At 42.2% G+C, this 57,671-nt stretch carries 50 protein-coding genes and 1 tRNA gene (1 of these 51 running past the window's edge); 25 read left to right on the forward strand and 26 right to left on the reverse strand.

Features of this window, described 5'->3' with window-relative positions:
- The first annotated feature begins 589 nt into the window (after window positions 1-589).
- From LEP1GSC192_RS13795 to LEP1GSC192_RS13815, 5 genes are all read left to right on the forward strand, one after another.
- Window positions 590-2,473 carry a PAS domain S-box protein gene (locus tag LEP1GSC192_RS13795; protein WP_020770769.1) on the forward strand — a complete coding sequence of 628 codons (1,884 nt, stop codon included), beginning with the start codon at window positions 590-592 and terminating at the stop codon, window positions 2,471-2,473.
- A gap of 89 nt (window positions 2,474-2,562) precedes the next feature.
- Window positions 2,563-4,440, forward strand: a complete 1,878-nt coding sequence (locus LEP1GSC192_RS13800) for an alpha/beta hydrolase (RefSeq protein WP_020770804.1) — start codon at window positions 2,563-2,565, stop codon at window positions 4,438-4,440.
- Between the two features lie 60 nt (window positions 4,441-4,500).
- Window positions 4,501-5,076: a bifunctional nuclease domain-containing protein gene (locus tag LEP1GSC192_RS13805; RefSeq protein WP_008592198.1), complete on the forward strand. Its 576-nt coding sequence runs from the start codon at window positions 4,501-4,503 to the stop codon at window positions 5,074-5,076.
- Between the two features lie 97 nt (window positions 5,077-5,173).
- Window positions 5,174-5,527 (forward strand): hypothetical protein, encoded by a 354-nt coding sequence (locus LEP1GSC192_RS13810; RefSeq protein ID WP_020770647.1) that lies wholly within the window; start codon window positions 5,174-5,176, stop codon window positions 5,525-5,527.
- 97 nt (window positions 5,528-5,624) lie between these two features.
- The gene (locus LEP1GSC192_RS13815; RefSeq protein WP_036090291.1) at window positions 5,625-6,941 is read left to right on the forward strand and encodes an MFS transporter; all 1,317 of its coding nucleotides are present in this window, start codon (window positions 5,625-5,627) and stop codon (window positions 6,939-6,941) included.
- A 42-nt stretch (window positions 6,942-6,983) separates the two neighbouring features.
- Here LEP1GSC192_RS13815 and LEP1GSC192_RS13820 read toward each other — a convergent pair whose 3' ends face one another.
- The 7 genes from LEP1GSC192_RS13820 to LEP1GSC192_RS19965 all read right to left on the reverse strand — a co-directional run bounded on the left by LEP1GSC192_RS13820 (window position 6,984) and on the right by LEP1GSC192_RS19965 (window position 13,805).
- Entirely contained in the window at window positions 6,984-7,592 is a 609-nt protein-coding gene (locus LEP1GSC192_RS13820) for a hypothetical protein (protein WP_020770809.1), read from the reverse strand.
- Window positions 7,593-7,872: 280 nt separating this feature from the next.
- A complete protein-coding gene (locus LEP1GSC192_RS13825) occupies window positions 7,873-9,093 on the reverse strand; it encodes a hypothetical protein (RefSeq protein WP_020770862.1) in 1,221 nt (406 codons plus the stop codon).
- Window positions 9,094-9,127: 34 nt separating this feature from the next.
- Window positions 9,128-10,258 carry an acyl-CoA dehydrogenase family protein gene (locus LEP1GSC192_RS13830; protein WP_020770806.1) on the reverse strand — a complete coding sequence of 377 codons (1,131 nt, stop codon included), beginning with the start codon at window positions 10,256-10,258 and terminating at the stop codon, window positions 9,128-9,130.
- 14 nt (window positions 10,259-10,272) lie between these two features.
- The gene (locus tag LEP1GSC192_RS13835) at window positions 10,273-12,423 is read right to left on the reverse strand and encodes a cAMP/cGMP-dependent 3',5'-cyclic-AMP/GMP phosphodiesterase (RefSeq protein ID WP_020770598.1); all 2,151 of its coding nucleotides are present in this window, start codon (window positions 12,421-12,423) and stop codon (window positions 10,273-10,275) included.
- 33 nt (window positions 12,424-12,456) lie between these two features.
- Window positions 12,457-12,771 carry a thioredoxin gene (gene trxA / locus LEP1GSC192_RS13840; RefSeq protein ID WP_008592903.1) on the reverse strand — a complete coding sequence of 105 codons (315 nt, stop codon included), beginning with the start codon at window positions 12,769-12,771 and terminating at the stop codon, window positions 12,457-12,459.
- A 53-nt stretch (window positions 12,772-12,824) separates the two neighbouring features.
- A complete protein-coding gene (locus LEP1GSC192_RS13845) occupies window positions 12,825-13,634 on the reverse strand; it encodes a hypothetical protein (protein ID WP_020770869.1) in 810 nt (269 codons plus the stop codon).
- Between the two features lie 3 nt (window positions 13,635-13,637).
- Window positions 13,638-13,805 (reverse strand): hypothetical protein, encoded by a 168-nt coding sequence (locus tag LEP1GSC192_RS19965; RefSeq protein ID WP_020770762.1) that lies wholly within the window; start codon window positions 13,803-13,805, stop codon window positions 13,638-13,640.
- A 118-nt stretch (window positions 13,806-13,923) separates the two neighbouring features.
- On the opposite strand from LEP1GSC192_RS19965, the gene LEP1GSC192_RS13850 reads away from it, so the two are divergent.
- The 3 genes from LEP1GSC192_RS13850 to rktP all read left to right on the forward strand — a co-directional run bounded on the left by LEP1GSC192_RS13850 (window position 13,924) and on the right by rktP (window position 16,204).
- A complete protein-coding gene (locus LEP1GSC192_RS13850) occupies window positions 13,924-14,169 on the forward strand; it encodes a twin-arginine translocase TatA/TatE family subunit (protein WP_020770667.1) in 246 nt (81 codons plus the stop codon).
- Between the two features lie 129 nt (window positions 14,170-14,298).
- A complete protein-coding gene (gene tatC / locus LEP1GSC192_RS13855) occupies window positions 14,299-15,102 on the forward strand; it encodes a twin-arginine translocase subunit TatC (protein ID WP_036090295.1) in 804 nt (267 codons plus the stop codon).
- A gap of 1 nt (window position 15,103) precedes the next feature.
- Window positions 15,104-16,204 (forward strand): Arg-Lys translocation region protein phosphatase RktP, encoded by a 1,101-nt coding sequence (rktP, locus tag LEP1GSC192_RS13860; protein WP_020770846.1) that lies wholly within the window; start codon window positions 15,104-15,106, stop codon window positions 16,202-16,204.
- Window positions 16,205-16,402: 198 nt separating this feature from the next.
- Here rktP and clpX read toward each other — a convergent pair whose 3' ends face one another.
- From clpX to LEP1GSC192_RS13900, 8 genes are all read right to left on the reverse strand, one after another.
- Window positions 16,403-17,674 (reverse strand): ATP-dependent Clp protease ATP-binding subunit ClpX, encoded by a 1,272-nt coding sequence (clpX, locus tag LEP1GSC192_RS13865; RefSeq protein WP_020770752.1) that lies wholly within the window; start codon window positions 17,672-17,674, stop codon window positions 16,403-16,405.
- 12 nt (window positions 17,675-17,686) lie between these two features.
- On the reverse strand, window positions 17,687-18,280 hold the full coding sequence (clpP, locus tag LEP1GSC192_RS13870) for an ATP-dependent Clp endopeptidase proteolytic subunit ClpP (protein ID WP_020770662.1): 594 nt from the start codon (window positions 18,278-18,280) through the stop codon (window positions 17,687-17,689).
- Window positions 18,271-19,659, reverse strand: coding sequence for a trigger factor (tig, locus tag LEP1GSC192_RS13875; RefSeq protein WP_020770827.1), 1,389 nt, complete (start codon window positions 19,657-19,659; stop codon window positions 18,271-18,273). The genes clpP and tig overlap by 10 nt, the downstream gene beginning before the upstream one ends.
- Window positions 19,660-19,693: 34 nt before the next feature.
- Window positions 19,694-19,765: transfer RNA gene (locus LEP1GSC192_RS13880), tRNA-Gly, on the reverse strand.
- Between the two features lie 141 nt (window positions 19,766-19,906).
- Window positions 19,907-20,518: a molybdenum cofactor guanylyltransferase gene (locus LEP1GSC192_RS13885; RefSeq protein ID WP_036090297.1), complete on the reverse strand. Its 612-nt coding sequence runs from the start codon at window positions 20,516-20,518 to the stop codon at window positions 19,907-19,909.
- Window positions 20,505-20,942: a molybdenum cofactor biosynthesis protein MoaE gene (locus LEP1GSC192_RS13890; protein ID WP_020770616.1), complete on the reverse strand. Its 438-nt coding sequence runs from the start codon at window positions 20,940-20,942 to the stop codon at window positions 20,505-20,507. The genes LEP1GSC192_RS13885 and LEP1GSC192_RS13890 overlap by 14 nt, the downstream gene beginning before the upstream one ends.
- 1 nt (window position 20,943) lies before the next feature.
- Window positions 20,944-21,186 (reverse strand): MoaD/ThiS family protein, encoded by a 243-nt coding sequence (locus LEP1GSC192_RS13895; protein ID WP_020770875.1) that lies wholly within the window; start codon window positions 21,184-21,186, stop codon window positions 20,944-20,946.
- A gap of 1 nt (window position 21,187) precedes the next feature.
- A complete protein-coding gene (locus LEP1GSC192_RS13900) occupies window positions 21,188-22,132 on the reverse strand; it encodes a GTP 3',8-cyclase MoaA (RefSeq protein WP_020770699.1) in 945 nt (314 codons plus the stop codon).
- Between the two features lie 79 nt (window positions 22,133-22,211).
- Here LEP1GSC192_RS13900 and LEP1GSC192_RS13905 point away from each other — a divergent pair, with 79 nt between their 5' ends.
- Complete coding sequence (locus LEP1GSC192_RS13905; RefSeq protein WP_020770832.1) at window positions 22,212-23,270, forward strand: HesA/MoeB/ThiF family protein; 1,059 nt, start codon at window positions 22,212-22,214, stop codon at window positions 23,268-23,270.
- Here the strand turns inward: LEP1GSC192_RS13905 and LEP1GSC192_RS13910 are convergent.
- Complete coding sequence (locus LEP1GSC192_RS13910) at window positions 23,253-23,855, reverse strand: DJ-1/PfpI family protein (protein ID WP_020770711.1); 603 nt, start codon at window positions 23,853-23,855, stop codon at window positions 23,253-23,255. The genes LEP1GSC192_RS13905 and LEP1GSC192_RS13910 overlap by 18 nt on opposite strands.
- A 101-nt stretch (window positions 23,856-23,956) precedes the next feature.
- Here LEP1GSC192_RS13910 and LEP1GSC192_RS13915 point away from each other — a divergent pair, with 101 nt between their 5' ends.
- Genes LEP1GSC192_RS13915 through LEP1GSC192_RS13930 form a run of 4 tightly spaced genes read left to right on the forward strand, consistent with a single transcriptional unit; the run spans window position 23,957 to window position 25,694 of the window.
- Window positions 23,957-24,340 (forward strand): helix-turn-helix transcriptional regulator, encoded by a 384-nt coding sequence (locus LEP1GSC192_RS13915; protein ID WP_020770736.1) that lies wholly within the window; start codon window positions 23,957-23,959, stop codon window positions 24,338-24,340.
- Window positions 24,337-24,840, forward strand: a complete 504-nt coding sequence (locus LEP1GSC192_RS13920; protein ID WP_020770688.1) for an SRPBCC family protein — start codon at window positions 24,337-24,339, stop codon at window positions 24,838-24,840. The genes LEP1GSC192_RS13915 and LEP1GSC192_RS13920 overlap by 4 nt, the downstream gene beginning before the upstream one ends.
- 1 nt (window position 24,841) lies before the next feature.
- On the forward strand, window positions 24,842-25,237 hold the full coding sequence (locus tag LEP1GSC192_RS13925; RefSeq protein ID WP_020770602.1) for a hypothetical protein: 396 nt from the start codon (window positions 24,842-24,844) through the stop codon (window positions 25,235-25,237).
- Between the two features lie 4 nt (window positions 25,238-25,241).
- The gene (locus LEP1GSC192_RS13930; RefSeq protein WP_020770818.1) at window positions 25,242-25,694 is read left to right on the forward strand and encodes a VOC family protein; all 453 of its coding nucleotides are present in this window, start codon (window positions 25,242-25,244) and stop codon (window positions 25,692-25,694) included.
- 39 nt (window positions 25,695-25,733) lie between these two features.
- On the opposite strand, the gene LEP1GSC192_RS13935 is transcribed toward LEP1GSC192_RS13930, so the two are convergent.
- A complete protein-coding gene (locus LEP1GSC192_RS13935) occupies window positions 25,734-27,848 on the reverse strand; it encodes a molybdopterin oxidoreductase family protein (protein WP_020770798.1) in 2,115 nt (704 codons plus the stop codon).
- A gap of 138 nt (window positions 27,849-27,986) precedes the next feature.
- A complete protein-coding gene (locus tag LEP1GSC192_RS13940; RefSeq protein WP_036090374.1) occupies window positions 27,987-28,667 on the reverse strand; it encodes an arylesterase in 681 nt (226 codons plus the stop codon).
- A 108-nt stretch (window positions 28,668-28,775) separates the two neighbouring features.
- On the opposite strand from LEP1GSC192_RS13940, the gene LEP1GSC192_RS13945 reads away from it, so the two are divergent.
- On the forward strand, window positions 28,776-30,560 hold the full coding sequence (locus LEP1GSC192_RS13945; RefSeq protein WP_020770633.1) for a glycoside hydrolase family 3 protein: 1,785 nt from the start codon (window positions 28,776-28,778) through the stop codon (window positions 30,558-30,560).
- A complete protein-coding gene (hemW, locus tag LEP1GSC192_RS13950) occupies window positions 30,556-31,734 on the forward strand; it encodes a radical SAM family heme chaperone HemW (protein ID WP_036090301.1) in 1,179 nt (392 codons plus the stop codon). The genes LEP1GSC192_RS13945 and hemW overlap by 5 nt, the downstream gene beginning before the upstream one ends.
- On the opposite strand, the gene LEP1GSC192_RS13955 is transcribed toward hemW, so the two are convergent.
- The 4 genes from LEP1GSC192_RS13955 to ilvB form a co-directional block, all read right to left on the reverse strand.
- Window positions 31,731-33,806: a methyl-accepting chemotaxis protein gene (locus LEP1GSC192_RS13955; RefSeq protein ID WP_020770606.1), complete on the reverse strand. Its 2,076-nt coding sequence runs from the start codon at window positions 33,804-33,806 to the stop codon at window positions 31,731-31,733. The genes hemW and LEP1GSC192_RS13955 overlap by 4 nt on opposite strands.
- Window positions 33,807-33,855: 49 nt before the next feature.
- On the reverse strand, window positions 33,856-35,931 hold the full coding sequence (locus LEP1GSC192_RS13960) for a methyl-accepting chemotaxis protein (RefSeq protein WP_020770726.1): 2,076 nt from the start codon (window positions 35,929-35,931) through the stop codon (window positions 33,856-33,858).
- 211 nt (window positions 35,932-36,142) lie between these two features.
- Window positions 36,143-36,622, reverse strand: a complete 480-nt coding sequence (gene ilvN / locus LEP1GSC192_RS13965; protein ID WP_020770835.1) for an acetolactate synthase small subunit — start codon at window positions 36,620-36,622, stop codon at window positions 36,143-36,145.
- Window positions 36,619-38,328, reverse strand: a complete 1,710-nt coding sequence (gene ilvB, locus LEP1GSC192_RS13970) for a biosynthetic-type acetolactate synthase large subunit (protein WP_036090303.1) — start codon at window positions 38,326-38,328, stop codon at window positions 36,619-36,621. Before ilvB ends, ilvN begins: the two co-directional genes overlap by 4 nt.
- A 249-nt stretch (window positions 38,329-38,577) precedes the next feature.
- Here ilvB and LEP1GSC192_RS13975 point away from each other — a divergent pair, with 249 nt between their 5' ends.
- Window positions 38,578-39,696, forward strand: a complete 1,119-nt coding sequence (locus LEP1GSC192_RS13975) for a lipopolysaccharide assembly protein LapB (protein ID WP_020770630.1) — start codon at window positions 38,578-38,580, stop codon at window positions 39,694-39,696.
- 7 nt (window positions 39,697-39,703) lie between these two features.
- On the opposite strand, the gene LEP1GSC192_RS13980 is transcribed toward LEP1GSC192_RS13975, so the two are convergent.
- Window positions 39,704-40,657, reverse strand: a complete 954-nt coding sequence (locus LEP1GSC192_RS13980) for a metallophosphoesterase (RefSeq protein ID WP_020770885.1) — start codon at window positions 40,655-40,657, stop codon at window positions 39,704-39,706.
- 97 nt (window positions 40,658-40,754) lie between these two features.
- On the opposite strand from LEP1GSC192_RS13980, the gene LEP1GSC192_RS13985 reads away from it, so the two are divergent.
- A complete protein-coding gene (locus LEP1GSC192_RS13985) occupies window positions 40,755-43,304 on the forward strand; it encodes a methyl-accepting chemotaxis protein (protein ID WP_020770689.1) in 2,550 nt (849 codons plus the stop codon).
- An 85-nt stretch (window positions 43,305-43,389) separates the two neighbouring features.
- Complete coding sequence (locus LEP1GSC192_RS13990) at window positions 43,390-43,662, forward strand: hypothetical protein (RefSeq protein WP_010515454.1); 273 nt, start codon at window positions 43,390-43,392, stop codon at window positions 43,660-43,662.
- A 122-nt stretch (window positions 43,663-43,784) separates the two neighbouring features.
- Here the strand turns inward: LEP1GSC192_RS13990 and LEP1GSC192_RS13995 are convergent, their stop codons facing one another.
- Window positions 43,785-45,788, reverse strand: coding sequence for a helicase (locus tag LEP1GSC192_RS13995; RefSeq protein ID WP_020770863.1), 2,004 nt, complete (start codon window positions 45,786-45,788; stop codon window positions 43,785-43,787).
- Window positions 45,789-45,983: 195 nt separating this feature from the next.
- Here LEP1GSC192_RS13995 and LEP1GSC192_RS14000 point away from each other — a divergent pair, with 195 nt between their 5' ends.
- The 6 genes from LEP1GSC192_RS14000 to LEP1GSC192_RS14025 all read left to right on the forward strand — a co-directional run bounded on the left by LEP1GSC192_RS14000 (window position 45,984) and on the right by LEP1GSC192_RS14025 (window position 54,014).
- On the forward strand, window positions 45,984-47,285 hold the full coding sequence (locus LEP1GSC192_RS14000; protein WP_020770612.1) for an AarF/ABC1/UbiB kinase family protein: 1,302 nt from the start codon (window positions 45,984-45,986) through the stop codon (window positions 47,283-47,285).
- Complete coding sequence (locus tag LEP1GSC192_RS14005; protein ID WP_020770792.1) at window positions 47,282-47,515, forward strand: FeoA family protein; 234 nt, start codon at window positions 47,282-47,284, stop codon at window positions 47,513-47,515. Before LEP1GSC192_RS14000 ends, LEP1GSC192_RS14005 begins: the two co-directional genes overlap by 4 nt.
- Before the next feature lie 3 nt (window positions 47,516-47,518).
- Window positions 47,519-49,660, forward strand: coding sequence for a ferrous iron transport protein B (gene feoB, locus LEP1GSC192_RS14010; protein ID WP_020770782.1), 2,142 nt, complete (start codon window positions 47,519-47,521; stop codon window positions 49,658-49,660).
- A 2-nt stretch (window positions 49,661-49,662) separates the two neighbouring features.
- Window positions 49,663-51,618 carry an LTA synthase family protein gene (locus LEP1GSC192_RS14015; protein WP_020770861.1) on the forward strand — a complete coding sequence of 652 codons (1,956 nt, stop codon included), beginning with the start codon at window positions 49,663-49,665 and terminating at the stop codon, window positions 51,616-51,618.
- A 274-nt stretch (window positions 51,619-51,892) separates the two neighbouring features.
- The gene (locus LEP1GSC192_RS14020; RefSeq protein ID WP_020770783.1) at window positions 51,893-52,906 is read left to right on the forward strand and encodes an N-acetylneuraminate synthase family protein; all 1,014 of its coding nucleotides are present in this window, start codon (window positions 51,893-51,895) and stop codon (window positions 52,904-52,906) included.
- Window position 52,907: 1 nt separating this feature from the next.
- A complete protein-coding gene (locus tag LEP1GSC192_RS14025) occupies window positions 52,908-54,014 on the forward strand; it encodes a M23 family metallopeptidase (protein WP_020770704.1) in 1,107 nt (368 codons plus the stop codon).
- A 229-nt stretch (window positions 54,015-54,243) separates the two neighbouring features.
- On the opposite strand, the gene LEP1GSC192_RS14030 is transcribed toward LEP1GSC192_RS14025, so the two are convergent.
- Window positions 54,244-55,125, reverse strand: coding sequence for a DUF4349 domain-containing protein (locus LEP1GSC192_RS14030; RefSeq protein WP_020770629.1), 882 nt, complete (start codon window positions 55,123-55,125; stop codon window positions 54,244-54,246).
- A 28-nt stretch (window positions 55,126-55,153) separates the two neighbouring features.
- A complete protein-coding gene (locus LEP1GSC192_RS14035; RefSeq protein ID WP_036090308.1) occupies window positions 55,154-55,894 on the reverse strand; it encodes an RNA methyltransferase in 741 nt (246 codons plus the stop codon).
- A gap of 245 nt (window positions 55,895-56,139) precedes the next feature.
- On the opposite strand from LEP1GSC192_RS14035, the gene fliF reads away from it, so the two are divergent.
- Window positions 56,140-57,671, forward strand: partial view of a flagellar basal-body MS-ring/collar protein FliF gene (fliF, locus tag LEP1GSC192_RS14040; RefSeq protein ID WP_020770743.1) — the 5' portion only. The gene runs 169 nt beyond the window's last position; 1,532 of the gene's 1,701 nt are visible here — the first part of the coding sequence; the start codon lies at window positions 56,140-56,142; its stop codon lies off the right edge, out of view.

A 57,671-nucleotide genomic window follows, 5' to 3' on the forward strand; every position in this document is an offset into this window, starting at 1 on the left:
AAAGACGCCGTGGAGCTTAGTCGAGCAGGATGCGAGACTGCGTAACGGCAAGTCCTTCTGGGCCCAAGAAATAATTCCTTACATTCTAAGATAAAGTTCTAGAAGGACTTGAAGCTTTTGAGCGAAAGCGTTTATAGCGACCCATAGGGAGCGTAAATAAACGCGTGCCGAGTCCATGGATGGACGAAGGCGCAAGAAAGACGCCGTGGAGCTTAGTCGAGCAGGATGCGAGACTGCGTAACGGCAAGTCCTTCTAGGCCCAAGAAATAATTCCTTACATTCTAAAATAAAGTTCTAGAAGGACTTGAAACTTTTGAGCGAAAGCGTTCACGCCCATTCGGAAATTTCGCGTGCAGGATCTTCGATGAGCTAATCGCCAACAAGACATAAACTGTTTAATGAGACAGAATAAGGTAAAGAAATCATAATATTATGTCTTTCGAATTGGTTTTTAGGCAAACTAGAGCGATTGGAAGAGAGTCTAAATTTTTCGGTTTTGCTTGCCCTCGTAACTGAGACCGGGCAAATTGTGTCATAATATACATATTAGGCAAAACTTTGACACAGTTTGCGTTAGGAGACACTCGGGATGATCCAGACAGTAGAAAAAATTTTTAGAGAATACTTTCCCATCCCGGAAGAAAGAAAAAAAACCATTCTTCTTGTCGAGGATGAGGCAATCATTGCGCTCTCCGAAACCCAAAGATTGAAAAAGAACGGATTCAGGGTAATCTCCGCCGGCACGGCTGAGGAAGCCGTTCAAATAGCGACTAACGATTATACGATCGACTTAGTTCTTATGGATATCGATCTCGGAAACGAGGAAGATGGTACGGATGCCGCGGTCCGTATCTTAAAAACAAGGGATATCCCGATCGTATTTCTCTCCAGTCATACCGAACCGGAGATCGTTGAAAAAACGGAGAAAATCACTTCCTACGGTTACGTAGTTAAAAATTCCGGGGAAACGGTTCTCATTGCCTCCATCAAGATGGCATTCAAACTTTACGAATCTCATCTTCGGTTAAAAAGAAGTGAGGAATCCTTAAAAGAAAACCAAGAACTTTTAAAAGCAACCTTAAGGTCCATCGGAGACGGTGTCATCTCCACGGACGAATTGGGAAATATTACCGATATGAACTACGTTGCGGAAACTCTTACCGGCTGGTCCAGAGCGGAAGCGATCGGCGAGCCTATTGAAAGAGTTTTTAAGATCGTTAACGCTAAGACAAAAAGGAGAATGAGAAATTCCTTGGATGTTCTTACTCCGAAAGAAAAAAATATGGGTCTGGAAAACCAAGTATTACTTATTTCTAAATCTGGTTCCGAGCACCGGGTCGCAGAAAGTTCCGCTCCGATCCGTTCCGAAAAAGGTTATACGATAGGGTCCGTTTTAGTCTTTCGGGATATTTCCAAAGAATATACTTTGTTAGAGAACATTAAAGAAAGTGAATCTAGATTTAAAACCGTCGCAAATGCCGCACCTGTAATGATCTGGGTTTCCGGTCTCGATAAAAAATGCAACTGGTTCAACCAAACCTGGCTGAACTTTACCGGAAGGAGTATGGAGCAGGAGTTAGGGGACGGTTGGGCAGAAGGAGTTCATCCAAACGATTTGGAAGAATGTATCCAGATCTATTCCAGTCACTTCGACGAGAGAGAACCTTTTAGTATGACTTACCGTTTAAAAAATAAAAACGGGGACTGGAGATGGGTCCAAGATAACGGGATCCCGATCACAAACGAATCCGGAATTTTTACGGGTTTTATCGGTTCTTGCGTGGATATCACTGAAGCGAAGGCCGCCATCGAGACTTTAGCGAAGGATCTTCATGAAAGGGATTATCTCTATAAAGAACTTCAACATAGGGTCAAAAACAGCATGAGTATGATCAGCTCTATCGTGGAAATAGAAGCAGCAAGATCATCCGATCCTAAGCGGAAAAATACCTTGGAAAATTTGGTAAACCGGATCCATTCCGTCGGAAATTTATATGAGATGTTGTATACTTCCGACAATTCTCATTCCGTTCGTCTGGATCGTTATATCCAAAAGATCACAGAAAATCTATTGAATGCTTTCCAAGAAAAAACAAGCGGGATCTCTCTTCAACTAGACCTGGACGATCTGGAAATTGATGTAAAAAGTGCGATCCCTCTCGGACTTATCTTGAATGAACTCGTCACGAATATTTTTAAATACGCATTCCCTAAAAAACAGGAGGGAAAAATTTCCATCCGTCTTTTTAAAGAAAATTCTTGGGTGAACCTTATCGTCTCGGACAATGGCGCCCCGTTCCCGGAAGGATTCCGAACCGATTATTCTCCGGGACTCGGACTACAACTTGTGAATATGTTAGTCGATCAGTTGAAAGGAAACATTCACTGGAAATTGAATGGGGAGAAGGAAGTTTCGATCCGCTTCTGTAACAAACAAGAACATTCGGATCAATTTTCGTTCACAAAATCTTAGAAATTTCTTCCAAATTTTTCTAAATTTCGGGCCAAAATTAGCCAGAATTCCAGATTGCCAGCCTATAGGGCGAAATGGAAACTTAATCTATGGACCAGACCCTAGCCCGAAAGGTCAACCCTAAGCCCCGGAGGAAAGGGGGCGCTTATGCAGTAGGAGCGGAAGATATTTATATCTTTCCGCTTTCCGAAAGTACGAACTTATTTCTCCAGAAAGTTTGGAATGCATTCGTAAACAAGATGGTCTCCATGACCCTTCCAAACGGAAAACCGGTATTCCAATATTCCGTTTTCGAAGCAATCCAAGATAAAAACCTAAAGATCGTAGCATCCGCCACTCATTTTAGAATGAAGCAGGTAACGGATAGGATCGGCCTTCAGAGTATCGAGGATTTCATCCGTAACACGATCCCGATCTCTATACAAGATCCTGGAAATCTTTCCGCCAAATATTTGAGAGAAGCGATCCTTTCCGTGGAAAAAAAAGCGAGGCCGGAAGTTTATTTCCATAGCTTGGACGATGAAAGGGTCCATCCCAACTTAAAGCAGCTTCTTACCAAAACGATGAATTATGCCGCAGGGATTCCTTTATTCGTAAAAGGTTCTCCTATAGGTATGTTATGGGGCATCCGTAGGGACAATATGAGTCCCGAACAAGAGGAAGAAGTACGACAACAATTGTATAGCTTGTACGACGTAGTGGACTTTGTGATCTCCAAGGAAATGGGCCTAAAAGGAGATCCTTACTACGCGCGTAAGAATATCGAAAAGTCGGATCTTCATTCTAGAGCAAAACATCTATTTTATACCAGAGGTTTCGGTCAAGACGAGCCAGTTACCACCATCGTATTCGATTCTCATACCTACCAAAGATCCTATCGATTGGACGCAAGTTTTCTCATTCCTTCCGGCGATGGATATTCGGTTAGCTTAAAACGTTTTGAACCTAAGGAAAGGAATGATACCGGTAAGAACCTTCTTCTGATCCCCGGCTTTTTTTGCAGAAGGTCCGTAATGGACAAAGTAGCTAGAGAGTTATCCCTCCGCCATGGGTATAGGGTTTTTTCTATGGACATGAGGGGAAGATCCAGAAGGACCTTACCACTTTTCGGAATACGAGAAGGCTGGACCGTGGACGATTTTATCCAAGAAGATTTTCCGGCGGTTCTCAACTGGATCAAAGAGAATTTTCCGAACGAACAGCTGGTAGTTGTCGGCCACAGTATGGGGGGAATGATCCCCCGCTTTTATTGCTCAGCCTATGATGAGATCGTAAAAAGAAAAACGAATCCTCTTGTTCCACTCACTCGTCCGGATGAATTGATCTCCGGGATCGTTTCCATCACCTCTCCGAATTTTGTGAGACTGCAGGCACAAATTCCGGGTCTAGACATTCTAAAGATGGGACTAAAATTGGTTCCTTCTAAAACGATCTCCGATTTTCTTTTTGACCTGACTTCTTTTTCTTTGCAGACTACCCTTCCCACAGTCGATCTGAATAAATTTTTCAAATTTCTTCTGGGACTACATTCTTCTTTGAGAGCTGTATCTTTCGATCTACATGCGAAAGTTGTAAATCTTAGAGACTTCGTGGGTTATAAACAGATCTCTCCTCCAGAATGGTATTTTCTGATCGAAGATATTTTTTGTGAAGAGTCTACAAAAGTAGTTCTTCAATTTTTAAGATCTCAATTGAGTCAGGATAGATCCTTTCTTTCCTATGACGGAACTTTGGATTATACCGCGCTCCAAAAAAATCTGCAGATCCCACTTTTTTCCGTCTTAGGTTCCGTGGACAAAGTGGTTCCAAGCGAGACGATCGAGAACGATCTTGCTGCGCTTCCTCATAAAAAAAATAAGATTCTTTCGTACGAACAGGGTCACTTAGGTATCGTTTTCCACATGCCGGTCGTAAAGGAAATGTGCTCCGAAATCGACTCCTGGATCAAAGGATTGGACTCGACTTGATCCCCAGGTTTAGAACGCTTGACATTTCGGGAAACGAAAGATAGGTTCAAATACTAGGAAATGGATCTTTTGGAAGCGACCATATATAATATCTCTCTCACGAATGTGGGCTTTGCCGTATTTTTGAAGGCAAAGGATGATTCGGATCAGAGGGTCGTTCCGATTTTTATCGGTCCTCTGGAAACACATTCCATCACCTCGGTTTTAGAAGGTACCAAACCGCCAAGACCGATGACCCACGATCTGATGACCATTCTACTCACCACTCTGGGAGTGCAGATCGTAAAGATCGCGATCGAAGAGATCATAGACAATACTTTCTACGCAAAAATCACCTTACGGAAAGACGAGGAGTTGATCGTGCTCGACGCAAGGCCCAGTGATTCCATTGCATTGGCACTTCGCGCAAATGCTCCTATATATCTGGCAAAAAAAGTGATAGAGGAAGCGGGAATCGTGATGAAGGACGACGAGATCCCGGGAGAAACAATCGGAAAAGAAAAAATTTCCCAGTTGCCCAAGTCTCAGTTAGAGATCCTACAGGATTCCCTGGATAATGCTCTAAAAGCGGAAGATTATGAGACGGCGGCAAAGATCCGGGACCAGATCCGAAAACTTCTGGAAAATCCCTCCTAAATTCTTTTCAATTCCGTAAAAAATCGGATTTTTCCCCCGAACATACTGGACCTACTTCCTTTCCTTCTGTATCCTTGGTTCCCTCGGAGTAACAATCATGGAAAAATCTCTAATGGACATCCTAAACGCCGGAATCGCATTATTTCAATCCGGAGAAGATAAACTAAAACAAAGCCTTTCCGATCTGGACCATGCCTACCAGGATATGAAAAGTAAGGGAGCCCAGAATCAATCGGAACAAGCGAATCGACTTAGGGACCTGATCCAAAAGACGGTTATGGACGCTCAGGACAAGTTATCGAATGCTAACGAAAGTTCTAAGGCGGTGATCAATCAGCTTAAAGAGAATTTCGAAAAAATTTCGACACAAATTGACGAGGCACTTCCGGAAGAATTTAAAGCCAAGGCCAAGTCCGCGATAGAAGAGCTGAAAAAGCTTACTAAAAAATAAAATTCGGAAAACTTGATAAAAGTCCTAGCTTAGAAAAATTCGGGACAAACAAACCGGGTCCCGGATACTAGGCCTGATCTTATTCAGGCCGCTCATGATGAGGAAACAATCCTTCATATTAATACTTACAGTCTTCATTGACATGATGGGATTTTCCCTCATCTTCCCTATTTTTCCGGAAACATTAAATCATTTCTTAGCCCAGGCTGGAGATCCCGTTTTGGATCTTTTGGCCGGTTGGACATCGCGCATTTTGGATGGAAGAACAAGCGACTGGAAACTTTTCGTGGCTCTATTCGGCGGGATCGTCGCCAGCTTATACTCTATCCTGCAATTTTTATTCTCTCCTATCTGGGGAAAACTTTCCGACGCTACCGGCAGACGACCGGTTCTAGTTTTTACATGCACCGGTAGTTTTTTAGGATACTTGGTCTGGTTATTTTCCGGAAGTTTTTCCTTATTCGTTCTCTCTAGAGTAATTACGGGTCTTATGGGAGGAAATGTGTCTGTCGCGACTGCAGCGATGGCGGACTCCACATCGGAACAAGATCGTACCAAAGGAATGGGAATGATAGGCGCCGGGATCGGTCTTGGATTTATCGCAGGCCCTTCTATCGGTGGAATTTTGGCTCATACGGATCCTTCAACCATTCTTCCTTTTTTACCTTTGGATAAGATGACGATCTTTCCTTCCGTTGCATTGATGGCGACTGCGGCTTCCTTCGTTAATTTACTCCTAATTCTTTTCAGATTCAGAGAAACTCTTCCTCATCATTTACGTAAAAAATCGGAAGGGAGGTTACATCCTGCTTTAGGAGTTTTTGACCTAGGTTCCAAAGAGATCATGTATTTAGGATTTTTAAATTTGTATTTTCTTCTCTTCTTCTCCGGGTTCGAATTCTCTTTGAACTTTTACTTGGATCAGTTCTTAGGATATAAACCTGTAAGTATCGGTTACACTTTCGTTTATATAGGACTCATCATAGTGTTCGTACAAGGAGGGATTATCCGTAGGATCAGCGGAAAGGTCCCGGAAAAAAAAGTGGGGCTTCTCGCTTCCGTATTTTTGATATTAGGATTTTCTTTTTTATATTTTTCCAGCACATCTGTCATCGCTTCCGACCGATCTACATTCTTACTATTCGTATCTTTGACATTCTTGGCATTGGGAAGCGCTTTCTTAAATCCTACCGTATCTTCTATGGTGTCCTTATTTTCCTCTCCGAGTGAGCAGGGAAAAAATCTGGGGATATTAAGAAGTTTAGGATCTTTCGGACGAGGGATCTCGCCTATTTTGTTCAGCGTGGTGTATTCCCAAAAAGGACCACAGACTTCTTTCTTAGTATCAGGGATCTTGAGTTTTCTTTTTTTAGGCTTGTTTCTATTTGTAAAACAGCCGCCTTCTAAAAATTAAAAAAGAATAAGTTATACGACGATTGCCGATGTATTCGCGGCTTTAAAGAACTGCGTTTAAAGCTTCTTTTAATCTATGGAAATGAAGTTTTTCGTCCAGCTTGGATCCATTCTCCAATCTAAGTAAGAATGTATCTCGAACTTGACCGGAATCCGTTACCGCTTTAAAGGAAAGAATATCGACTCCGAATAAGAACAGGATCTGAGAGATTTCGAATAGGATTCCCGGTCTATCTTCCATCCGAAGATCCATTACCGTTGAATCGCTTATCTCCGAATTGAATAGGAAAATTTCCGGAGTATTCTCCACTTTGGCCCTTAAACTTTCCATCTTTTCAGGATGATTCGCCAAATAGTTCATAACGGACATTCCGCCGTAAAACAACTCATGCAGATCCGCATGGATCGCATTTAGATGTTCGTCCGTCATAGGAGAAAAATCTATTCGTTTTACGATGAATATATCCTGGATATAACCGTCCATAGAAGTTTCTGCAATCGCTTCTTCTATATTCCACCCGTGGACGTATAGAACTGCCGTTACCCTATAAATGATCCCTATTTCGTTTTTGGAAATATTGACCTTTAGGGCATAGGCATCGCCCCTAGGAATGCAAGAGAGATGTAGAGGTTTTCCTGGAGTAGTGATCATCGGATACCTTTGATGCTAAATGCTGAATTCCTGAACATTCTATCCTATGGATTCCAGACTTTTGCATTCTATTAAAATTAGTGCAAAAGGCGTGCCTTTTTTGTATTTCTCCGAATAAAATAAGAGAATTTTAATGCCGAGTTCCCTGGGCTTTGAAAAATTTTAACGGCACCACTGCGTTCTTGAAACCACGATTCGGCAATTTTACTAGCCCGACTCCTAAAAGCGGCCTTTCCGGAGACTTATACTCGCTAGCGCTCATGAAGCCGTCACTCGATGGCTATAAAGCGAATTTTACACCTAGGTTCGCCGAGTATATCTTATCGTCCGTGGCCATTGCTTCTGCCAATACCTTGAACATGAATATATTCAATTCAAAACCACCGACGAAATAGTTCATTTGGGTCCTTACATCAGCGGATCCGCTAGTTCTTAAGGATAATGTACCGCTTGCGTTCCCATTCATCTGTTGGATAATTTCCGGAGGAAGACCGGAAGCGTTCGGGTCTAGGGCCAAATACAGAGGACCGCTTACCCCTAAGTTCAATTTTGTATAACCGGTATTATTCGAGATGCCGGCTCCCGCAAACAAGGTTAAGAAATAGAATAGCCTAACACCGGTTCTAATATCCACCGGAACGGATTGGACCTTCGATTGATAAGCGAAGTTGACATCCGCATCCCATCTACCGGTGGCAGGACCGAACTCAACTTTGACCGCATCGGATCCGCTTGGATGATAATTCATATTGATCTCTTCCCATTTTCTGTGGAAGCCGATCCCTAAACTAACTCCCGTAAATCCGAAGAAGTCCAGTTTGGTATATCTTTCTCTCGCGATCTGAAATCTAACAGTCATTCCGAAACTGTTCACATTTCCGGACATGGATAGATCCTTGGAAGTCGAGTCACTTAAGGATTTAATATCACCGTTGGAAATATTTCCTTGGAAACCGTGTGCATAAATATTGATCCTATGAAGGAAGGATCTGCTCGAATTTTTATTCTTTTCATCAGGATCAGCCTGATCCGCAGGTCCCTGACCGAGTAACCATCCCAAGTTCACACCCGCCATCGCTCCCGGGTTGATCGAAGCTCCTACATTCGGGAATTTAGGAATCGAAATATCGCTGTATTGGATATTAATATCGTCCTTTTGGACTCCGGCAACTCCAAGGCCCGCTCCCACTTGAAAACGGTTAATAGTTCCAGGTCCCATCATGGAAGAGTTGATATTGGCCAGAACGGATGCGTCCGCCATGGATTTAGTGAGTTCGTTCAGATATTCCTTGCGGATCGTTTCTTCCAAACCGTTGAACTGAGCCGCGGTGGAAGCAGGAATTAGATCACAAACATTGTTTCCGGAAGCGGGAGGAATACATGTTACCTGAGCTTCTGCGGAGGAAACCGGGATAAAATATACGGAAGAAGATAAGATTAGGAAAGCGGCATATCGAATACACCGCCCAATTTTACTCTCTATAGGAGCCATTCGATCCATTGTACCCTTGGACGACGGCTATTTCGAGATTATTTCAGAGTCCTAAACTTCCACCAATAATTTCTTTCATGATTTCGGTGGTTCCCGCGTAGATCGTCTGGATCCTTGCATCCAAATACGCTCTTGCGATCGGGTATTCCATCATATAACCGTATCCACCGAAGAATTGGAGGCAAAGGTCAGTATGACGTTTTTGCATTTCGGTGGAATAATATTTAGCCATAGAAGCCTCTACGGTTAATTTTTTTCCTGCAATATGCTCCGAAACCACTTTGTCGACGAAAGTACGGCACATTTCCAGTTCCGTAGCCATTTCCGCCATTTGAAATTTGATGTGTTGGAAACTTCCGATTTTTTTCCCGAATGCCATCCTCTCTTTAATATATTTTAGAGTCATCCTTTGTACGAGTGCTGTGGCTTCTACCGCTGCGATCGCCAATACAAGACGCTCTTGCGCGAGTTTCATCATCAAATACCGGAAACCTTGTCCGTCTTTTCCGATTACATTCTCTTTGGGAACTACTACATCGTTGAAGTATAATTCCGAGGTATCCTGAGCTTTTAGTCCGATCTTCTCGAGATTACGGCCTCTTTCGAAACCTTTCATCCCCTCTTCTATCATAACAAGCGAAATCGTGCCGTTTTCATGTTTCACGGCGGTAATTACTAAATTTGCAAGCTGCCCATTGGAAATAAATGTTTTTTGACCGTTGACTATATAATGGTCTCCCTTGTCCACGGCGCTCGTTCTGATATTTTTAAGATCAGAACCCGCTCCAGGCTCCGTCATAGCGACCGCTAAAATGCTGTCTCCGCTGCAACAACCGGGCAACCATCTCTTTTTTTGTTCTTCGTTTGCATACGCAGTGATATAAGGTGCGATCACATCGTTATGCAAAGATACGAAAAATCCGCTGTTTCCGGATCTGGAAGATTCTTCTATTACAACAACGTTATATAAGAAATCCGCACCGGATCCGCCAAATTCTTCCGGAACGTCAGGGCAAAGGAGTCCACTTGCTCCCGCTTTTTTCCAAAGTTCTTTTGGAACCATTCCGACTTTTTCCCATTCATGATGATGAGGAACGACTTCAGTTTCGAAAAACTTGCGTGCCATATCACGAAAAGCTTCATGCTCTTCGGTAAATTGTAGGACTCTTTCCATGTATATCTCCCGTGTCAGTAGACGGTATTCATTCTCATGTAAACGCCGGGATTCCGTTTAATGTACTGGATGAGTTCATTCTGAGAAATAGAGAACAACTCCATTTCGGATTCCGCTTGGAACGTGTAATTGGACACCAGCTTTTTGGATATCGCGTAGATCTCTCCCACGAAATCCCCATCAGTCAACTCGGCTAATTTTTTGCCGTGTTGATAAACGCTTACTTTTCCATGACGAATGATATATGCTTCGTGGTAAAACGCTTTTTCCGCGATAAGCACTGAACCTTTGTTCACCTTGGAAAGTCTCATGATCATCTCTAATTGAGTGACTTGATGGCTTGTAAGTCCTTTAAAATGACGAGAATCTAACAGTGTTTTCCAAGAGTTACTGTCGCGAATGCTGTTCAGTCGTATTAAGTTTTGTCTTAAATCCGTATTTCTGATAAATTGTAGGAACTTATTCTTCTCGATCGTAAGAGCTACTACATCCGTTTCTGCAAAAACGTCAGCGGCTCTAGGCAGATCCAATACTAAGGAAGCTTCTCCGAAATATTCATACTGACCATATCGTTTAATGGGCGCTATATCGGAATCTCCTAAAAGGCCTTCGAACTTTACGTTCCCGGAAGCGATGATATAAAATTTATCGCCTGGAGTTCCCTTCTTGATAATCTGATCTCCACGTTTGTATTTTTCTTCGCGGACAATGAGTAGGAATTCCTTCGCTTTTTCTATCGGGAAACCGCTGAAAATATCGATTTGGCTTAGGATATCGAGAAGATTATAAGCCTCCATGTGTTTCGGCGGAGTGATCTCAGGATAAACTGTGTTCTCAATTCCGAAACGGGCCAATTTGAGTTTTGTTCCCGGAGGCATATCCGTTCTCGCTATATGATAAACGGTGATCTTTTCCTGGATCTCTGGAGGCAAACTCGCTAAATAACTCACTCTTGTATGAAGAGGAGGAATTCCCGCCTCATGATAAATAATCCTTCTGTCCCATGGAAATTCCTTTAAGAATTTCCAGCGCGATTCGGGAAGAACTCCCTTTTCATACATCTTATCGTGCACGTCCGGTTCGTTCAAATGATCGGAGGTATACACAAAGGATTGGTCTTGGAAGAAGAACTCGAATCCTACGGAAGGAATGGAATGTAATGCATAATGAAAATTGAATTCTCCACCGTTGATCATAAGAGGTCTTCCGATGATGATCGGTTGGAAATGAAAAAGTTCGAGCAATTCCCTGCGAGGTATTTTAGTTAGGGCGGAATATTTTCGGATAAAACTTTCCATCACAGTCGCAGTTGCATGGATTGTGATCTTGGTCTCTTCCAAAATTTTTTGGAATGTTCCCGCGTCATGGTCGGCATGGCAGTGAGTGAGAATAACGTGATTGATAAGTTTAGGATTCACATTGGACATGCGAAGCCACTCGGTAGAATTTACCGGAGGGTCCACCATAATTCCTTGGTGGTTCAACCAGATAATAAACCCGGAGGTGTTGTCCTCGGGGTCGAATCCATGGGAAGGTCCGAGGCAAGTGATCCCAAGTAAAGGTGCTTGGAAAGGTTCCTTTAACCGATGACCGATCTCGTATTTAATATTGAATCCGACTTCTCCAGGGATCTCGGTCTCTTTAGTTCCATCGGTAATCCTAAAATCGCCGGAAGGAAGTTTACGTACCAATACTTTTCCCAGGTTGACCATATTATCTCTATCGAATACTTGGAATTCGACTACATCATCTAATCCTTTGTATCCTCTGAAATAGGCCATCTCCGCTTTCATATCAGGAAAGCCGAAAGATTCCGCACCGTCTAAATATTCGGATTCTAAATTGATCTCTTCCGGACCCATTAAGGATTCTTTAAGTACTGTGATGAGCTGATCTTTTTGCTCGGCGGTACAGATAATCGTGGTCTTTTTTTGTCTTAAGAAGAAGTTAAAGTAGATCGGGAATTCAAGTTCTGCGGTACTGATCCCTTTTTCTACGTGGAAAAATTTATTAGGAAGTATGAATACCAGGGGAGTCTTTTTTTCGGCCATCGTGTCTTTGATGGTTTCGGGAGGAGAGCCGATCTGAAAGAAGCCCTCGCTTGTTTCGACTAAATACCCTCCTCTAGGAAGTTCTATGTATCCCCTGGTTTGTTCTTTTAGCATGAAAAATTCCGCCGCAGTCGAGATCGAATTTTTTTATTTATGTCTTTCGATAAAACTTTTGATTTGCGCCTTAGGAAGTGCTCCTATGATCTTATCCACTAATTGTCCGTCTTTGAAAAGTAGAAGGGTCGGCAAAGATTGAATATTTAATTTTTGTGCCGTGTCCTGATTGTCGTCTACGTTTAATTTTTTAATTTTTAAGATATCGTTCATCTCGGACGAAAGTTCTTCCAAAACCGGGGAAACCATTCTACAGGGACCGCACCATTCGGCCCAGCAATCTACTAGAACCATGCCCCCGTTGATCTCGGAACTGAAAGTTGAATCGTTTATTTCGGTCAATGCCATGAGTTAGATTTTCTCCTATCTTTTTCCCACTCTTTATAACAAATTGGACGGGTCTATTTCTTCTTTTTCTTCTTTTCCTTCTCGGCTTCTATCGCCTCAACCTTTTCTTTTAAGGATTCTATCAAGGTTTTTGTCTTTCTCAGGTCTTCCGTTTCGCCCGTGGTTTGGAGGATTTTACGGTTTACCTCCAAAAGGGATATGGATTTTTTCAGGTCTCCGGCGTCCTGGGTGGACAAATCGAATTTGGCTCGATATTCCTGGGCGGCAAAGTTACAAAGTTCGAGGATTAAATTATAATGTTCCTGTCTGGGATAATAAAAGGGATTCTCTAAGTCTCTTTCCTTCTCAAAAGCCCGAAAGTCAAAAAGATTCTTACTAAGAATCGCGATTTTGAAATGGATCTCCGGAAAACTCCATTTCCATTTGGAGTTGGAACCGAATGCTTCGATTGTATTTGTAGTGCTGGTCCTGAGTCCTTTTACGTAATTCAATCTTTGGAGCGGATTAAATTCAGGGATTTTGGCGAGAAGGTCCTTATTTTCTCCTAAACCTGACTCGAAGTCGGTCCCAACCACTTTTTCCATAAAAGAGATCGCGCTATAAATTTCTTTTCGCCCTTGGTTGAGGTAGGTATCCGATTTTAGATCCAAAATGGCAACGGAGATCTCATTGATCAGTAGACAGGTGTTAATATTTTTAATTGAATTTAAGGAAAGAGCCACATTAAAGTAGGGTTCCATTTTGGGATCTTTTCTGGATTGGGCTTTCAGAAGGTTCGCTTCCTTCTTCAAATCCTCCAAAAATGCTCGAAAATCCGCCAGTTTCTCCTGGAATTCCTGCTTCTGTTCCTTGGTAAGAGCCATTAATTACACCTGCACATTTATCAAACTTCCGACAGAAAGGGCGTACATATAATCGGAATTCGGAGTATTCTCCGCTTTTTTCCGATCTACTTCTTTTTCTTCCTCTCCACCAGGTTCTCGAACCGGAAGAGGAACGGAGAGGGAATCTAAGGGATTCGATTCAATTCTCATAAACTCCTCCGTTTTTGCCTTTCTATCAGAACCGAAGTCCCAATAGAATTATCGGCTTGTTCCTACTAACTATTTGACATATATTACAGAGGCAAAATCCTAACTAAGGAGATAGTATATGTACGCACCACTCGCATTTTTAAATTTAGGCCCTTGGGAAATCTTTTTCATACTAGGTTTAGCTCTCCTACTTTTCGGGGGCAAGCGACTTCCCTCTTTAGCTAAGGATTTAGGGGACGGAATCCGCCAATTTCGTAAGTCTCTTTCCGGAGATTCCGAATCTGAATCCGCTAAAATCCAGGAACCGGAAACCAAACCGACTCCGACTCCTTCTTCCTCTAAGAAATCCAAAAAATCCGCTTAATCATACGATTCTCGCACTGGAGGACACAGAGCTCACCGAGGTAGTTTTAGGAGAACGTACTCCGTATTTAAACCTCTGTGCTCTCCGTGAACTCTGTGCGAAGCCTTATGTTAATTCCAACCTTTCGATATGCCTTCTAAAAAAAAGCACCTTTCAACTAATGAAATGAAACAACCTTCCCTCTCTGCCTCGGAGGAAAGTTTTCCTCATGACAGAGAAAAATTTATGACCTTGGGGGAACATTTAGAGGAATTACGTTCCGTTCTAATTCGTTCCATTCTGGTTTTTACCGTTTTTTTCGTGGTAGCTTTGTATTTCGGAGAAGAGTTACATAAGATAGTCATCAAACCGTACAAGAACATTCTGGGGGAATCCGCCACTTTCTACCAAATCAAACTCATGGCTCCTTTTATGGTTTATTTGCGAACGGGATTTATGGTTTCTATCTTGATCACTTTCCCTTTTGTTCTAGCTTTTTTATGGGGATTTGTTTCTCCCGCATTAGAACCGAGAACGGCAAGACTCGGAAAAGCTCTTATCGCATTTTCCACAGTTCTTTTTTGGTTGGGAATTTGGCTCTGTTGGGCCCAAGCATTCGAAAGTTTTCTGAAAATTTTTTTAGTGACTGTCCGACCTCTAGATATAGAGACAAAACTTCCCATAGACGAATACTACGATGTATTCTTCAATATGCATTTGATCTTCGGATTGTCTTTTCAACTTCCGGTCATCATGGTGTTACTAGCGGCTGTTGGAATATTAAAACTTTCTTTTTTACTCAGACATTGGAGAGAAGCATTTATCGGGATCGCATTTGCGGCAGCGGTATTATCCCCGGGACCGGATGTAATATCAATGTTGATGTTATTCGTTCCTTTACTGTTCCTTTTTGGGATCTCACTCGCACTAATCGCAATCATAGAGAGGAAATGAGTTGTTTCCGAATCTTCAATCCAAACATAAATTAGCGTTCGCTTCATTTACCGCTTCTTTCGTATTATTTTTATCTTATCTACTTTTGGATGATTTCCTATTCGGAGAAGAAATTAGAAAAGAATTAAGAGCATTTGTTTGGGTCAGACTGCTGGTCGGGCTTTTATTTTCCATTCTGCTCGGAATACTTACCTATTATCTTCTGAATTTAAGTTTTAAATCCCTTAAATCCATTTCCCAACTCTTGCAGAACTGGACCCAAGACGTATATGAGGATTCAGGAGAAACCGAAAGAGAGGACGAATTAGGGGAACTTGCGAGGCATTTTCGGATCGCTCTCTACCAAAAAAAGACAAAAGAAGAAGCTGTCTCCCAGGAATCCTTAAACAAAAAGGAAAGAGAACTTTCCGATAACATCCAGAAATTTTTCCATAAGATCAGACTTCATAAGATCAAAAATCTGGATATCACCGTTTTTCCTCGCTCTAGCGATAGCGGAGACGCGGACTACGCAAATATTATTCCGACTGCTGACGGCTGTTTCGGAGTATTAGCCGGTTTTCCAAACCACGGAACACTCGAATCTTCCCTCAAGGCAAGGATAGAAGGTATGATCTCCCTTGCTCAGGAAACGACCGGCCTACGAGGAGAAGATTTACTCCATAAAATGGATCGGGCACTTAGATCCACTCCTATCTCTTATCTAAACCTTACGCTCTTTTATTTAGAGACCAGGAATGGCGAAGCGGGTATTCTACAATTCCAAAAACTTCCAGCACTCGTACATAAATCCGGTAAAACGACTCCATTACCTATTTCTAAACAAGTATTTTATGATTTCAGAAGTACGACAAGAGATGTCAAAAAGATCCAAGTAAAACCGGGGGAATATTTGGTTTTCCTGAGCGATAGGTTGACCGAATTGACTAGCTCCGCAGGTGTAGCGCCACTTCTTGTACAACTCCAAAATTGGAGTTCCAACAGAGAGTATAAGAATTCCAGAGAACTTACCCTTGACTTCGGAAGATTTTTAGAAATGGAAACCAGTAAAAAGGGACTTTCTAAAGCGGCAATTTTGGCTGTGGGTAGAGTCAGGGATTAAAGATGCAGAGGAAAAAGAAGACACAGTGTTTTTGCGCACAGAAACACAAAGTCACGTAGATTTGGAATGTAGGAATTCCCGCACGCAGATGTTATCTGGAACTATTAGCTAAGTTATTTGCTTTTTAGGACCCAAACTCTGAGGCTCCGTGCCTCCATGTGAAAACTCTCTGAGTCTCACAACAGACTCTGTGTCTCTTTAAGCGATTTTCGGTTCTTTTTTCAGAATGAGTTTCGGAGGTTTGGTTCCGTTTACTGCATCTTCTGTGATAATCACTTCTTCTACGTCTTTGCGGGAAGGGATCTCGTACATCAGATCTAGCATCAGATTTTCCACGATAGCGCGTAGACCTCTGGCACCTGACTCTCTTTCGATAGCAAGCTGAGCGATCTTATCGATAGCTCCCTCTTCGAAGGAAAGTTTTACATTTTCCATCTCAAGGATCTTAGTATATTGGCGTAATATTGCATTTTTAGGCTCTCTGAAAATACGTTTGAGCATTTCCACGCTCAAATCCTGCAGAGTCGCGATTACCGGCATACGACCTATAAATTCAGGGATGAGTCCGAACTTCATTAAGTCGTCAGGGATCACTCGAGCCAGGATTTCCCCTTTACTCTCGTCTCTTAGGATCTTACCGTCTTTCTCATCGCTACCGAATCCGATTGTTTTTACACCGGTCCTGGTCTTGATGATATTATCCAGGTCAACGAATGCTCCACCCAGAATGAAGAGGATATTTTTCGTATCCACTTGCAGATATTCTTGGTGAGGATGTTTTCTTCCGCCTTGCGGAGGAACGTTTGCTACGGTTCCTTCTATAATTTTTAGAAGCGCTTGTTGTACACCTTCTCCACTCACGTCTCTTGTGATGGACGCGCTGTCCGATTTGCGGGCGATCTTATCCACCTCGTCTATGTAGATGATACCGATCTCGGCTTTTTTGATATCATTGTCCGCATTTTGGATTAACTTGAGAATGATGTTTTCCACATCCTCTCCTACGTATCCTGCCTCGGTGAGAGCCGTTGCATCCACGATCGCAAATGGTACCTTAATGATCTTAGCGAGAGTTTGAGCGAGGAGAGTTTTTCCGGAACCGGTAGGTCCGATCAAAAGAATATTCGATTTTTCTAATTCGATATCCGCTTTTTTATCTTTGAGATAAATTCGTTTGTAATGGTTGTAAACGGCGACGGACAAAGCTTTTTTTGCATGGTCTTGTCCGATTACGTACTGGTCTAGGATCGCTTTGATCGCGGCAGGGTTCGGGACTTCTCCCAATAGTTCCGTGCGTTCTTTTTCCTGTTCAGGTTCTTCTGCAATGATCTCATTGCAGAGAGAGATACACTCGTCGCAAATATAAACACCGGGACCGGCAACCAGTCGTTTTACGGAGTCTTGTTCCTTTCCGCAGAACGAACAAAATAATTTTTGTTTATTATTGGTTCCGGTCGGTTTTTTTGCCACGGGATCCCCCTATCAGTTCTTTTGACGCTCTATAGAAATTACGGAATCGATGATCCCGTATTTTTGGGCTTCTTCCGGAGTCATGTAAAGGTCTCTTTCGGTATCCTTTTGCACTTCATCCACGGACTTGCCTGTATGTTTAGCGTACAAACCGTTCAACACCTGCTTTAATTTCAGGACTTCCTTTGCTTGGATCGCGATATCGGAAGCCTGACCGGTAGCTCCTCCAGTTGGCTGGTGCATCATTATCCTGGAATGAGGAAGAGCGGATCTTTTGCCCTTTGCCCCGCCTGCCAGAAGAAGCGCCGCCATAGAAGAAGCCTGACCGATACAAAGTGTACGAACGTCGGCCTTAATATACTGCATAGTATCGTAAATGGCAAGCCCGGAAGATACGTATCCACCCGGAGAATTGAGATATAAGTAGATGTCCCTGTCCGGATTTTCCGCGTCTAGGAACAGTAGTTGGGCGATGATTACGTTCGCGTAATCGTCCGAAATTGCGTCACCAAGAAAGATAATTCTGTCTTTTAAGAGGCGGGAAAATACGTCATACCGCATTTCTCCGCGACCGGTTTGCTCTATAACTGTGGGAATTATTGCCATACTTCTCCAGTTTCCTTATTTGAAAGGAATTCCTTTAGCTGACGGATACTCATCTTCTCGTTGTATTTCTTTTCTACAAGCTGGAAGAGGGTATCGTCTATCTTTTTTGCTAAAAAATTGTCCCGGTAAGTTTCCAGAAGTTTACCTTTTTCCAATTCTTTTTTAAAATCGGCGTCAGGCATACCATATCTTGAGGCAAGGGTTGAGATTTCCCGATCAAAATCCTCGTCCGTCAAAACGATATTTTCCGCAGAAGCGAGTTTCTGTCTGGAGAAATACCCTTTTAGTCTGTTCTCCGCAATGGTTTTGAAGGAATCCCTTACTTCTTCTACGGGTTTTCCTACCATTTCCGCGTATTTTTCGATACTCGGGATCTGTTCTTTTGGAATTCTGGCCTGACCTCTTCCTAAAACATCCTGCATCATATTTTGGTAAACATGCTCGGATTCTTCGGTAAGATATGACTCAGGGAATACGAACTTGGAATCCGCAACCAATTCCTTGTAGATGTCTTCCATCTTCTTGGATTTGACCGCTTCCGTATAATTTTTTTGTAGATCTGCTTTGATCTTATCTTTCAAAGCTTGTAAAGAAGAAGACCCATCGTATTCGCTAGCAAGATCGTCATCCAATTCAGGAAGTACTTCTTTGTAGATCGCCTTTAAGGTCATGGCGAATTCCATCTTCTTTCCGGCCAAATCTTCTCTCGGATAATCGTTCGGATAAGTATAGAAGAAGTTCTTCGTTTCTCCGGTCTTAATCCCATACAGGTTATCGTCAAACCCGGGAAGATTATTCGGTTCTCCTAATTTATAATCGCTGGAACCGTTTTTAGCGTTTTTCGGTTCCTGCCCTTCTTCCTTCACTTCGAATTCCATGTCTACGATATCGCCGCTCTCGGCTCCTTCGCCCGGTTCTCTCAGGAGTTTTCTGGCAAGTTGTTTACGGACCAACTGAAGTTCCTCGTTGATATCCTCGTCGGTCACTTGCACTTCAGGAAGTTTGATCTTGATCTTTTTGTATTTCCCTAAGGAAACTTCCGGATCGGTATCGTAAACGGCAGTTGCCACTAAACTTTTTTCGGGAACATAGTCCTCGACCGTAAATTTAGGGAAACGGACCATCTTGTGTTCCAGTTTCCCGGAAAGTTCACTGACAGTTTCTAATAATAGAAGATTGATTGCGTCGTTTGCTACCGAGTCTCCGAGATGGCGTTTTACCATTTCGATCGGCGCTTTGCCGGGACGGAAGCCCGGGATCTTGAGATCCTTTTGTTTTTCTTTATACGTCTTTTCGAACGCTTTTTCGAGATCGTTCTTATCAAAGGTTAACTTAAGGTCTACGGATGCGTTTTGATTTTTCTTTGTCTTGAATTCCATGGTCTCAGAAGACAGAAGGTGGAGGACTTCTGTAAGCGGGAAACGGGATTCGAACCCGCGACCCCCTCCTTGGCAAGGAGGTGCTCTACCACTGAGCTATTCCCGCATTGGTTGGTAGAACCATGATTTCTCTCTCAGGGCCTATGTAAATCGGTTTTTGACCGGAAACGTATAGTCCGTCCTAAAACCTAGGTTATCGATCAACACCTAGTCGCGGGCTTCAAGAGCTTGGATTTTGGGAAAGCTCTCACGATTTTGGAGCCTTGAGATCCTCAGGAGAATTCAGATTGATAAAGGAAGATTTTTCCGCCTCCGGAATATCCAAAAGACTAGGATTTCCTCTTTGGATTAAAATTTGAGGAGAAAAAGAATATAAGGCTCCTTTTTCGAATTCTTGGAATAAAACCCGCAGATACTCGGAAGAGTAAAGACCGCATAACGGTTCAATTCCTTCTTCGGTTTGATAAAAAACTCCTGCGCCTAAGCTCCCTTTTTTTGTACAAAGTCTCGCTAAGGTTTTGATCCTCATATAAGGAAGATCCACTGCCAAAACCAAAAAGTGCCGGATATTAGGATCGTTCCTGAAAGGAAGAAAAGAACTGAAAATCCCTTGGAGAGGACCTTCTAGATCCGGGATGGAGTCTGACACCAAAAAATTGTTTTCTATATGTTTGGAATATTCTTCCCTTTGATCCTCCCGAATGGAAACCCGAACGGACTTACATAAGAACTTTAATTTTTTATAAGATTCTAAAAGAAAAAATTTCTGGCTTTTTAAGGATAAGAAGGATTTATCCCTTCCCATCCTTGAACTTTTCCCGCCCGCAAGTACAATCCCTATAGAATCAATGGCTCTCATGTACGCAGCCCTTCGACCACTCGGAAGAACCGTCTAAATAAAATTCCCTCTTCCAGATCGGAACCTCGTGTTTTACCCGATCAATAATATAACGATTGGATTCGTAAGCCTCCGCTCTATGTATGGAACCGGTTTCTACGATCACAGCAATCTCGGAAATTTCCAGTTTTCCAACCCGATGAATGCAGTTCGCATGAAGAAGATCCCATTTTTTGCGAGCGTCTTCCAAAATACCACGGATCATCTCGTCCGCCATAGGTGTATACGCTTCGTATTCTAGATGAGTGACCTTCTTACCTTCGTTTAGATTTCGAACGATCCCTGAAAATAGGACAAAACCGCCCATTTCAGGGATATCCGGCGCTTGAGAAGAAATAAAAATAGGAGAAGAAGAAATATGGGAATACGTTTCTAAAACGGACATATCAACCACCGCTGGAAGGAGGAAGCACCGCGACTATCGAACCTTCCCTCAGAATAAAATCGTCGCCTACGATAGACTGGTTCACTGCAAACCTACTGACTTTTAAGATGGATTCGGAACCCGGGTTTGTATGAGTAAGAATTTTACGAAGATGATAAATAGAATCTCCTTCGGAGACCTCGATTTTTTTTAGATCGGGAAAATGATCTTTGACTGCGGCAAAAAATAAAAGCTGAATATCCATCTTATCCGCCTATATATTTCATAGAAAGTTCGCTTCCGGTAAACTCGTTTTTTTTGGTTTTCATCGCAAGATGTAAAGAATGTTCTAACTCAGACTCGTTTTCCGAAACCGGGAAAGATCGAAAGTCGCTTAAACATCCGTAAATTTTCCCCAAATGATCCATCCTAAGGCGATTACATCCGTCACAAAACGGTTCCGTATGATTTGCGATAATCCCGAATCTGAAATTTTCGGCAGTGCGATAATATTTTGCCGTAGAATCGATCGGAGTGACTTCCGGTCCAAAATCGAATTCTTGAGAAAGCTCCTCCTTTATCTTTGCCGCGGAGAAAAACAACTCGGAATGTTTTGCCCGTAGAGGTCCCATCTTCATGAGTTCCAAATACCGGATCGGAAGATTTCTTTCTCCCGCCCAACGAAGAAGAGGACGGATCTGGTCTTCATTATAACCTTTTAATACGGTACAGTTCAGTTTTACTTCCAGTCCTTCCTGGATCGCTTCTTCGATCCTGTTTATTAAACGAATTACTGGAAGATTTTTGCCTGAGATCAAAGAGAATGATTCCTGAGAGAGGGAATCTATGGAGAAGTTCATTCTATCCAAACCCGCAAGTTTTAGATCCTGGATAAGGCCGTCTCTAAAAAATCCATTGGAAGTAAGTGCAATATTCGGGATCTTCTCCTCTTTTGCGATTTGTACAAGTTTGGGAAGATCTTTATGTAGAGTCGGCTCTCCTCCTGTCAAATGGATCTCTTTGAGTAAAATTTTACGGGAAAGAAGAAGTATGTTTTTGCGAAGAAGTTCCGCGCTTAAGAAAGAACCGCTTGCGCCTTCTCCATTCAAAGCGGTGCCAGGAGCACAATACACACAGCCGAAACCGCAAGAGGATGTAACACTCACTCTAAGCACTTCGAATTTTCGACCATAAGCGTCCACGATGTCCAAGCTTAACTTACCCGGACACTTATGAAAGCCAATTAAAAAGTCTTGTCGGACATGCGAAAATATACGATCCTTTCCTGAGATGAGTCCGGAACAGAAGAAGTATTTTTCCAGACAAACAAAACTGCCTTTTTTAGGCGAGTCCGGTCAGAAGCAGCTACTCCAAAAATCGGCGCTGGTGATCGGTCTCGGAGGTTTAGGTTCCCCTGCTTCCTTACATTTAGCGACGGCAGGAGTGGGAAGACTTGGCCTTTGGGATTTCGATTCGGTAGAGTTGAGTAATCTTCATAGGCAGACCGCTTTTACACTTTCCGATATCGGTAGAAAAAAAACGGAAGTCACAGAAGAATATATCCAAGCAAGAGTTCCAGGCGTTCAATTAGAAACATTCACTGAAATATTTTCGGAAAAGATCGATCCGAGTATATTCAAAAATTGGGATATTATTTTAGACTGTACGGACCAGATCCAAGCGAAATATACGATCAATCGGTTCTGTATCCAAACGCATAAACCATTAGTCACGGCCTCCGTTTTTAGGACTAGCGCCCAGATCGCGATTTTCTCGCCTCAAGGAAGGCCTTGTTATAAATGTTTGTATCCGAATTTAGAAGGATCCGATCTACTTTCCTGCGAAGACGGCGGAGTTTTAGGAGTACAAACCGCGATTGCAGGCCTATACCAGGCATCTTTTGCTATACAATACTTACTCTTTCCGGAAAAATCCCCTACACATTCTGCATTTCAATTGGAATGGGAATCTCCCTTACTTTACGAAACCTTTTTAGAAGCGGATCCGAATTGTACCGAATGCGGTTCCGGCAAAAGGGAAGAAACATTAAAAGTTGAAATCGATCTAAATGATTGGAAAGAATGGAAGAAAGATCCAAGATACATCCTACTAGACGTGAGAGAATTCGAAGAAAGAAAAGAAATGCCCATCGGAAATTCGGTATTTTCTCCTCTGTCTGAACTTTCTTTGGACGTAGCATTAAGTTTTTCTAAAGAAAAAACCTATATTACGATTTGTGAATCAGGCATTCGTTCCAAAAAGGCTGCCAAGATCCTAAAAGATGCAGGACTCACCGCTTATTCTCTGCAAGGTGGAAGAAAAATTTTAGCCTTAGAGGAGATCATTTAGATAAGGATCGAATTCCATTCTTCTCGCGGTAAACTCTGCGATCTTTTTCCCTACTAATTTTTCGACCAGATGTAAGGACATCAAGATCCCCCTGGAAACTCCTCCGGAAGTCAGAATATGCCCATGATCTATAAATTTTTCGTGCACTACCTTTTTGATCTTAGGATATTTTTTGCGTAAGGTGTCTTGGTCCATCCAATGAGTGGTGACTTCCATTCCATCCAGAATACCTGCCTCCGCTAATAAAAATGCACCAGTGCAGATAGAAGCTAGGATCTTTACCTTAGGTTCCATTTCTTTGATCCAACTAAGTAACTTTTTATTATGGATCTCTATTTCTTCCGCTCCGTATCCTCCCGGGATGACTAAAATATCGGGAATACCTGCCTCTTCTAATGTGAGATGAGGAAAAACCGGAAAACGGTTCCTGGCATGTAGGAGTTCCTTCTTCTCGGCAACTACGGAAACTTTGAATAATTTTTCCTTATTCTCGTTCTCAGTGATGGAAAATACTTCGTACGGACCGGAAAGATCCAAAACTTCCACCTCGTTAAATGCCAAAATATGAACTATAATCTGCTCCATAATTCCTCTCTGTCATATTCTCAACTACAAACGATTTCGAAAATAATTTCCTAAAAAGTACTTGCTTATTCCAAATATATAACCATACGGTTATATAAAGTATGAGTCATGCACTTAGCTATTCCGATCGATTAGATGCAACTTTTGCGGCCCTCTCAGACCCGACCAGAAGGGCGATCCTGGCACGTTTAGCAAATGGAGAGGTTTCCGTTATGGATCTGGCAAAACCGTTTTCCATGAGCCAACCTGCAATTTCCAAACATCTCAAGGTTTTGGAAAGGGCGGGACTCATTTCCGGGATCAAGGATGCTCAAAAAAGATTACGCAAATTAGAGGCCAGACCTTTGGAAGAGGCTACCGAATGGTTGGAAAATTATAAAAAATTCTGGGAAGGAAGATTCAACCAATTGGATTCACTGATAGAAGAATTAAAACTTTCTAAACAAACTTCCCCTAAACGTAAAAATAAAAGGAGAATAGAATGAGCTTTATTGGAACCTTAAAGGTAGAAGCCAAAGGAGACAGGGAAATCGTAATGACCCGGGAGTTTGATGCCGGGAAAGATCTTGTATTTGACTGTTTTACAAAACCTGAATTGATCAAACGCTGGTTATACGGTCCGGACGGCTGGAGCTTTGATATATGCGAAGTGGATTTGAAAGTTGGCGGAAAATACAGATACGTATGGAAATATCTAAAAGACGGATCGACTATGGGAGCAGGTGGAACGTATAAGGAAATTTCCGAACCGGACAAGCTAATTCATACCGAACGTTTTGATGAGCCTTGGTATCCGGGAGAAGCTTTGCTCACCACAACCTTTGTAGAAACATCCGGAAGAACGTTTGTTACGATCAATGTTCTATACGAAACCAAAGAAGGAAGAGATATTGTGATCAAATCCCCGATGGAAGGCGGCGCTGCCCAAAGTTATAATCGCCTGGAAACATTACTCAATACTCTTACATTAGAAGGAAAAAAATAATATGAATCCAAAAACAATTTCGATCTTAAAAAGTATTGGAGCCGTTTTTACCGGTATTTTGATCAACGTAATACCTGCTATAACGATCGATGCAGTATTACATGTTACGAATTGTTATCCGCCTATGGGAGAAAGAATGTCGGACAGTTTATTCCTTCTAGCGATCTCTTATCGTTTGGCTCTTGCGATCTTGGGGGGATATTTTACTGCTAAACTTTCTCCTCATAGTCCGATCGGGCATGTGATCGCGCTAGGTGTGATCGGAACGATCGCAAGCACCCTAGGTCATATCCAAATGGGAGACCAGGGACCTGCCTGGTATTCGATCGGCCTCATCGTAATTTCGATCCCATTGTCTTGGCTCGGCGGTTTTATCCACTTAAAACGTAGAGGATAAGAACATGCAAAAGGTAACCCCATTTTTAATGTTCGACAAGGGATTGGAAGAAGCACTCCAATTCTATTCCGGTATATTCAAAAATATGAAAATAGAAAATCTTACGAAACTTGGCGGAGGAATGGTTTCCGCCGGTTTTGAGATAGAAGGCCAAAAATTTTTGGCCTTCACCGGAGGTCCTCATTTCCAATTTACCGAGGCATTTTCCATCTATATCAGCGCGGATACTCAGGAAGAAATAGACAATCTATATGAAAAACTTTCGGCAGGCGGCATCAAACAGCCTTGCGGCTGGGTAAAAGATAAATTCGGCCTATCTTGGCAAATCATTCCGCCGATTTTGGAAAAATATCTATACGATAAAAACCAAACAAAAGCGCAAAATGTTATGCACGCGATGTTACAAATGTATAAGATAGATATCTCTAAACTACAAGAAGCCTACGATAAAAATTAATTTCAAATCCGCCCTTGATGGGCGGATCTAGGACTGGTTTTACGCAGATTTTTTACGCAAGAACACCGGTATACCGCTAAATGCCGCGTTTCCGGAAAGTTCATCCAACACCTGATCGTCCGTCAGATCATTGATACTGGAACCGGCAAATTTTGAAGCTACTTGGAGAGATACTCCTTCTTTCGCATGTCCGAATCCGTGAGGAATACTGACCACTCCCCTCATCATTTCTTCGGTAATCTCGACAGGTAGTCCGATCTTACCCACTCTGGATTCTACAAAAACTTCCTCTTCTTCTGTAATGCCTAGAGCGCTTGCATCTTCCGGATGGATCATGAGTGTGCAACGATCTTTTCCGGTCATAAGTTTCGGAAGATTATGCATCCATGAATTATTATTTCGTAAATGTCTTCTTCCGATGAGTAAAAATGAACCGTTTTCATTTTTATCGGAGAGAAGTTTTTGTCCGTATTTAGCCAATCGATCTAGATCGGAAAGTACTTCTTTTGGTGTTAACCTGATCATCTTGTCTTCTGTCCAAAGTCTTTCCGGAAAACAAGGCTTCAATGGTCCAAGATCCACTCCATGAGGACTGTTTTTCAGAAGTTCCAGACTCATTCCGACAGGAGATCCCGATTTTTCTCCGTAAGGCCCCGACTTCAAAGCGTGATCGATGATCGCAGAAGGGGTAATCTTGGTTCGGATCAATTCTTTAGGCAAAGATTTTTCCGATTTTAAGAGTTCTATTCTTTTAGTCAGATCCGAAAAAATTTCCCAATCGTGGAGCATTCCTTCTTCGGGCTCGAATGCAGGCTGGTTGTATCTTGCAGTATTTCGTACTGCAAAAACGTTAAATACTAGATCGAAATGGTCATGTTCTAAAGCGGAGCTAGGCGGAAGAATATAATGAACGTGTTTTGTAGTTTCATTCAAATAAAAGTCTACGCTTACCATAAATTCTAGATTCGAGATCGCCTTCTCCAATTGAGAACCGTTCGGAGTAGAAAGAACGGGATTTCCTGCAGAAGTTACGAGCGCCTTGATCTGACCTGGTCCCGGAGTCAAAATTTCTTCTGCGAGTGCAGCAACAGGCAATTCTTCGTTAAATTCGGGCAAATCTCTAATCCTAGAACCGTAGGTATGAAAACTTCCGGGAGAACTTTTCATCACTCCTTTCGGATCAATCATGTCCACGGCTGGAAGAGTAAACATTGCTCCTCCCACGGAGTCCATATTACCGGTGATACAGTTAATGGAATTGATCAGCCATTGGCAGAGTGCACCGAATGCTTGTGTAGAAACTCCTACACGACCGTAACATACCGCACCGGAGGCCTTGGAAAATTCGAGGGCGATCCTTTCCACAGATTCTGCAGAGATCCCGGTTAGTTTTTCCGTCCCAGAAGCAGGATATTGTGAGGCAACAGATCTTAATTTTTGGAGATCTTCTTCTTTTATGAAAGAACTCTTTTTGGTTAAGTTTTTCTTAAATAATATATCTATAATAGAAAGTAAGAAGAATGCATCCGTTCCCGGGACGATAAAATGATGTTCGTCCGCATGTACTGCCGTTTCCGTCTTTCTCGGATCTATAACTACGTATTTTCCGCCTCTTGCCTGGATCTCTCCCAGTCTTTTTTTCACATCCGGAACAGTCATTAAACTTCCGTTAGATGCAAAAGGATTTCCTCCGAGGATCAGAAAAAAATTGGTCCTGTCAATATCGGGGATCGGAACTAAAAGTTGGTGGCCGAACATCCAGTACGATAATAATTGATGAGGAAGTTGGTCCACGGAAGTCGCAGAATAATTGTTTTTCGTTTTAAGTCTTCCTATAAACCTTTGCCCGAATAACATAGAACCGTAATTATGAACGCTCGGGTTTCCGCTATATACGGCAATGGAATCGTTTCCGTACTTGTTTTGGATCTCTACAAGTTTTGTGGCGATATCACTTAGAGCAGTGACCCAGTCTACCCTCTCCCATCCGGCTTCCGTACGTTTTAAAGGAAATTTCAGTCTGTCCGGATCCTCGTATAAATTTTTAAGTTCAGGACCCTTGGCACATAGATGGCCTCTGCTAAACTTATCCTCTTTATCACCTCTGACTGCGGTTACTACATTGTTCTCTATCTCTAATCTAAGTCCGCACATAGCTTCGCATAATGTACATGATCTATAATGTTGACGTACCATCTCTTGCACCTGTCCCAGGAAGGAGTTATCTCCGATCCGAAATTAGAAAGCAAGCATTTCCGAATCTTGTTGTACTTTAATGATTGGAAGCTCGAACTATTTCAGTAGTTTGTTCAAATAAGGCACCAGATGTTTGGAGAGTATCTTATGGCCTTCTGCGGTGGGATGGATCCCATCGTCTTGGTTTAGCCTTCTGTCTCCCGCAACTCCCTCCAGCAAGAACGGCATAAACTCGGTCTTTTCCTTTTTAGCGATCCGAGGAAATAGGGCCGCAAATTCTGTTGCATACTGAGGACCCATATTCGGAAGTGTTCTCATTCCGATTAATAGAATTTTAATGGAAGGATATTTTGCTTTTGTCTCTCGGATGATCTTGGTAAGATTCTCCTCCGTCATCTTTGTAGGTAGTCCTCTCAAAGAATCGTTTGCACCGAGCTCCAAAACGAATACGTCATATTTTGTATTCAAAACCCAATCTAATCTGGCAAGACCACCGGAAGTAGTGTCCCCACTTACACCCGCATTTACGTATTCCAGGCCAGGATATTTTTTTTGGAGTTCTAAAAAGGATAGGTGAGCAAAAGATTCTTCCGGTCCATTCAAGCCATAACCTGCAGTCAAACTGTCTCCGAAGAATAGGATCTTTTTGCCGTTTGTTTTTGTTTCCATATTAGGAGTGGCCTGGCGTTCTTCTTCGGATCCTTCTTTATTGCAGGAAGCAATAAAAGAAAAGAATACTAAAATACTAAAAAATCCATAATACGAAAAACGGCTCATTTTTTCTCCTATCTCCAAATCCGACCTCATTTATTCCAGGTAAGGTCCCAAAAACCAAGGCTGTAAGTTCTGCTTTACGAATACGCAACCGATTGGGATCTAGTAAGTATGTTCAAACGGTTTTTAATCGCAGGCTTTTCCGCCGCTTTCTTAATCTTCTTATACTTTTGGTTGGGTCAATTCAGAAGTGAACTCCAAGCCCAGGAAATCCAAGAAGGAATGCTCCGTCAAGCCGAGGAGATTACTTCTAAACTCAGCGCGGAAGAATTAGTAGGACAGGTCATCCATGTTGCGATCCCTGGAACCGTTTTGGATCCGATCGCGAAAAAAGAGATCGAGACGATCAAACCCGGCGGAGTCATTTTATTCGGAAGAAACTTGGGCTCCAAGTCCGAGATCAAATCTTTGAACAAAGATCTGCAAACAAGTGCGTTAGAAAATACCGGCTTACCTTTACTCATTTCCGTAGACCAAGAAGGCGGAAGAGTGATCCGTGTCAAAGACGGAGTGACCCAATTCCCTGGAGCCATGGCGCTTGGCCAAACCAAAGACAAGGATATGGCCAAAAAAGTCGGCTTTGTTACTTCTTATCAATTGAGAAAACTCGGTCTCAACTTTTTATTCGCACCGGACATGGACATCAATAATAATCCATTCAACCCGGTTATCAATACCAGATCTCTTGGAAGTAATTTAGAAACCGTATTAAACGCAGGAGTTTCTTATGAAGAAGGAGCTAGACTCGGCGGTTCCATTCCTGTCATCAAACATTTCCCGGGTCATGGGGATACCAATGTGGACAGTCATTTAGGACTTCCTAAAATAGAAAAAACATTGGAAGAATTAAAAAGTTTCGAACTGATCCCGTTCCAAACTTCTATCCAAAACGGTGCGGATGCGATCATGAGCGCGCATATCGTTTATCCTAAGATCGATCCGAATTTTCCGGCCACACTCTCTTCTAAAATTTTAGGAGATCTTTTGCGTAAAGAATTCCAATACCAAGGACTCATCATCACCGACGCAATGGAAATGGATGCGATAGACGAACATTACCAAAAAGAAGATCCTGGTGTGCTCGCACTACTTGCTGGTGCGGATATTGTCCTAATGACTAGCTGGGGTCCTACTACTCAATCCATGAAAGACCAGATCTTAAAAGCATATAAAAAAGGGACCTTAATAAGAGAAGGGAAAGATCTTCTAAAAGAAGCAGTCAAAAGACAAATTTATTATAAACTAAAATACGGGATCATTTCGGAGTTTGGAGATATTGCCAAAAGTGGAAGAGCTAATTCTGTGTTCCCGAAAGAATTGCCGGAAATATTAAAAAATCATTTTATTGAGCAGGATAAAAATAGGGATAATTTATTTTCTCAATATTACCAAGATACTCTAAATAGAGATGTAAGTAGAAAAGCGATCGTTTCCTTTCCTAAAACTTTCCTTCCGGAACAAGTATCCGCTACCGAGACGGTTTTCTACTTAAAAGGAGAAGAGTTTGTCTCCGATCTAAGATCTCGCTCACTTTCTAATTCGGATCTTGCAGGTCTTCGTAAAAAATTGGAAAAGAAAGAAGTAAAACGTGCAGTCGTCAATTCGTTCACTCAAACCGAATTGGATCTAGCGGCTTCTCTGGCCCAAAAATTCCCCGAAGCGGAGATCGTTTGCCTGCATTACGGAACGCCATTCTTGGATCTACCCGATGCATCCAATCTAAAAATATTATTTTCTTTTTCTCCTACCTTAGAATCCAAAAAGGCATTACTCTATTCCGTTTTGGACAGAAAGAACGAGATCCCGCTTGTAGATCTGATCTTAAAACCGAATCCTAAAAAAGCTTCCGCGTCTGCAGGAACAGAAACGGATTCCGTCAGTAAAAATACGAATTAATTTGGAAACAAGACTCCCGGTCCTACAAAAAACGAACAGACCGGGAATCTATGTACATTATCCGTTCTGCGTTCACAAATGTAGCTACTGTGATTTTTATTCGGAAGGGATCGGATTAGAACCTTCTCCTTTGGAAGAAAGTCTATTTTCCAAATATAAAGAAGAAGTCCTACTCAGACTGAAAAATTTTCCGAACTACCGGGACCTTGTTTTTGATAGTTTATTTTTCGGGGGAGGAACTCCTTCCAAAGCCTCCTACACAAGATATGCGGATTTTATAAAATTTTTAAAAGAGAATCTAAATTTTTCTCCGGATTCAGAGATCACATTAGAATGTAATCCGGAAGATGTGACACCGGATTATCTGCAAGGATTATACGACGCAGGGATCAACAGGGTTCATGTAGGGATACAATCCTTTCTTCCCAGAAACCTGAAATTTTTGGATCGATATTTCGATCCGGAGACCTATACAAGGACCTTAGAAGCATTACAAACTTCTAAAATAAAAAATTATGGTGCGGATCTGATGTTCGGAGTTCCGGGACAGACAGAGAAGGAATTTTATGAAGATGCAAATTCGGTCTTAGCATCCGGGGTTTCTCATATCAGTATTTATGCGCTTACCGTCGAAAAAGGAACGGAATACAGCCGGAAAGTTTCAGCCGGGACCATGGCCCCGCCTTCCGAAGAGATACAGGAAAAAATCCTGCATGATTTGCCTGATTTTTTAGGATCCAAAGGGTTTATTCAGTATGAGGTTTCCAATTATTCCAAACCGGGACTTTATTCCAGGCATAATATGAAATATTGGACCTATGAATATTATTTGGGGATCGGCCCCGGAGCCCATGGCTTTTTGCCTACAGGTAGATATTCCAACCCAAGAAATACTTCCGCTTATATCAATGGGACCGGAAAAAATCCGGACCTCTACGAAACTTCCGATCCATTTGAAGAGATCCTAATATCCCTTTTTAGGATATTTCTTCCGATCGATCTAAAAGACTTTTTGGATTACTTTCCGGAGAAAAAAGAAAGGATACTTTCTAAACTAAAACAAAAAGCCGCAGAAGGAAAATGTTCCTTGGACGGGACGATCTTTCAATGGGATCCAAAATCAGTTCTATTTTTAGATTCCGAAATATTAGATTTAGCGAACCAGGAATCTTAATCCACTTTAAACTTTTCTATCAATTTGGAAAGTTGTTCCGCTAACATTTGGGTTTCCCCGGAGAATGTGGTAAGATCATCCGCACCGCCCGCAATCTCCTGGGTTCCTTCCGAAATACTGATAATCGTCTTAGTGATCTCATTCGTCGCGTTTTTTTGTTCGATAACGGCTTCTTCTATCTGCATGCTGAAAGAAGTCAAGGTATTGGAACTGGTTTGGATCCTACTTGTATTCGCTTCCTGGTCTTTTACGGAAGCCAAAACCTTGTTTGCGGAGATCTCGAATTCGTTCACACTTTGTTTCAATTTTTTTAATATCTGGGAAGCTTCTTCCACCTTGGAGTTTCCGTTCATCACCGCGTCGTTTGTGGAATCCACAAGTTCTCCGATCTCCTGCACTGAGCTCGAGGTTTGGGAGGCAAGTTTACCGATCTCTTCAGCGACCACTGCAAACCCTTTACCGGCTTCTCCGGCTCTGGCTGCTTCTATCGCTGCGTTTAATGCGAGAAGGTTCGTTTTTTCGGAGATCTCGGTAATGATAGATAAGATTTCCGTAATTCTAGACGCGCTCTCTCCGATCTCGCCCATTGCATTTGTGGAAGCATACATTGCGTTCTCACCTGTCACCGCTTGTCTTTTGGATTCTACTGCGAGATTAACTAAACCTTGCATTTCATGGTTGATACTAACGATCTGCTCTTTTAATCTCATTGAGTTACCGTCAATCTCTTTGGTATTTTCCACGGCTTTTTCCATGGACTTACCCACATTTTGCGCCGAGGCAGCAAGTTCTTCAACCGCTGCCGAAGATTCTTCCGCGGCGGACGCTTGAGTCTGAGCGATATCCGCAAAGTTCCTGGAAGAAACAGCCATTTCCTCCGATTTAGAACTCAATTTTTCGGAAGAAGATCGCATTTCTTTGACCACACCGAGAAGATTTTCCCTCATCTGATCCATGGATATAAACAATGTGCCGATCTCGTCCTTTACGGGGTAATCGTTCTGAACGGTAAGATTCCCTTTAGCGATTTCGTCGGAGAAACCGATGGCCTTCAAAAGGCCGGAACTCACTAACCTGTCGAATATTAAATTTAAGGCAAGCAACACGACGACCAATATTAAAAAAGAAGAAAGTACAGCCTTCAAAATAATATCTCCGATACTTTCGTAATATACCGAATTTGGAATACTCACCATCAGAGTCCAAAACTTAGGATCCTTCCCTATATGGAACGGAAAATAGTATGCCGTATTCCCACCAGACTCATATACGAATCTTTTTCCTTCATTTACGTTTTCGAGATATTGTTTTAGCTCAATCTCATCCGGGATCTTTTTACCCAATAATTCCGGGTTCTCTCCATTGATCGCGTACAATCCTGCGGGAGAGATAAGCGCAATATGTCCTTTGTTCCGGAAAGGTTTTTTATTCCCTATCTTTTCTTGCAGATTTTTCAGGTCTATGTCCATACCTGCGGCCCCGTAAAATTGGCCGTCCGCACTAATCGGAACCACAAGAGAGATCATCAGGATATTCTTACCGCTTACCGTATAATAGTAAGGACCCACCACAGTCATCTTATCCGTCTTTTTAGTGACCTGATAAAAATCCCCCGTGCCATCCGTATTATTATAATCTCGTAATGGTTCCAAATCCACAATATCCGTAGCACGAGCCCGGTTTAAATACGGTATAAAACGGCCGGATTCGTCATGGCCCGGCTTATTTTTATATAAATTATCTTTCCCATCGTATGCGTTCGGTTCGTAACAAAGCCACATCCCGAAATAATCTTGGTTGCGTTTCATAATTTCACGCAATGTCTGGACAACCTGTTCTCTTTGCGGAGAAGCATAGATCAAAGGGAAACGAAAACCTCTGATCAAACCCATAAGAGTATTCAGTTGTTCCATAATTTCATAGGTCCATCTTTCCGCAGTAACGTCGGAACTTTGTTCCACTTCCTCTCTCAAACTTTGATAGGAAGAATAGGAATTATAAGTCGCAAGCAGGGAGAATGCGATAAATAGAACGATAGAAATGTACAAAGAAATCCGAAGCCGAATACTCATAAGGGCTCCATTCTTAAAATGGAAAGAAATTTTGGAACGCTTTTTCTTTCTAACTTACTTTGAATTTTCCGATCAGATTGGACAATTGTTCGGATTGGCCGTGCATATCTCCGGAGAATGAGGTGAGATCATCCGCACCACTTGCAATCTCCTGTGTCCCTTCGGAGATATTGACGATGGTTTTCGTGATCTCTTCGGTTGCTCTTCTTTGTTCGGTTACGGCTTCTTCTATTTGGAGACTAAAGGTCATTAAAGAGTTTGCACTTTCCGCGATTTCTTTGGTGTTGGATTCCTGGGTTTTAACGGAATTCAAGACCGCTTTCGCAGATTTATCGAATTCGTCCACCCTCTCCTTGATCCTTTGTAGGATCTGAGACGCCTCTCCCATTTTATTGTTTCCATCCGAAACGGCAGTATTGGTGGAATTGACCAGTCCACCTATTTCCTGCACTGAACTTGAAGTTTGGGAGGCAAGTTTACCTATTTCTTCCGCGACCACGGCAAATCCTTTGCCGGCTTCTCCGGCCCTGGCTGCTTCTATCGCCGCGTTTAAAGCGAGAAGGTTCGTCTTTTCCGAGATCTCAGTGATCAAAGATAGTATCTCGTTGATCCTGGAGGCGCTCTCCCCGATGGCGCCCATCGCACGATTAGAAGTGCTCATCGCGGATTCCCCGGTAACGGCTTCTTCCTTAGAAGAAGCAGCGAGGCTAACCAAACTTTGCATCTCCGCATTGATACTTGCGATCTGTTCTTTTAATAAGATCACATTACCGTCAATCTCTCTCATGCTAGAGACCGCCTTTTGCATGGACCTACCCACGTTTTGGGCGGAAGCAGCCAATTCTTCCACTGCGGCGGAACATTCTTCCGCTGCGGAAGCCTGTGTTTGTGCCACATCCGAGAAGCTCCTGGAAGAAACCGCCATTTTCTCCGCTGTTCCGGCTAACTTGTTTGTGGACACTCCTATCTCTTTTACCACACCGAAAAGATGTTCTCTCATCGTATTCATCGCTGATAATAATGCACCGATCTCGTCGTTACGATCATAATCGGAAGAAGCAAGTAAATTCCCCCTAGCGATCTCTTCCGAAAAACCGATCGCTTTCAATAATCCGGTCGAGATCAATTTTTGGAAGATAAAATGGAGAACGATCACGATCAAACTCACGATGAGCAAAGAAGAAATGGCGTTCTGTAAAAGTACGTTAAATAATTCCTTTGTAAAAATGGAATTAGGAATACTTACCTGCATCATCCATTGTTTCTGTCCTTTTCCTATCTTGAACGGAAAGAAATGATGAGTAAAACCTTCCGACTCGTAAGTAAAACGTTCGTGTTCTTCGGATTTGGATTGTACAAGTTTTAATTCTTCCGCGTTAGGAATTACCTTACCGACTAAACTTGGATCACCTCCGTTCGCTGCATAAATTCCTTTTGGAGAGATCAGAGCCAAATATCCTAAACCACGGAACGGTTTTATACTTCCCATCGTCTCTTGCAATTGGGTAGTCGTAATGTCCATCCCAAGTACTCCCCAAAACTTTCCTCCATTACTAACGGGAACACAAAGAGAGATCATCTGCACTTGTTTTCCTCCGGCCGTGTACGTGTAAGGGTCCGTTACCAAAGGTTCCATTGTCTTTTTAGGGATCTGGTAGAAATCCGCTGACCCGTCCGTCGCCTCGTAATTGATGGAAGGTTCTATCACAGCGTCCGTAATGGATTTTACGGAATGAACGTAAGTGATAAATCTTCCGGTAGAATCATGACCCTTTTTGTTTTTATATTGAGCATCCAAACCATCAAAAGCATCCGGTTCGTATACCACCCACATCCCGAACCATTTCGGATTTCGATGGAGGATCTCCAACATTGTTTCCACAACCTCTTCTCTTTTAGGATTAGAGAAGATCAGAAGCATCCTGAAACCTCTGGTCATCCCCATAGCGGAATCCAGATAATCTTTCACTTCAAATGTATATCTTTCCGCACTTAATGCGGAACCGGCTTCGATTTCCGTATGCAAACTTCGGTAAGAGATCACTGAATTGATCGCTGTGAGTACAGCAAAACCTAAAAATAAAACTAAGGATAAGTATAATGAAATTCGGGCCCTAATACTCATAGGGGGGAATTAGAATGCGGAAAGGCTAAATAAGGAACAAAAAAATAAATTCTGAAACGAAATTGTAAAAAAGAAAAAGGATCCGGACTCCGGATCCTTCCATTTTAAGGTTAGTATACTTCTTTTTAGAAATCAATTCCCGAGACCGAAACAAATTGTAATCAAATTGTAACAATAGGCCCTTCGGGGCAAATTTTCCCTTTTAGAGAGTTCAGGTAGATCTGTATTTTAAAGCGATCTGACCGGTCCGCGCAATTTCTTGGATCCCGTATTTCTGCATCATTTCCAGAAAATGTTCCACCTGTCTGGTATTGCCGGAAAACTCTATGGTCATCGTAGTTTTTGTTAGGTCGGCGATCTTTGCTTGGAAGACTTCGCAGATAGAGATGATTTCTGTACGATTAGAATCCTCTACTTTTACTACAACCAATACTAATTCCCTGCTAATACAGTCGTGATACGCTAGGTCCTCCACTTCGATCACATCCGGAAGTTTCAGAAGTTGGCGTTTTACCTGCTCGACTACGGAATCGTCGCCTTTGACTACAATCACCATATTCGAGATCTCAGGATCTTGAGTAACGCCTACCGCGATAGAATCTATATTATAACTTCTTCTGGTAAATAGGCCGGACACATGGCTCATCACACCCGGATGATTGTTTACCAAAATTTTTAGGATATGTTTCATTTTTTACCGGCCCGAACCGTGTCGGAAAATTCAATCATGTCTTTTTGGGATTTACCCGCTGGGATCATCGGAAATACTTTTTCTTCCGCTGGGATCATAACTTCTAAGATCCGAGCCTCGTCGTCTTCCAAGAAAAATTCCAATGCATTATCAATCTCGGATTTATTAGAAATTCTTAAACCTTTTATGGAATAAGCCTCTCCTAATTTTACGAAATCAGGGTTATAATTCCATTCCGACTCGGAGAATCTTTCCTCGTAAAATAACTCCTGCCATTGGCGGACCATGCCTAAGAAGTTATTATTAAAGATCAGGATCTTTACCCCTTTTTTGTACATCGCGATAGTAGCCAGTTCCTGGATATTCATCTGGATGGATCCGTCTCCGGACACGCAGATCACCGTTTTATTAGGATTTCCGAATTTAGCTCCGATGGCCGCAGGAAGACCGTAACCCATGGTGCCAAGTCCGCCGGAAGTCAACCAACGATTCGCTTCTTCGAAAAGATAGTATTGAGCTGCCCACATCTGGTGTTGTCCCACATCCGTGGAAACGATCGCCTTCCCTTTACTTTTTTCGTACAATTTTTGAAGGAAACCCTGGGGCTTAATGGTGTCGGTAGAATCATCAAATTCTAACGGATGGTTTTTCTTTAATGTGTCTAAAAATCCGACCCAATCAGGACGATCCACCTTATTCACTTTTGGGATCAGGGCTTTTAGGACTTCTTTCAAGTCTCCGTGTAGAAGATAATCCACAGAAACCCTTTTGTTAAATTCCGCAGTGTCGATATCAATATGAGCGCGAACAGCATTCTCCGCAAACTCGCCCGGCTTAGCCACACGGTCGTCGAACCTAGCCCCCAAATTTAGAATATAATCACATTCTAATACTGCCTTGTTTGCATAAGCGGTCCCATGCATTCCAAGCATTCCTACGGAAAGTTGATGAGTACCCGGAAAAGCGCCGATTCCCATAAGAGTCGTGGTAACAGGGATATTCCCCTTTTCCGCAAGCTCCTTGATCTCCTTGGAAGCATTCGCATTGATCGCTCCCCCTCCCACATAAAGTAGAGGTCGTTTCGCCTTATTCAATGCCGCCGCAAAAGAATCCAGATCTCCGCCGATCGGAGGTTTTTGATAATGCCTAGGATCTATTTTAAGTTTATCCGCTTTACGAACGGAGGTGAGTTCGGTCTGCACATCTTTTGGGAAATCCAAAAGAACCGGGCCAGGTCTTCCGCCTAAAGCGACCAGAGTCGCCTCTTGGAAATGTCTAGCGATCTCATCTGCGGATTTGATCAGTGCATTGTACTTTGTGATCGGGATCGTGATCCCATAAATATCCGCCTCTTGGAAGGCATCTGTCCCGATCGCGTTGGTTGCGACCTGACCGGTGATTGCAAGAATAGGAACCGAGTCTAGTTTTGCGTCAGTAAGTCCTGTAACAAGGTTCGTAGCGCCTGGACCGGAAGTAGCGATACATACCCCTAACTTTCCGGTGGAACGAGCATACCCTTCCGCCATGTGAATAGCGCCTTGTTCGTGACGGACTAGGATATGTTTTATTTTAGTACTTTTATATAATTCGTCGTAAAACGGCAGAATTGCTCCGCCGGGATATCCGAAGACGATATCCACTCCGTATTCTTCCAGGAGTTCGACCATCAAGCGGGCACCGGAGATTTTTGCTTCGGTTTTCGGCATCTTTCCCTCGTTAGAATCCATTCCATGCAAAGTAAGGGCCCTGTCAAGAAGGAAGAATGGACTATAACTTTCACATTATTTTATGCGCTGCAAACCGAGATTTCTCTCTTTTTTTCCAATTTCAAATTTTCTTTACGGATTTAGTACCAAGGAAAACCTTTACTCATCCGTCAAAGTAATATTAAATAAAAAATTGAATGAAGAATCTCACGGATCTTCTTTCTAAATTTAAAAAGGAACGTCGGTCCGATGAACGAGCCTATTGAAAAACCCCAAGCAGGAAAGGAAGAAGAAGATTCACATTTTGCTCAGATCAAAAGTCTGGCAAAAGAAGCCTACCGTTTTCTGGATAGCAGACAATGGGACAAGGCCGAATCTAAATTGAAGGAACTTCTGGCTAAAGAACCGAGTAATACTTACGGTTTAGTCGGGATGGGTGACCTTCATTTTAAACGAAAGGAATTCAGGCAGGCTCTGGATTTTTATAACAGATGTATCAAAGAAGATTCATCCAATAAGTTTTCCCTAATGGGACTTATGAACTGCTATAGAGAGATGAACCTACTCAATCGGGTCATCGAAGTAGCCGAAGAATATCGACATATTACGATCACGGACGCATCCATCTTAAGTAGAGTTGCGGACGCTCACAGAAAACTCAAAAACTTCAAAGAATCGGAAGTATATTATATGCAGGCTCTGCAGATCAATCCTAAGGATCAGTATGTGATCGTAGGTTTGGGGCATTTATTCTTTGCCTGCCAAAGATACAAAGACGCAATTAGCTGGTGGGAAAAACTGTTGGTTATCCAACCGGATAATATCAAGATCCTGACAGAGATCGGTAACAGTTATCGTAAGATCAAAGACTTTGATGAGGCGATCCGCTATTATCGCAGAGCGGCGGACCTGGATCCAAGGAACTTCTTCGCACTCTACGGTTTGGCGGAATCTTATCGCGGCAAAAAAGATTTCCGTAAAGCGAACGAGTTCTGGGAAAGGATTCTGGAATTCGATCCGGACAATAAACTAATCATCAACAGATACGCTGATAGTTTAAGAGGTATGGGAGAATTCGATAAAGCATTAGAATGTTTTAATAGAATTCTTTCGGAAGGTGAGGATTATTTTGCACTTCTTGGAAAAGCCTCTTCTTTGAAGATGAAAGGTGCAAGAGACAAGGCGGAGGAAATTTATGTGGATCTTCACAAAAAATTTCCGATGGACCCTCGCCCTGTAGTGGAACTTTCGGAACTCTATTCCGATATGGGAAAAAGGGACGAGGCTCTCAAACTGTTAAACGATTTCCACAAAAAGCAGCCTTTAAACGAGGAAGTAAAACAAAAGCTGGATTCTTTCTCGGAATAATTCAGTCTTATCCTTCTATCCGATTTTTCTCCCTCTCAAGAAACTCTGGGAGGGGGAAACTTTCCTCTACTCCATTCTTCAAATATTTCGCCTCCGCATCCCAGGTCCCGTTCTTTCTAGTTAACTCGACATGATGGTGCCAGATATTTCCCTCTTTATCCGAAAAGATCCGAGGGACTCTGGCCGGATTTAGATACAGTATACCTTCTTCTTTCTTTTTCCAAATTCTTGTCTTTACCCTTAACTTTCTGGAAGAATGGTGCATATGACCTGCGATCACTACTTTTGGTCTTTTGTTTTGATCCACGATCTTTCTGATAAAATTTCCTAGGTCCTTGTCTCCAAAGTCCCCTTCCTCACTTTTAAAATCGCAACCCCAAATATCGTGCGCCCTAACTCCCAAACCGGCAGGACCGTTATGGGCAAGAACGATCAGATCCTGCTTTTGAAAATCAATGTCCTGGATCAATTCCAGAAGTTTTCGCTCAGACTCATCATACGAAGAAATTCCGAAAACAGACTTAAGGAATATTTGAAAATTAAACCTAGCTCCCATAGAAAGAGGCCTAGCTCCTAAAAGGGAAAGCCCTTTGCTCATATCGAAAAGATTGTACTGGCATACATTGGTATCACCCAGATCCTTAAGCAGCTTTTTGTATCGAAGCAGATGGAACGTATGACTTAAGTAACCCATATTAGGTGTGGCATTCGTGATTTCCATAAGCAATTGCGGGATAGAAGTAGTATCATGATTTCCTAAAATGATATACTTTGGTTTCCGAACTTTAGAGATGAGTTGTGCGACCTTGTTCGTATTGCCCGGGAGATTGTTTCCCAGGTCTCCGGTGAATATCACAGAATCGTAATTGCTTTTGGAAAAGTATTCCGTATCGACCCAAGTCCAGAATCCGTGAATATCGCCCACGACAGCGATCCGCTTATCAAAAGAATCAAATATCAATTTTTCCTTCCCAAATTTAAAGTTTCACCTTGTCGGCTTTTTAAAAGAAACTTTTTTAGATCGTACTAGGTCGAAAAAAAATCAACCAGGATCACGCATGAAAAATATAAACAAAGAAATTTCCGCATTCTCCGCTAGGTTTCTGTTCTTAACGGAAGGTTTAGGGTATCTGATCGGAACTCCATTTGCGATCGTATTTTTGGTCCATTTTATGGACCTAGATCTAAAGGACGCGGATCCCTCACTTTGGTTCGTCATGGGAGCGATTTTTGTCCTTGGGCTCGTCACCAGTTCACTTTCTTCCATATATAAATTAAAACCGTTACGAAAATATACCAAACAATTTGCGGAAGGGGCAGTAACTCGAGATACGGTTATCGGGGCCCAAAAGACCGTCTTTCGACTTCCCATTCTTCACGCATTGGACATCCTGGTTAGGATTTGGATGGGAGGTGGAATTTTTGTAATTTCACTCGGGATCTTTTTGCCTATCAGCAAAACGGATTATTCCATTCTTTTAGGACTGATCGTTTTCGGAGGACTTGCGAGCGCAGTCTATTTTTATCTTATCACCGATTGGCTAAAGGACAATTTAGCTAATACGGATCTCTTCGGTTCTATTTCATTGGAGTCGTTGGTTAAACTCAATCTGACCCGGACCTTGGCTTTGGTTTTCTTTTCCATCGTTCTAGTTTTGGCGATCGGAGTTTCTCTGGTAGTTTACAAACTCAATTTTGAATCTTTAAAGAATGCGTATACAAACCAGATGTTGAATGTGGCTCATACCTTAGACCTCCTTACCCAGGGAATCTATGAGGACACGGAAGAAGAAGCGGAACTCATCATCAGAAATAAAACCTTAGGTCTTCTGGTCTCTCAAAAAAAATGGAAAGAAGCGGAGAATTTTCTAAATAATTTTTTAGGATCCAGCCAAAGATTCGAAGGAATAGCTGTCTGGAAAGAAACGGGAGAGTGGTTTTCTCATTCCGTAGGGACAGGAACTTTAGCAAGTAGTACGATCGTTCCCTTAACATCCGCATTCCAACTTCCGGGAGCGGATGAGATCAGAAATACAAATAAAGAAAAGGCATTCTTCTTTAGCGAACCTTCCAATTCACCCCAAAACGGTTCTCCCGTCATTTTATATATTAGAGAATTTGAATTAAATGACGGCTCCAAGGCATTTCTGGTATTCTCCGTTCGGATAGGAGATCTTACAAATCCGGTCATCCAATCCATCAAAATCGGAAAAACGGGTTACCCGGGACTTCTCACTCCTAAGATGACCTTCTTAAATCATATCAGCGAAAATATGAGATTAAAAAAGATGGAGGATCTCCCTTTCGCAAAATTTTTCACGAACTCGCAAGACGGGGTCCCAATCAAGTACGTCATGGACGGCGCTTATAAATCCATGGTGGTACATACGAACAAAAAGTACGGATTTAGATCTTTCGTAACCATCGTAAATGAAGAGGTTTCCAAAGAAGCGATCTCGACTATCTTCTATATGTTGGCGATTTCCTTTAGCGGATTGTTTGTAATCGGATTTATCATCTACTTCATTCTTTCCAAAAGTTTAAAACCTTTAAGAGATAGCAAAAACCTGATCGAAAAAATGTCGGAAGGAGATCTGACCCATAAACTCAATGTTCTCTCCCGGGACGAGATCGGAGAGATGGCGATTAGTATCAACGAGTTCAATCGTAAAGTTAAAGCGGTACTTCAGAAAATTTTCGATGCCTCTCATAGTCTGGCAAATTCTTCCGAGGAAATGTCGAATACATTAAAGACCATCTCGGATAATGCGCAAAATCAAGCGGCAGCCTCGGAGGAAATTTCCGCTTCTATCGAGGAGATCTCCGCCGGAATGGATGCGATCTCTTACAGAACAAAAGAGCAGGTCAGTCTTTTAAATTCTTTGGATTCTGAGATGTTTGAATTTTCTTCTTCTATCCAAGCCACTTCTGAAAATCTGGAAAACACTCTTTCTCATGTAAAAGAGATCACGGACGAGGCGAGAAGAGGCGGAAAATCTTTGGAACTGACTGACCAAAGTATCCGCAAAATTTCCCAGAGTTCGGACCAGATCACAGGTGTGATCGAGATCATCACAACCATTTCGGAACAGATCCATCTTCTCGCATTGAACGCAGCAATCGAAGCAGCAAGAGCAGGTGCCGCAGGAAAAGGATTTGCAGTGGTCGCAGACGAAATTTCCAAACTCGCAGACAAAACTTCCGACAGCATGAAGGAGATCGAAAATATCATCCAAGCAAACGAGACCGAGATAGGGATCGGGGTCAGCAATATCCGGGACACGGTAAGCGTGATCGGCGGGATTATCCAAAGAATAGAGACCATCTATATCCGGATGAACGAGGTATCTTCCGTGATGGGAGAACAATTGGTCCGAAATCGTATCGTAAACAAAAAAGGCCAGGAAGTGAAGGAAAGATCGGAAGGTATCCAAACTGCGATCCAAGAGCAAAAACTGGCAGTCGAAGAAATTTCGAAAACAATTTCGAGTATCAACGACCTGACCCAATCTAACGCGTCTTCCACGGAAGAATTGAGTTCCGGTTCTGTGGGCCTCGCCCATTTGTCCGAGGATCTGAAAAACCAAGCAGAGTATTTTCATTTTTGAAAGTCACACCCCGGAATTTCGGGAGAAAAAGAAGATTTCGAAACTTAGTTGCATTTTAGAGAATTTATTCTAATTTGCGCTATATATGGAATGGGAAAAGATCTTAAGGGACTCTGTAAGGGACGGTTCAATCAAGGAATTGTATCTCCGGAGAGTCCCCACCCTGAAAACTTGTGATGATTGGAATAAGGTAAAAGAAATAGGTCTGATCGATCACAAAACCAAATACGCCCATTATAAGGGTGGATTGGTTAAATTCGGGGAAGGTCTTTTTTTCGTGAGTGAAGAAAGGCTACAAGCTTTAGCTCCCTTCCGCAAATGGGAATTCAAAACCAAGATCAAAGTCACCCCGGATTGAAAAACTTTCCGATTTCGGTGTTTCGCGCGGAGAACACAGAGATCACGGAGACAAAAACAAAAGATCTCCAAACAACGAAACTCACCTCAGTGAACTCCGTGCCCTCTGTGTGAAATAAAAAACTATCTAGTTAAATTGATGATCAGATTCAGTTTTTCAGCGACTGTGATTACGTCTTGGACACGAGTTTTGTCCACAAGCACTGCGGTTGGTCCAATCTCGTCCAAAACGATTTTTTTGCCTTTGATCTGTCCAAGTAGAAGTTCCATTACATTCTGGTCTTTCGTGCGTACAAGGACACAATCTTCCGCGACTTCCACCACAGGCAGGTTCCCACCCCAGTCTTCCAATAAGAATAGAAGGTTTTGGGCAAGTTCCGCTTTGCTAGATGCTTTTAAGAAATCCACAAACTCGTTCGTTTTGTATCCCAAAAGAATTCCTAATTGATAGGCTTCTTTGGTCAGAACAAAAGTATATACCCTATCGTAGTCTTTGAGTTCTGTGAAGGCTTTTAAAAGATGAATTCCGTATATGGAAACTTTTTCCGGGAACGCGATCACGGAGAAGTCCGGGTTAATCGTGATTCCACCCTTCTCCGTAACTCCTGCCAACTCTCCCGTTTGGAAGAAATATTCTCCCAGCTTGGAAAGAGTCAGGAAACGGCTCGGATATTCTACTTCTAATAATCCGAATAAATGCAGATAGAAGATCGCACTCATGATCTCCTTACGAAGATCCGCTAGATCCGTCTGGAAATTTTTCGTGCGGAAGCCAGGGCTAAAGATCAAATGTTCCCTGATAATATTCGAGAAAATAACGGAAAGATGGATACGTTTGGACTTGATGATCAGATTTACACATTTGTCCAAGATCATTTTATCGTAAAAAGGCATTTCCGTCGGTTGGAAAACTTCCGGAGGATTCACCCGTTTCATTCTGGCCTCGTTCACCTCATGGATGACGAGTTTCATGATCTCGAAAATATCCTTGCTGAGAAAACCGTCCAGATCCCCTCTCAGAATGATATTCTCCCCTTTGATATCCGCCAGGTTCAAAAGTTTCAGGATCGGAAGGATCAGTTCCATCTGATAGATCTGGCTTTTTTCTGGGAAAATACTGATGTCCGGATTTAATAATTCCTGCTCTGTTCTTTTATGATCCGCCTGTTTAACCTTGCCGGATTTTGCGAGAACCAAGCCCTTTCTGCTGATATAAGAAAGTAACTTTTTCGTATTTAAGAAGAAGTCCAACTCGTTGGTGGCGAGTTTTTCCTGTCTCTGGCGAGTTCCTTTTTTAACGGAAGGAAGGATCGGATTGTTCTGGATATGTTTAAGAAGTTCTTCCGGAAGAGCGAAGATCCTAACGAACTTCTCCTCTACGAAACAAACATCGGCGATCATTCCCTTTTCGACTAATGAAGGAATAATAGTCTCGTATTTGCCCCTGCTCATCACGATAAAACTTCTGATATCGTCCGCGTCAGCTGCACCACCGCTTAAATAGATCCTGACGACGGTATCTCTTTCCAATTCCGATAAGGATTGGATAGCCGCCTCATACGCCTCGTCAGAAGTCGCATGAGTGATAAACTTACGAATACTATCTATTTTTGCAGGGGCCTTGACGGCCTTTTTCCATTCATTGGAAATATCGGTCAATTTCTTGCGATCTAGAAGTTTTTCGACGGAGACTTTGTATTTGTCCCCTTTGAGATTTTGATCTAAAGAAACTAGAGCAGCCAGCTCGTCATACGCATGATACTTATCCAGATTATTGGTAAGTCTTTCTCTGTTTTTTCTTTGGTATACGAGTTGGTATTTGCGGAGAAGGTTTAGTTCCATCTCCACATTGATTGGCGGAATGTTTACTTTTCGGGAGATCTCTCCCAGAGTGAGGACATTCTTATTTTTTAAGATAGAGGTATAGATATTAACTTGGAGTACGGTGAGTTTTTCCAGTACACCTTTGAGGTAAAACTCGTCGAGAAAACTATCGAAAAGAAACTTAACGTTCTTATTCTTTTCTTTGAACGGGAGCTTGGGAATGTTCCAGAGAGAGGCGGTCTTCTTTAGGTCGTTCAGTTCGAGTTTTTCTAATTCTTGCAATAAAACCGATTCGCCACTCATACCACTGACCGAAATTATCGTTCGAGAGCCATACTCTAATTCTCGCCGCTCCCGTAAACCAAAATACGGTTTTCTCGGCTGAACATACAAAATAGACCCGAGTACCCTTCTTCGGGTTCCTTTATCCCAAATGGAGGTTCCTTTCTCCTTGATTTGGATTGTGCTTCTTTCAAGTTATCTTAATCTGGAGCTGAAATGCCAGGATTCCTAGACCAACTTCTGCAAGGGGTAAACAGCGCTAGTCGTATAGTGACCAGCAGTTATGTTTTTTCCACTAAAACCATCCTACTTTTAAAGGATTTGGCCACTGGAGGAAGTGGATCCCGTAATATTCCGGTCCGATTGAGAGAAGCGTTTGAGGAATTAGGCGCAACGTATATTAAATTGGGCCAATTTATCGCATCGGCCCCTTCTCTTTTTCCCGAAGAGATCGTAACGGAGATGCAAAAATGTTTGGATTCCGTACGACCACTTCCGTTTTCAGATGTCCGGAAAGTATTAAAAAAAGAACTGGGTAGAGATTTTCAAAACTTATTCCAAAGTATAGATCCCGTACCGATGGCATCCGCCTCCATTGCGCAAGTCCATTCCGCAGTGACCAAGGACGGCTTGGACGTAGTAGTAAAAGTGCAAAGGCCGGATATAGAAAGTGCGTTAGGAGCCGATCTTAACCTACTATTCTTAGCATCTAAACTATTCGAAATTTTTGTACCCGGCCTGAATAAATCGGGACTTTCCGAAATGGTGGGAATGTTCCAATCCTCGATCTTAGAAGAGATAGATTTTATAAAAGAAGCAAACAATTGCGAAGAATTCGAAAGATACCTTCTCTCCAACGGAGAGACCAGAGCAAGAGTCCCTAAAATTTATAAAGAACTCAGCACCAAAAAAGTTTTGGTCATGGAAAAATTTTATGGAGCTCCTATCACCGACGAAACCTCTCTGCGCAAGTTCAGTAAGGATCCTTCTAAAACGCTTTCGGATGCTTTGGAGATTTGGTTTTCCACACTTTCAAGATCGGGATTTTTTCATGCAGATGTACATGCAGGAAACCTAATGATCCTTAGGGATGGAACGGTAGGTTTTATCGATTTCGGGATCGTGGGAAGGATTTCCTCCAAAGTTTGGGAAGGCCTAATGATCTTTTTGGAAGGACTTGCATTGAATAGAACGGATCGGATCGCAAACGGTTTAGTTCGTATGGATGGGACTGCCCAAGGGATAGACGAGAAAAAATTAGCCAAGGACCTGGAAACGGTTTTCGATCAGATGAGTAAAATGGTCTTAGATATTCAAATGGGGGAATTGGACGCCTTCGACGAAAAAAAGATGAACGCTATCCTTTTCGAGTTCAGGGATATCTCCGATCGTAACGGATTAAAGATCCCTAAAGAATTCGGACTTTTGATCAAACAAATCTTATATTTTGACAGATATATCAAATCTTTCGCGCCGGAACTGGATCTGATCCGGGATAGGGAAAAATTTATCAAATGAAATCCAAACTTTTCGAATTAGAAGAGGGAGAATCCGGCAAGATCACCGGAATCAAAAACGAATACGGAAAAACGGGACTAATCCGAAATCTTTTAGATATGGGGTTTCTTCCGGGGACAAAGATCACCGTGGTCCGAAAATTCCAGGACCAGGACAAGATGATCGTAAAATTGGGACTTGTCCGATTGGCCATTCGAAAAATGGAAGCGGACCTTCTTGAATTGAATTAGTTTATGAAATTATTAAATACTGAAATACAGGCTCTGGAACACAAAACGGAGAAGTTCCGGGTTTTACTTACAGGTAATCCGAACTGCGGCAAATCCACATTATTCAATAGACTAACCGGACTTAGACAAAAAACGGGGAACTACCATGGCGTAACCGTTGAAAAAGCGGAAGGAAGTATCCATACGGAAGATACAACGGTCCATATTGTGGATCTTCCCGGTGCTTATAGTTTAGGCGGAGAATCGGAAGACAAACAGGTAACAACCCGCATTCTACTTTCCAGAGGAGCTGAAGACAAACTCATTTTTGTATTGGATGCGGTTGCGATAGAAAGAGGGCTCCAATTTTTATTACAGGTATCTTCTCTCAAGATCCCAATGATCGTCGCAGTCACAATGAACGATACCTTGGAAAAGAAGGGAGTTCATTTAGATCTAAAAGTTTTATCCAAGGCCTTTGGAGTTTCTTTTTATTTCGTAAATCCAAGATCGGGAGAAGGTGTAGAAGTTTTTGAAAAAGTTTTGATGGACGTTTCTTCTTATAAGATCCCAAATCCGGATTTTTCCTGGGACAAAAAAAGGACCGCACTGATAGAGTCCGTACTATCCAAACTTTCCGTTGACGATCCGGATTCGGTCCGATTCGTATTGGAGAATAGTTTTAAAGAATTTAGCGGAGAGATCCTTCAAACTGGACTTCCTTCTTCTAATTTTTTCCCGGAAAAAACCAAAAAATTCATTCGTTCCGAATGGCAAAAGTCTAAATTAGAATTCTCTTATGGAGAAGAACTAGTCCAAAGATCCATCTGGATCAAAAAACTTTTATCCAAGGCGGTCTCCGGCTCCGAGATAACCGAAAAAGGTATACTTGGATTTGCGGATAAAATACTTCTCCACCCTATTTGGGGAATTATCGTCTTTTTAGGGATTATGGCCTTGGTATTTCAGTTCTTATTCACCTGGTCGGAAGTGCCCATGGATTGGATAGAAGCAAGAATTAGCGATCTTGCCGATTGGACCGGGAATTATTTACCGGACGGACCGGTGCGTTCCCTCATCCAAGAAGGAATGATAGGTGGAGTCGGAGCTGTTTTGGTATTCGTTCCACAGATCAGTTTGTTATTCTTATTTATAGGGATCATGGAAGAAAGCGGATATATCGCGAGAGCTTCCTTCTTAATGGACAGGTTCATGGGAAAATTCGGGCTTTCCGGTAAATCTTTTATCCCATTACTTTCCAGTGCGGCATGCGCAGTACCTGCAATTATGGGTACCCGAACAATCGAAAACAAAGCGGACAGACTTACGACAATCCTAGTATCTCCTTTGATCACTTGTTCCGCCCGATATCCGGTTTATATTTTAGTGATAGGTACTGTATTTTCCGCAGAGCCGATTTTCGGGATCTTCTCCCCTAAAGTTCTAGCGTTATTCGGTCTTTTCCTATTAGGAATGTTCGCCTCCATGGGAGCCGCTTTCCTATTCAAAAAAACTTTTTTCAGATCGGAACCTGCTTATTTTTTAATGGAACTTCCGAGATACCAATGGCCTTCTCTCAAAAGTCTATTTTTTACGGTTTATAAGAAGATCAGAGCCTTCCTTGAAAATGCCGGAAAAGTAATCCTATTTATCTCCATTATACTTTGGTTCTTAGCAAATTATCCAAGGGTAGAAGTTTCCAAAACCGAAAATTTAAACCCGACCCAAGCGAAGTCCTTACAAATTTCCGAATCCTACGCAGGTAGAATGGGAAAAATGATGGAGCCCGTCTTAGAACCGATCGGTTTCGGATGGAAAATGGGACTTGGGATCATCACTTCGTTTGCAGCGAGAGAAGTAATGGTATCCACATTATCGATCGTATACGGTGTCCAAGGAGAAGATTCCGAAGATGAAAATCTACGATCCGCTCTCAGAAAAGACAAGGATCCGGAAACCGGAAAACCGGTCTGGACGATCGCAAGCGGACTCAGCTTACTTATATTTTTCGCATTTGCCTGCCAATGTATGTCCACTCTTGCCGTTGTGAAAAAAGAGACAAACTCCCTTTTCTGGCCGTTCTTCATGTTCACTTACATGACGATTCTTGCATATAGTTCCTCTTTTTTAGTTTTCCATTTTTCTAAATTTTTAGGCTGGAATTAAGAATGATAAAAAGGCTACCTGCAAACCTTAGGATAATTCTATTCTACTCTTTTTGTTTTCTGATCCTTTTAACCGCTTTTAGATTCGTATTACTCTTTATCTACTTCCCTAAACTGGGAAATTCCTCGATCAGCGAAGTAATCAACTCCTTTTTGATCGGGATTCGTTTTGATCTATGTGTGATCTCCATCGTAATCGGGATCTCCTGGATCTTATCTTCCTTTCATTATCCGAATCGCTGGAAGTACTATAGATATGTATGGGGAATTCTTCCTATTCCATTATTCTTATGGATGACCGGACATCTGATCGGAGATACGATCTATTTCGGAGAGGCTGACAAACACCTAGGCTACGAAGGATTCGTATTTTTAGGAAAAGACCTACTTATACTGATAGAAGCCGGGATCAAAAACGACACTTTAAAAGTGGTCCTGGGATTGCTCGGAATATTTACGGGACTTCCCGCACTAATTTATCTTTTTGTAAAATACAATGGATATCAATATTCTCCGGAAAATAAATACGGGGAATTAGCACAGATCCCGATCTCTATCATCCTAGTTTTACTTTTGTTCCGAGGAGGTGTCCAACCCCGACCGTTAAGATCCACGGAAGCTATTCATTCGGAAAATCCTTTTTTAAACCAACTTCCGTTAAACGGAGTATTCACAACCATTATGGACCTTAAGTCCAAGTCCATTCTGCCCGAATTACAAATGTCTAAAGAAGAATCGATTCGAATCGTACGAAAAGAGATCGATTACGCGGGTGCAAAGTTTATAGATCCCGAATATCCGCTTCTAAGAGAAACTTCGGAAACCAGAAAGGAAACTCCCCCGAATATAGTTCTCATTCTTCTGGAAAGTTGGACAGGAAAATTCCTTAAGCCGAACGGTGATGGGATCGTTGGCGGAAAAGAACTTGCTCCTTATTTTAACTCCCTATCGCAAAAAGGCAGATACTTTCCTAATTTTTTTGCCACAGGAGGAAGAACCGTAAACGGCTTAATGTCAGTGCTCACAGGCATTCCGGATCGTCCCGGTATCACAGTGGTGAGGACTCATCAGGTTTTAGGAAATTTCGGCGGCCTTGGGTCTTTATTAAAAACGGTCGGCTATTCCACCTACTTTGTGCATGGAGGAGATGTAGGATTTGATAATATGAGTTTTCTTTTTCCTCATTGGGGTTTCGACACGATCATCGGAAAAGAAGAAATCGAAAAAACAGGGAAATATAGATCGGGAGCCTGGGGATTTTATGACGGCGACGTATTAGAAGAATTGCATACGACGATCTCAAACGCGAAACCACCGTTTGTTGCGGTCAGTCTCACGCTTACCACACATTATCCATATCAGGTTCCTGAGACATCGAGACATCGTTATCCGGAAACGATGAAAGATTCCGACTATTTTAATACCTATTCCTATTCGGACGAGTCCATCGGCAGATTTATGGAGAAGGCGGAAAAGTCCCCTTACTTCCAAAATACCATCTTCATATTCGTTGCGGATCATACGCATCATAGGGATCTAAATCCATTCGAAGATCGTAATATTCCATTGTTAATTTATTCTCCCAAATATATAAAACCGGGATTAGATCCTAAAATTTCCTCTCAATTGGACGTGATTCCGACCATTTTGGGGCTTGTGGGCAAAAAAGTAAAATTTTCCTCCTTCGGTAGGGATCTGCTTTCGAATTCTCCGCAACCCAAAACGAGCGGTTCTTATTTTGCATTTTCTAGCGTAATAGGTTGGATCGAGAATGAATATGCACTTTATAGGTCCACGGAAGGGGAACTAAGAGAAGCGTATCCAATGCCTTGGAGTGAGAGCAAGTCCAAGTGCGCCTCTATCAAGGAAACCTGCGACGAATATGAGCGGAAAGCTAAGGCGTTTTTAAATCTGAGTTATGAACTTTTAAATACGAATCGGATCTTTCCGGAGAAATAAATTTTTAGGTTTGGGGAATCGGATATTGGTAGAAAATCTCCCCGCCCTTTCTGGGCGGGGGCTGGTCGGTGGTACCCCGAACCCATCGCACAAAATCGGATTTTTTTCCTATCGATTTCTGTCCTAAAATTTGTAGGAGCTCCAACAAACAGATCTATGTTTATTTTCTTGCCTTGCTACTTAGACTGAATTCCGAGAGAAATCATCCTTCCCTTTCCGGCTAAGTATTCCGATCTTAGTCTTAAGGGTATTACCTCTCATTTCAGGAGAAAGAATGTCTTTTTCAAAAAGTTTTCGTTTGGAAGAAAAATGGGAAATCGGTCCGGATTCTTCCCCGTTTATAATCGCCGAGATTGGATTGAATCATAACGCAGATCCGGAATTAGGAAAGAAGACCATCCAGGCTGCAAAAAAGGCGGGTGCGGATGCGGTAAAATTCCAAACCTACAGAACCGAAAACTTTTTAGATATTAAAAATCCTAAGGCGAAAGTTCTCGTGGATATTTTCCAGACCTACGAGCTTTCCGAAAAATTGCACACTGAATTCCAAAAAACGGCAAAGGAAGAAGGCCTTTTCTTTTTCTCCACACCTTTAGATCCTGGAAGCGTAGACCTTTTAGTAAATATAGGAGTAAAAGCTCTTAAGATTGCGAGCGGAGATATCGTAAACAAACACCTTCTGCAAAAATGTGCAAGCACAGGACTTCCTTTATTCTTATCTAGCGGCGCAGCGGAAGGTTTCGAAGTTATTAGAGCATTGGAACTCTTGGAATCCGAAAAAGTAAAGGATCTGGTATTATTCCATTGTGTTTCTCTTTACCCCACCCCTCCAGAAAAAGCGAATTTGCAAACTATAGAATATTATAAAAATATATTCAATGGTCCTTTAGGTTTTTCGGATCATACTGCAGGAAGTATCGCTGGCGCATTGGCGGTGTCGTTAGGCGCAGGCGTTTTAGAAAAACATTTTACCTTCGACAAAACACTTCCCGGACCTGACCATACAATCTCTGTAGATCCTCCAGAACTGAGATCCTATGTAGAAAATGCAAAACTTGCATTTCAAATGAGGGGAGAAAAGAAGAAGGTAGTGCAACCGCAAGAAGCAGGGGGTAGATTTTTCGGAAGAAGAGGGATTTACGCGGATCAAAATGGAAATCCGATCGCACTTCGTCCGGATCTAAGCCAGGAGGATAAAAGATATTTTGATTCTTGGAAACTGGATGAGGCAAAGTCCCTCGTCAAACAAGGTAAAGGACCAAATCCGGGAGAACCTTTTTCATCTTAATATGATCCGAAAAATCTGTCTTTTATTTACGGCTCTTTCTTTCGGTCTATCCGCAGCTCCCAAGTCTTACGGCTCACTGGGTTCCGAAGTGGATTTTTTGGACTTCGGAAAAGTGACAGTGGCTCCTTTTTCTTATTCCGTGTCTTCTTCTTACGATGAAGAATATGGAGCTTTCAATCTATTCGATTCCAATCCAAAATCTTATTGGTATTCTTCCGGTGGGAATAAACCGGAATGGATCATCGTAGATTTCGGTTCCAAAAGACTGATCAATGCAATAGAAATTTTAGTGCCTATGTTCCGGGGAAAAAGAGCGGCAGAAGAATACGAGATCCAAGTCCTTCACCAGGAAAATTGGAAAACTATTTTTAAGAACGATAGAGTGGACTTAGTGAACCATCATAATCTTCCTCCGATCGATGCATCCATTCTTAGATTATATTTTCCTAAAACGGAAGAAAAGAGTATCGTGATCGGAGAATTTAAGATCCTGCTGAATGGAACCGTCCTAAATTCGATTTCCAACAAATTCACAGGATATCAATACCCTGTTCCGGACGGACTTCTTCCGGAAAAAGATTATCAACTTCCAGGCGCGCCCAGAGAATACAGGAACGGGATCCACAAAGGATTAGACATTTATTATAAACGAGAGAAGATCGGTCCACCTAGACGTTTGACCTTCGATGATGTTGTGGTTTCTCCCGCAGATGGAACCATCATCCGCGCGGATCTGGATTATTCTCCTATGACACTTTCGGAATTCCAAAAATATTCCACGTTAGCTCAGAAAAACGGAGTTACTTATGTGGAAAAAGATTTTGGAGGAAGACAGGTTTGGATCGATCATGGAAACGGAGTTATGACCTCTTTCAATCATCTTTCCTCGATTAAAAGAGGGATCAAACCCGGAGCAAAGGTAAAAGCGGGTGAAGAGATAGGCAACGTTGGCAATTCAGGTCTCATGGGAGAAGCAAAAGGGAATGACGAAAACATCCATTTACATTTCGAGATCTGGGTGGATGGAGAATATCTGGGTGCTGGAGTTCCTACAAATCAAATGAGGAAACTTCTGCAGTTTTTCTTTTCGAAATCGAACTTAAATTAAAGTTTATTTCGCACGGAGCACACAGAGGTCACTGAGTTTAAAGGGCTCAGAGACTATTTTCACACAGAGCCGCGGAGATTTATTTGTAGGAGTTCCAACACGCGGAATCAAGTTAGATTTTGATCCTTTGGGAACTCCTATACGGAAAATCAAATCCGATTCCGATCCTGTTGGAGTTCCTACATCAAACTCTCTGTATTCTCCGTGAACTCCGTGCGAAACAATATACTTAAAGAATTCCTTTAGATCTCAGGTAATTTAAAATTTTCGTTCCGAAAAACCAAGTGATCCATCCTCCTACAGCTGCAAATGCATATAAGAAAGAGAATAATAGGCCGTATTTGATGGTCCACTCTAAGGATATTTTACATTTTTTCAATAAAGTAACAAATCCTCCGGAAACGGCACCTGTTTCCTTTAAGGTAAATTTGATCGTGCAAAATTCATTCTCCTGATCGAATTCTCCTAACTTCACCCCTAGGTCTTGGATTTTACCCTCTATCTCTAAAATTTCCTTTTCCAAAGAGATCAATTCTTCTATCTTTCCGTTCTTTCCCTTTAAACCCAAAAGCCCTGCTTTAGATTTTTCTAAAGAGATCCGAGTAGCGGTGATGTTCTTGTATTCGTTCGTTTTGTCCGTCTTGTTCACGGAAATAGAATCAATAACTCCGATTGTCTGGATGGATTCAACCATGGAATCGAACTCGTCCGGGTTTACTCCAATTCCCAACTGCAATGTTCTTTTGCCGGGAAGTCCGGATCTTTGTTCGTATTGGATGACACCCTTGGCATCCTCTACCATCTTGCGTGTTTTCTTTTCGTTCTCCTCGAACTCGGAAGTTTTGGAAGAAACCGCGGCCACCTTCTCGTATTTTTGAGAAGATGCAGAGATCGTAGTCTTGTCCTGAGGAGCATAAAACTTTTCGGAGGCGTAGTTTTTACGCCCATAGTCGAAATTGATAGAAGAACCTTGTTCTTGGTTTACAATATTCGTTTCAGGACCGACCGCATAACTGTAAATGAGCCGGAATATAAATAGAAATAAGAAAATTCCTCCAAATACGAGTGAAAACTTTTTAATAAACTTAGAAACGCTGGTATATTGTTCCATCCTACCCTACTTTTTTGGCTGAAGTGATCTATTGGACCCTCGTTGCTTCCGATCTGATCCTTTGTAATAGGTCGGATTCGACAAGATTTCCGTTATGAAGACATTTTTTATAATACGAATTTCGGATATACACCTTCTCCTCCTCCGTTAAGGTCCAATTCGGGACTTCCTTTCTTAACCTAAATGCAAGATGAGAAATTACTATAGCTACTGTTACCGAAATATTATAACTTTCCGTAAATCCGTACATGGGAAGTTTTAGAAATACGTCCGCTTCTTCCCTGGCATAAGAAGATAACCCATGCTCTTCCGATCCAAATAGTATGGCGCTTGGTTTATCTAACGGTAAGGTATCTAGTTCGTAGGAATTTTCGAAAGTATGAGGAGAGGTTGCCACGATCCGATACCCTTTTTCTTTCAAACCGCTTATACAATGTCTAGTATTATCGAAATTCGGCTTTTGGTATTTGTGGATCTGTATCCATTTTTGTGCGCCTAGAGCAATACCTTCATTCGGTTTATAAGAGTTTTTATTTTCCACAACATGGATCTCGGCTAAACCTAAACATTCGGAAGTCCGTACCGGTGCGCTAGCATTATAAGGTTGGAATATATCCTCCAACACAATTGTTAAGTACTTTGTTCGAAAAGAGGCGACTTCTTGGATCTTTGAGACCTTCTCCGCTGATATTAGAGTTTTAAAATACTCTTCCAACTTCTTTGCTTCTTCGAGGTTTATAAAATTTGAATGTTCCCGGGCCAGTTTCATGTTCAAAATGTTTTATTTCCTAGACAATTATACAGAGAAACTTGGAAGCCAGCGAATCAACACTAAACACATATCAAGTAATTCCGTACGGCAAGGTTTATTTTTTTGCGTCGAGACACTTACCAAAAGGGATAATATAAAAAATCAGGAGAAAATAAAAAAATTCTAAAGTTTTTTTAAAAAGGGATTGTACTTTGTTTCCGAAAATCTATTATGTCCCCTATCTTGTCCGGTGGTGAAGGAAAATGCCCGAGCAATTACAGAAGATTCTGAACAATATCAAGGAGTTCTTCAACTCTTTAGATACTACAAAGAAACTGATTTTAGGTGGAGTAGCGATCACTGTGGTCGTTGCCTTAGGGCTTCTGACAACGGTTTCCTCTCAAAAGAATAGAGTTATACTCTTCCAAAACCTAACTGCGAAGGATTTTGCAGAGGTTACCAAAAAATTGGACTCGATGGGCTATTCGTATAGCTCCGGAGACACGAGCATCGTGAGTGTGGATCCGGAACAAAGGCAAGAAATTATCACAAAACTTGCCCAAGAGAACCTGATCCCTGCCGGGGTGCAAGGATGGGAACTCTTCAACGTGGAAAAATTCACGGAGACCCAGTTCGATAAGGACATCAAAAAGTATCGAGCGCTCAAAGGAGCTATCGAACAATCCTTGATGACACTTCGCCCTGTTGACAAAGCATTCGTGAATATCGCAATCCCGGAAGATGAACTATTCAATTCGAATGCTTCTCCGGTAAAAGCCTCGGTTATTTTACATTTTATCCCGGGAGTCGAAGGGATTTCCAAAAAAGAAGTCAAAGGTATCGTAAACTTGGTTTCCAGAGCGGTGCCTAAACTCAAACCGGAAAACGTAGTAGTTGCGGATGCGGACGGCAAGATCATTTCCGACTTCGAAGAAGACCTGGAAAAAGAAAGATTAGAACTCAGAGTGGTTCAAGAGAAATTAAGAATCCAAGAAGAACAAAGGATACAAAGACTCATCGACGTAAGAAACACTCTTCGTTGGTTTTTAGGCGGAGAAGACAGAGTGGACATCACCCGCTTCGAGTACATGTTAAATTGGGACAAGGAATCTTATAAAGATAATCAAGTCTCTCCGGTGATCGAAAGACCGGATGATCCGAACACTCCTTACTCCGAGTTAAAGATCGTGGACGGTTACAGTTTAAAAGTTTCTTCAAAAGAAACCAGCGAACAATTCACCGGAAGAGGTTTTACTCCGGACGGACCCGCAGGAACGGAACCGAATCTTCCTCCCGGCTACAAAGACACCGACTACCAAAAAGCGGATTATAAGAAAACGGAGAATATCAATAACTTCGAATTCAACAGAAGAGTGAGCGAAGTCCAAAAACAACCTTGGAAGATCGAAAAAGTCAATCTCTCCGTGGTCGTGGACGGTCAATGGACTAAAAAAGAAAATGCGGAAGGAACAGGATACGACAGAACATATATCCCTGTTTCGGATGACGATATTCGAACTATTCGTAAAAACTTAGAGGCAGCTGTAGGAATAGATAAAGCAAGAGGGGACCAAATCTCCGTAATCAGCATTGCAAAAGATCGAAGCGCTCAATTCGCTGCAGAAGACGAAGAATTAAGAAAACAGAAAGCGATCCGCCAAATGGTCATCGCCTCTTTGGTCATCGTATTATTCTTAATTCTTACCATCCTCATCTACAGAGCGATCAAAAAAGAGATCGCAAGACGCCGCAGACTACGCGAAGAAGAACTCGCAGCAATGCAGCAGATGATGAG

The sequence above is a fragment of the Leptospira sp. B5-022 genome, from assembly GCF_000347035.1.
Classification (GTDB): domain Bacteria; phylum Spirochaetota; class Leptospiria; order Leptospirales; family Leptospiraceae; genus Leptospira_B; species Leptospira_B cinconiae.

Bases quoted from the DNA above. Each gene is read 5' to 3' on its own strand.
- LEP1GSC192_RS14025 (WP_020770704.1), top strand. From the start codon at position 52,908: ATGATCCGAAAAATCTGTCTTTTATTTACGGCTCTTTCTTTCGGTCTA.
- LEP1GSC192_RS13945 (WP_020770633.1), top strand. From the start codon at position 28,776: ATGTTCAAACGGTTTTTAATCGCAGGCTTTTCCGCCGCTTTCTTAATC.
- LEP1GSC192_RS13885 (WP_036090297.1), bottom strand. From the start codon at position 20,518: ATGAGAGCCATTGATTCTATAGGGATTGTACTTGCGGGCGGGAAAAGT.
- LEP1GSC192_RS13830 (WP_020770806.1), bottom strand. From the start codon at position 10,258: ATGGAAAGAGTCCTACAATTTACCGAAGAGCATGAAGCTTTTCGTGAT.
- LEP1GSC192_RS13905 (WP_020770832.1), top strand. From the start codon at position 22,212: ATGAGTCCGGAACAGAAGAAGTATTTTTCCAGACAAACAAAACTGCCT.
- LEP1GSC192_RS13820 (WP_020770809.1), bottom strand. From the start codon at position 7,592: ATGATCACTACTCCAGGAAAACCTCTACATCTCTCTTGCATTCCTAGG.
- LEP1GSC192_RS13920 (WP_020770688.1), top strand. From the start codon at position 24,337: ATGAGCTTTATTGGAACCTTAAAGGTAGAAGCCAAAGGAGACAGGGAA.
- LEP1GSC192_RS13990 (WP_010515454.1), top strand. From the start codon at position 43,390: ATGGAATGGGAAAAGATCTTAAGGGACTCTGTAAGGGACGGTTCAATC.
- LEP1GSC192_RS13955 (WP_020770606.1), bottom strand. From the start codon at position 33,806: ATGAGTATTCGGCTTCGGATTTCTTTGTACATTTCTATCGTTCTATTT.
- tig (WP_020770827.1), bottom strand. From the start codon at position 19,659: ATGGAATTCAAGACAAAGAAAAATCAAAACGCATCCGTAGACCTTAAG.
- LEP1GSC192_RS14000 (WP_020770612.1), top strand. From the start codon at position 45,984: ATGCCAGGATTCCTAGACCAACTTCTGCAAGGGGTAAACAGCGCTAGT.
- LEP1GSC192_RS13800 (WP_020770804.1), top strand. From the start codon at position 2,563: ATGGACCAGACCCTAGCCCGAAAGGTCAACCCTAAGCCCCGGAGGAAA.
- LEP1GSC192_RS13910 (WP_020770711.1), bottom strand. From the start codon at position 23,855: ATGGAGCAGATTATAGTTCATATTTTGGCATTTAACGAGGTGGAAGTT.
- trxA (WP_008592903.1), bottom strand. From the start codon at position 12,771: ATGGCATTGACCGAAATAAACGATTCAACTTTCAGTTCCGAGATCAAC.
- LEP1GSC192_RS13805 (WP_008592198.1), top strand. From the start codon at position 4,501: ATGGATCTTTTGGAAGCGACCATATATAATATCTCTCTCACGAATGTG.
- tatC (WP_036090295.1), top strand. From the start codon at position 14,299: ATGCCTTCTAAAAAAAAGCACCTTTCAACTAATGAAATGAAACAACCT.
- LEP1GSC192_RS14015 (WP_020770861.1), top strand. From the start codon at position 49,663: ATGATAAAAAGGCTACCTGCAAACCTTAGGATAATTCTATTCTACTCT.
- LEP1GSC192_RS13915 (WP_020770736.1), top strand. From the start codon at position 23,957: ATGAGTCATGCACTTAGCTATTCCGATCGATTAGATGCAACTTTTGCG.
- LEP1GSC192_RS13825 (WP_020770862.1), bottom strand. From the start codon at position 9,093: ATGGATCGAATGGCTCCTATAGAGAGTAAAATTGGGCGGTGTATTCGA.
- LEP1GSC192_RS13845 (WP_020770869.1), bottom strand. From the start codon at position 13,634: ATGGCTCTTACCAAGGAACAGAAGCAGGAATTCCAGGAGAAACTGGCG.
- ilvB (WP_036090303.1), bottom strand. From the start codon at position 38,328: ATGCCGAAAACCGAAGCAAAAATCTCCGGTGCCCGCTTGATGGTCGAA.
- LEP1GSC192_RS13935 (WP_020770798.1), bottom strand. From the start codon at position 27,848: ATGTGCGGACTTAGATTAGAGATAGAGAACAATGTAGTAACCGCAGTC.
- LEP1GSC192_RS14005 (WP_020770792.1), top strand. From the start codon at position 47,282: ATGAAATCCAAACTTTTCGAATTAGAAGAGGGAGAATCCGGCAAGATC.
- feoB (WP_020770782.1), top strand. From the start codon at position 47,519: ATGAAATTATTAAATACTGAAATACAGGCTCTGGAACACAAAACGGAG.
- LEP1GSC192_RS13940 (WP_036090374.1), bottom strand. From the start codon at position 28,667: ATGAGCCGTTTTTCGTATTATGGATTTTTTAGTATTTTAGTATTCTTT.
- LEP1GSC192_RS13815 (WP_036090291.1), top strand. From the start codon at position 5,625: ATGAGGAAACAATCCTTCATATTAATACTTACAGTCTTCATTGACATG.
- LEP1GSC192_RS13995 (WP_020770863.1), bottom strand. From the start codon at position 45,788: ATGAGTGGCGAATCGGTTTTATTGCAAGAATTAGAAAAACTCGAACTG.
- LEP1GSC192_RS13960 (WP_020770726.1), bottom strand. From the start codon at position 35,931: ATGAGTATTAGGGCCCGAATTTCATTATACTTATCCTTAGTTTTATTT.
- LEP1GSC192_RS13835 (WP_020770598.1), bottom strand. From the start codon at position 12,423: ATGCTAAAAGAACAAACCAGGGGATACATAGAACTTCCTAGAGGAGGG.
- LEP1GSC192_RS19965 (WP_020770762.1), bottom strand. From the start codon at position 13,805: ATGAGAATTGAATCGAATCCCTTAGATTCCCTCTCCGTTCCTCTTCCG.
- LEP1GSC192_RS13890 (WP_020770616.1), bottom strand. From the start codon at position 20,942: ATGTCCGTTTTAGAAACGTATTCCCATATTTCTTCTTCTCCTATTTTT.
- LEP1GSC192_RS14020 (WP_020770783.1), top strand. From the start codon at position 51,893: ATGTCTTTTTCAAAAAGTTTTCGTTTGGAAGAAAAATGGGAAATCGGT.
- LEP1GSC192_RS13975 (WP_020770630.1), top strand. From the start codon at position 38,578: ATGAACGAGCCTATTGAAAAACCCCAAGCAGGAAAGGAAGAAGAAGAT.
- clpP (WP_020770662.1), bottom strand. From the start codon at position 18,280: ATGGCAATAATTCCCACAGTTATAGAGCAAACCGGTCGCGGAGAAATG.
- LEP1GSC192_RS14030 (WP_020770629.1), bottom strand. From the start codon at position 55,125: ATGGAACAATATACCAGCGTTTCTAAGTTTATTAAAAAGTTTTCACTC.
- ilvN (WP_020770835.1), bottom strand. From the start codon at position 36,622: ATGAAACATATCCTAAAAATTTTGGTAAACAATCATCCGGGTGTGATG.
- LEP1GSC192_RS13925 (WP_020770602.1), top strand. From the start codon at position 24,842: ATGAATCCAAAAACAATTTCGATCTTAAAAAGTATTGGAGCCGTTTTT.
- LEP1GSC192_RS13985 (WP_020770689.1), top strand. From the start codon at position 40,755: ATGAAAAATATAAACAAAGAAATTTCCGCATTCTCCGCTAGGTTTCTG.
- LEP1GSC192_RS13810 (WP_020770647.1), top strand. From the start codon at position 5,174: ATGGAAAAATCTCTAATGGACATCCTAAACGCCGGAATCGCATTATTT.
- LEP1GSC192_RS13895 (WP_020770875.1), bottom strand. From the start codon at position 21,186: ATGGATATTCAGCTTTTATTTTTTGCCGCAGTCAAAGATCATTTTCCC.
- LEP1GSC192_RS13795 (WP_020770769.1), top strand. From the start codon at position 590: ATGATCCAGACAGTAGAAAAAATTTTTAGAGAATACTTTCCCATCCCG.
- LEP1GSC192_RS14035 (WP_036090308.1), bottom strand. From the start codon at position 55,894: ATGAAACTGGCCCGGGAACATTCAAATTTTATAAACCTCGAAGAAGCA.
- LEP1GSC192_RS13930 (WP_020770818.1), top strand. From the start codon at position 25,242: ATGCAAAAGGTAACCCCATTTTTAATGTTCGACAAGGGATTGGAAGAA.
- LEP1GSC192_RS13850 (WP_020770667.1), top strand. From the start codon at position 13,924: ATGTACGCACCACTCGCATTTTTAAATTTAGGCCCTTGGGAAATCTTT.